Below are 52,729 nucleotides of genomic sequence, written 5' to 3'. Positions count from 1 at the left end.
GCGCTCAACGAGCGCAACGGCAGCCTGCTGGCCGGCCAGCAGGAGGTGTTGAAAGACGTCATGGGCCAGCACGGCCTGGAGTACGGGATCGGCTACTGAGCCACTGCTCCATTTCCCGTTGTTCCTTACGGTTTCCATCCAGACGCGCCTCAGTGGCGCGTTTTTTTTGCACCTGTTCCAGGCCCTTGACCTTGCCGAACTGGCGCAGCAGCAGTTGCTGCTGATGGGCCTGTTCCAGCTGGGCCAGCTCCGCTTCCTGCTGCTGGCTGGCCAGCAGGGTGCCCAACTGCTGGCGCAAAGCCAGGCGGTTCTGGTGGAAAAGGGCGCTGTGGCTGGCCACCTGGGCCAGGTGCTGGTCCACCGCCTCCAGGGCCTCCAGGCGCTGGCGGTGCAGCTGGCTGGCCCTGTCCTTCTGGGCCTTGCCGGCCCCCAGATCGTCCAGCAGCTGCTGTTGGCGTTCGAGAAAGAGCTGCAGCATCAGGCGAGGGCCTCCGCCAGGGCCTGGAGGCTCTCATCCAGGGAGGCGGCCTCCAGCATGCCCTGCTGCAGGAAGGCGGCCAGCCGCGGGTAGCGCCGCACCGCCTCGTCCAGCTCCATGTCCTGGCCCGGCTGGTAACCGCCCAGCGGCAGCAGTTCGCTGACCTGCTGGTAGCGGGCCAGCAGCCGTTTCAGGCGCAGCGCCAGCTGCTGGTGTTCGGGGCTGGTGACCTGGGGCATGACCCTGGAGATGGAGGCCCCCACGTCGATGGCCGGGTAATGGCCGGCCTCGGCGAGCTCCCGGCTCAGCACCACGTGGCCGTCGAGGATGGCGCGGGCGGCGTCGGCCACCGGATCCTGCTGGTCGTCCCCTTCCGCCAGCACCGTATAGACGGCGGACAGGGAGCCGGCCCCTTCACCGTTGCCGGCCCGCTCGGCCAGGCGGGTCAGGGCCGCAAACACCGACGGCGGGTAGCCGCGGGTGGCCGGCGGCTCGCCGATGGCCAGGGCCAGCTCGCGCTGGGCCTGGGCGTAACGGGTGAAGGAATCCATCAGCAGCAGTACGTCCAGGCCCTGGTCGCGGTAATGCTCGGCCAGGCGGTGGCAGACCTCGGCGGCCCGCAGGCGCAGCAGCGGCGACTGGTCGGCGGGGGCCGCTATCACCACGGCCCGCTTCATGCCCTCTTCCCCCAGGGCCTCTTCGAGGAACTCCCGCACCTCCCGGCCCCGCTCGCCGATGAGCCCCACCACCACCACCTGGGCGCGGGTGTAGCGGGTCATCATGCCCAGCAGCACGCTCTTGCCGACGCCGGCGCCGGCAAAAAGGCCGAAGCGCTGGCCCTTGCCGGGGGTCAGGAGGGCGTTGAGGGCCCGCACCCCCACGTCCAGGGGTTCGCGGATGGGCTTGCGTTTGAGGGGGTTGAGGTGGGTGCCGTGCAGGGGGATCAGCTCCCCTATGGGGGGCGGCAGCTCGTCCAAGGGCTGCATCAGGCCGTCCAGCACCCGGCCCAGCAGCGCCGGACCCACCGGCAGCTTGAATTCGTCGTCCAGGGGCCTGACCCCGGCCCCTGAGTAGAGGCCGGAGACGGCCCTGTAGGGCATCAGGAAGGCGGTGTCGCGGTCGAAACCCACCACCTCGGCCAGCACAGGGGCCCCCCCCTTGGTGTCCACCAGGCAGCGCTGCCCTATCACCAGGCGGCAGCCCACCACTTCCAGGGTCAGGCCGGTGACCCGCACCAGCCGCCCGGCCGCCTCGCCCAGTTCCACCGCCGGCAGCTTGCCGGCGGCGCGGTTGAGGCGCTCGGAGAGGTTCACTGCTCGCTCTCCAACTCGCTGCGCACCTGGGCCATGCAGCTTTCCAGGCGGGCCTCGCTGCTCACGGCCAGCTGCTGCTGCTCGCTCTCGAGGCGGCAGTCGCCGATGCCGAGACTGGGGTCGGCCAGCAGCGGGTAGTCGCCGCAGTGGTTGATGCCGACCTTGGCCAGGCGCTGGTGGTCGTCACCGGACAGGAAGATGCGGATCGGGCCCTTGCTGTTGTCCAGCCGCCCTATGGCCTCTTCCACCAATTTCAGGATCTGGGCCGGGTTGAGGCTGAGCTCGGCGTGGATGACGCGCCTGGCCACCTGTTCCACCAGGGCGCAGAGGCTGTCGAGGTTGTCGCCGAGCTGCTGCTCCCGCGCCTCTGCCAGGGCCTGCTGGGCGGCCTGGAGGGGGGCCAGGGCCTGGTCGAAGTCGGCGCGGCCGGCGGCCTCGCCCTGGGCCCTACCGTCCCTAAAGCCGTCCTCAAAACCCTGTTGGCGGCCCTGGGCCCGGCCATCTTCCAGGCCCTGGTGCAGGCCTTTTTCCTGGCCCTGCTGGAAGCCGTCGTCATAGCCCTGCTGGAAGGGATCGACCTCCCCCTTGTCGCGGGCCTGGAGGCTGGACAGGGAGGCGAAGCGGTGGCGCCGGTAATTGCCTTTGAGTTTGTCCATTTAGCTGACCGTCTTTTCCTCGAAGAGCTGGAAGTTGAGCTGCTGCTCTTCGTGCAGGCGGCGCACCAGGGCCATGATCTCGCCCCTGGCCTGCTCGGCACGGGACAGCGGCACCAGGCCCATGGCTTTCTGGGCGTCTTCCAACCCCTGGGCCATGCGCTTGGGCAAGGCGGCCAGCAGGGCGTCGCGCACGACGGCGTCGGCACCCTTGAGGGCCAGGGCCAAGGTTTCGGTGGGCACTTCCTGGACCAGGGCCTGGAGCACCTCGTCGGACTGGCGGGCCAGGATCAGGAAGTCGTACATGTTGTCGGCCACCATGCCGGCCGTGTCCTGGTCGTGCAGCCTGAGCATCTCCATCAGGGCGCCGCGGTCCCCCTGGTAGCGGTTGAGGATGTCGGCGGCCTGGCGCACCCCGTCCACCTTGGCGGTGGACTGCTCTGAGACGAATTGCAGGCAGCGGGCCAGGGTGGCCTTGAGCTCGTCCAGCACCTGCTCGCTCACCTCCTTGAGGTTGGCGACCCGGTAGAGGAGATCGTCATGGGCTTCACCGGGCAAGGCGCCCAGCACCGCCGAGGCGTTTTCCGGCGGCAGGAAGGCCAGCAGCACGGCCTGCAGCTGGGGATGTTCGTTGCGGAAGAAGCGAGCCAGGGTCTCGGCCGGCACCCATTGCAATGCCTTGAGCTCCTGGCGCAGGGCGTCGCCGTAGATGCTGTCCACCATGCCGCGGGCCAGGCGTTTGCCCAGCGCCAGATCCAGGGTCTTCTCCAGGTACTGGCGGGAGGCGGCGCTGATGCCGCTGTGCTCGCGGTAGTGTTCGAAAAAGCCCTGCATCACCGACTTGGCTTCCGCCGTGGAGACGCCGCTCAGCTTGGCCATGCGCTGGGACAGGGCCTGGACTTCGTCACGGCCCAGGCGGGCCATGATCTTGGCGGCCGTGGCCTCGCCCATGGACAGCATCAGTATGGCGGCCCTGTCCAGATCGCTGCGTTCAGTCATGTCGTTCATCGTTGCTCACCCATTGCTTGACCACTTCGGCGACCCTGGCGGTCTCCTTGTCCACCAGCAGTTGCAGGTGTTTGAGTTGCACTTCCAGCTCAGAGCCCGGCGGCGGCAAGGCGGCCAGCAGCGCTTCCTCGCCACTGCCCTCAAGGGCCTGGACAGGAGCTGGCGCCTGCTCTTCCTGGAGGTAATCCAGCTCCTCGTCACCGGCCGGCAGGGGCCGCACCAGGTGTTTGACCAGGGGTCGGATGCCGAAAAGGATCAGCAGCAGCAGCATGAAGGCGCCCAGGCCATAACGCAGGTAGTCGCGCCACATCGGGTCCTGCCACCACTGGGGCTGGGGCAGCTCGGCCAGGGCCGGGGCTGCGGGGGCGAAGCTGAAGGCGTGCAGGCTGAATTGGTCACCGCGCTGGGCGTCGAAGCCCACGGCGTTTTTGACCATGTCGGACAGCTGGTCCAGCTCGGCCTGGCTCCAGCCGCCCTTGGGGGCCTTGGCGCTGTTGAGCAGCACCGACACCGACAGCTGCTTGAGGCGGCCCTGGGCGTACTGGGTATGGGTGACGGCCTTGCCGGTCTCGAAGCGGCGGCTGGTCTCCTCCCGCTGGCTGACGGCCTTCTGGGGATCCTCAGCCGTGTTGGTGTTGCTGTTGGCGGCGGTGGCGCTGTTGTTCTGGGCCACCGGCGGCCTGTTGGTCAGGGCCCCCGGGATGCCGAGGGCGATGTTGTCGGTGCTGTTGTCGCGCTTGGCGGTCTCGCTCACCATCACCGGCTTGTCGTCCAGGGCCTCGCGGGTCTCCTCCACGGCGGAGAAGTCGAGGTTGGCGGCCACCTGCACCCGGAAGTTGTCCTGGCCCAGCAGCGGGCTCAGCATGTCGCGGGCCCGCTGGGCCATGCGCTCTTCCAGGCGGCTGCCGTAGTCCATCTGCTTGTCGGTGAGGCGGCCGCTGTTGGCGGCTTCTTCCAGGTCGGCCGACAGCAGCTGGCCCTCCTGGTCCACCACTGAGACGGCGCTGGCCTTCATGCCGGGGATGGCCCCGGCCACCAGGTTGAGGATGGCCTCCACCTGGCCGCGGTCCAAGGGTGAGGCCAGATCCACCAGTATGGCGGCGCTGGGCTTTTGTTCCTCGCGGCCCACGAAGAGGGTGCGTTTGGGCACCGCCAGGTGGACCCGGGCGCTGCGCACCGAGTCCAGGGCCATGATGGTACGGGCCAGCTCCCCTTCCAGGGCGTGCAGGTAGCGGGCCGATTCCATGAACTGGCTGGTGCCGAGGCTGGAGATGTTGCCAAGGTCATCGAGGCCCGCCGGCAGGGCGGCCTTGATGCCGTGAGCGGCCAGGCGCATGCGGGCGTCGGCCAGCTTGTCCTGGGGCACCAGCACGTTGCCGGTGGCGGCGTCGAGGCGGAAGTCGATGCCGTCCTTCTCCAGGTTGTCGAGGATGCTGGCCTTGTCATAGGCCTCCTGCTTGCCGTAGAGGGGCACGTACTGGCGGCTGCTGGTCCAGAGGATGACGACGATGGCGCTGGCCACCAGGGCCGCCAGCAGGGCTATCACCAGTACGGAGCGGCTGTCGCCGGACAGGCGCCGCCAGCGGCTGCCCAGGCTCTTGAGGTTATCCAGCAAGGGGGAAGCCGGCTGGGCGTTGATCAGTTCTGCCATGGGTCAGTCCTTAGAGGGGCATGCGCATGATGTCGTCGAAACCCGACACCAGCTTGTTGCGCACCTGCACCAGGGCCGAGAAGCTCAGGCCCGCCTTCTGGCTGGCCACCATGGCCCCCACCAGGTCGTCGCTCTGGCCGGTTTCCACGGCCGACACCAGGGCGCCGGCGCTCTTCTGGTCCAAATCCACCTTGTCGATGGCCTGGGCCATGACCTGGCCGAAGGAAGCGCCTTCCTGGCCGCCCAGGCTGTTGGGGGCAATACCGGCCGCTTCGCGGCTCATCCGTTCCAGGCTCTGCAGCAAGCTGGCCTGGGTGCTGATGTTGTCGATTTTCATGTTGCTCCCTAGCCGGTGACGACCAGTTGGTTGATGTCGATGCCCTGTTCACGCATGGCGGCCAGCTTGTAGCGCAGCGCCCTGGTGGTGACCCCCAGGGCCTCGGCGGTGTTTTGGCGGTGGCCGTTGAAGCGACGCAGGGTGTCCAGCACGTGCTGGAACTCGGCGCATTTCTTGGAGGCCCGCAGGGAGCCGAAGCCGGGCTCCAGCTCGGGGACGGCGCTGCGGGGCAGCATCAGATCCTCGGGCTGCAGCACCAGGCCGCGGGCCAGGATCAGCGCCCTTTGGATGACGTTTTCCAGCTCCCGCACGTTGCCGGGCCAAGGGTGGGCCAGCAGGGCGCGGGCGGCGTCGGGGTGCAGCTCGAAACGGCTGCTATCCGCGTATTTCTCGAGGAAGTGGCGGGCCAGGGGCAGTATGTCCTCCTGGCGCTCCCGCAGGGCCGGCCAGGCCAGGGGCAGCACGTCCAGGCGGTAGAAGAGATCTTCACGGAAACGGCCCTTGGCCACCTCGGCGCGCAGATCCTTGTTGCTGGCGGCGATGATGCGCACGTCCAGCTTCACCTTCTGGTTGGAGCCCAGCTTCTCCAACTCCCGCTCCTGCAGCACCCGCAGCAGCTTGGCCTGGAGCTCCAGGGGCATCTCGGAGATCTCGTCCAGCACCAAGGTGCCGCCGTTGGCCAGCTCGAACTTGCCCACCTGGCTGGCCACGGCGCCGGTGAAGGCGCCCTTGGCGTGGCCGAAGAGGGTGGACTCGAGCATGGTCTCGGGGATGGCGGCGCAGTTCACGGCCACGTAGGGGCCTTCGGCCCGCTGGGATTGTTCGTGGATGTACTGGGCCAGGCGCTCCTTGCCGGTGCCGGACTCGCCACCGATGAGGATGGAGGCGTTGGTCTGGGCCGCCTTCTTGGCCAGCAGCAGCACCTGACGGCTGGCCTGGGAGGCCACCACCATGTTGGGAATGGGCTCAAAGAAGCTGAAGGCGTGGTTGACCACGGCCAGCAGCTGGTCGCTGTTGAAGGGTTTGAGCAGGTAGTCCATGGCGCCCTGGCGCATGGCCTCACTGGCCTTGACACTCTGGTGGGCGCGCACCAGGGTCACCAGGGCGCACTTGGGGTGGCTGCGCTTGACGCGGGCGACGAATTCGCTGAGCGGGGTGTCGAGGTCGGCGTCCACCAGTACCAGCATCGGCTGATGTTGATGGAGGCTGACCAGGGCGGTGGCGCAATCCAGGGCCCGCTCCAGGCGGTAACCGGCCGCTTCCAGCTGGCCGAAGAGAGGATCGGTGGCGCCTCTGGGGTCCACCAGCAATATGGTCTTGTTCATGAGCTCTTCCCTTTCTTGTCCTTGAGCACCCTCAAGGTGACTCGGCGGTTCAGGGCACGGGCCCTGGCGCTCTTGTTGTCGGTGGCGGGGTAACGGTCGGCGTGGGCACGGGTCTGGATCAGGCGTTTGGGCAGACCGGCTTCTACCAGGGCGGCGCGCACATCGGCGGCGCGCTCCCTGGCCAGTTGCAGGTTGGCCACATGGTCACCGGTGTCGTCCGTATAGGCGTCCACCAGCACCGCCCTGACCGCCTTGTCCAGCTGGACGTAGCGGGCCAGTTTGGCCAGTTGCTGGCGCTGGGCCAACGTCAGGCTGCGCACGCCAAGGCCGTAGTAGAGGGACTGGTCCCTGGCCTGGCGGTAGGAGATGGGGGCCTGGTGGTCCAGGCAAGTACGGAAGGCGGTGGCCGCCCCCTGCCAGTGGACACTGGGCACCTGCATCTCCCCCTGGGGCAGGGTCAGCACCGCCCAACGGCCCTTGTCCATGGCCTCCAGCAGCTCCTGGCTGGCCGGCGCCGAGAAGCGCAGCTGTGGCCCTTGCCGGGTGGCGGGATAGCGGAGGCTCTGGACAGGTTCCTGCCAGGGGGCGTTACGCCAGGACAGGCTGACCTCGGCATCGGCGCTGAGCGGCAGGCTGGGGCTGGCTTCGAAAGCCAGGTCTTCCCCCGCCCATTTCTCAAAGCGCAGTTTGCCGAAGCCCGCCACCGGCAACGCCAGGGTGCAGACGAAGGGATCGCCTTTAAATTGCCAGGCCACGTGGTCCATGGCGGGCAGGGGCGTCTTGGCCGCTAGGGACAAAAACGCCACGCCCCCCAGGCCTAGGGCCAGGGATGTTCTGTGCATTTTCATACCTCAACAGCGGAACAGGGATTGTCGGACAGGGGCGGCTAGCCCTTGGACAAGATCCAGGGTTCCGGCCCGTAACGACGGGCGGTTGAGGAAAACGCACTTTGTCCAGCTGCAACGTACATCATGATGTCGTGCCTACTCAGTTAATGGAAACGAGTAGCTGGAAAAGGCATGCCGACAGACAGGGGCACTAAGCACCCACCCATCATCAAGAGAAAGGAATGCCGTGGAAGCAGTCAAGCACATGCAGATATGCTTACCGACGCTCATCAGTATCTACTTCCGAGGCAAAGACCTCAGCTCTGGCAACCCCGCTATCATAGGAGCGAACTCCCTAAGACCGGAGGCTTTGCGTCCTGCGCTTTCGCAACAGTTTGCCTTTTTCAACAGCTAAGTATTTGGGGACAGGCCCCGCAGACTTAAACAGAATCTAAACGATTCAGGATGTAGCATATAGTTGCATCCTTGCGACGTAAAGTGCCTAGTCGTTAAAAAGATGCCACGTCGTACCAGACCTGGGCTGCAGCGCCGTTAAAAAAGCTAAACCCCTCTCCCTGTTACACTTTTCCTGCACCATCGTTGCACATTTCAACCCAAAGTCCCGACCACGTCTATGTGCATCTTCTCCGGAACCTCGTTGTAGGACAGTACCTTGAGGCCGCGGGCGAAGGTGCGGGCATAGCGGGCCAGCAGCGGCCTCAGCTGCGGCACGACCAGCAGCACCGGCGGATGGCCCTGGCGCTGCATCTCGTCCTTGAGCTGCGGCATCACCTGCTGCAGCTTGCCGAGCAGGCTGGGCTCTATGGGGAAGCTGTCCAGGGCCACCTTGCCGCCCTGCTGGGCCTGGTTAAGGGCCTTCATCAAGGTCTGCTCCAGCTTGTCGTCCAGGGTCATGGTGGTGAGCTGCTCTCGCTCCCCTATGGCCTGGCGGATCAGGCTGCGTTTGAGGGCGCAGCGCACGTCGGCGGCCAACAGCACCGGATCCTTGGTCAGCTCGCAGCTGTCGATGAGGGTGGTGGCTATGGTGCGGATATCCAGCAGGCTGACCTGGTCGGCCAGCAACTGGCGGTAGACCCGCAGCAGCTGTATGGGATTGAGCTGGGTATTGAGGCTCTCGGCCAGCTTCTCCGACAGCCCCTTGAGGCGTTCGGACAGGGCCAGGGCTTCGTCATGGCCGAAGAGCTCGTCCAGGTGTTCGCGCATCACCTTACCGAGGTGGGTGCCGATGACGGTGGCGCTGTCCACCACCGAATAGCCGAGGTTGAGGGCCTTGGATTTCTGGTCGGGGGCGATCAGCACGGCCTCCATCTGGTAGGCCGGCTCCACCGCCAGCTCGCCGTCCAGCACCCCGTAGACCTCGCCGCTCTGGATGGCCATCAGTCGCTCCGGGTCCACCTCGCCGCGGGCGACTGTGACGCCGCCGAGCTTGATGCGGTACTCGCTGGCCCCCAGTTGCAGGTTGTCGCGGATGCGCACCTCAGGCACCAGGAAGCCCATCTGTTCGGACAAGGTCTTGCGCACGCCCCGCACCCGGCCCAGCAGCTCGGCGCCCTGGTCCCTGTCCACCAACGTCACCAGCCGGTAGCCGAGGTCGATGGCCAGGGCGTCCACCTGAGGCAGATCGTCCCAGGCCAGGGGCTTTTCCTGCTGCAGCTGCTTGGCGAGATCCTCGTGGACCTGGTCCCGCTCCTCCACCTGCACCACCTGGCCCTGGCGCCAGGCGGCGAAGGCCAGCACGGCGCCAAAGCCCAGGAAAGCCAGGGTCGGCATGCCGGGAATAAGGCCCAGCACCGTCATCACCGATGCCGCCGTCCAGATCACCCTCGGCGAGGCCAGCAGCTGCTGCTGGACTTGATCGGACATCTCCGATTCGTCGTTGACCCGGGTGACTATGATGGCCGCGGCCGTGGCCAGCAGCAAGGACGGGATCTGCGCCACCAGGCCGTCGCCTATGGTCAGCAGGGCATAGAGCTTGAAGGCGTCGCCGCCGGAGAGGCCATGTTGGAAGACGCCTATGGCCAGGCCGCCCAACAGGTTGATGACCAGGATCATCAGGCCGGCGACGGCGTCGCCGCGCACGAACTTGGAGGCCCCGTCCATGGCGCCGTAGAAGTCGGCCTCGCTGGCCACTTCCTGGCGGCGCTGCTTGGCCTGGGCCTGGTCGAGGACGCCGGCGTTGAGGTCGGCGTCGATGGCCATCTGCTTGCCGGGCATGGCGTCCAAGGTGAAGCGGGCCGCCACCTCGGAGATCCGTTCGCCGCCCTTGGTGATCACCACGAAGTTGATGATCATCAGGATCACGAAGACCACCATGCCCACCACATAGTTGCCGCCGATCACCACCTCGCCGAAGGCTTGGATCACCTTACCGGCGGCGTCGGAGCCGTTGTGGCCGTTGAGCAGCACCACCCGGGTTGAGGCCACGTTCAGCGTCAGGCGCATCAGGGTGGCCACCAGCAGTATGGTGGGGAAGACCGAGAACTCCAGGGGCCGGCGGGCCGACACCGCCACCAGCAGCACCAGCACCGCCAGCACTATGTTGAAGGTGAAGAGGGTGTCGATAAGCCAAGGCGGCAGCGGCAGTATCATCATGGCCAGCACCGCCAGCAGCACCAGCGGTATGGCGGCGTAGGTTCTTGTAAAGGGCGACTTCACCTGCTTTCCCCTATCGTTTCAATGAGTCCGGGATCTGGAACACCGGCAGCGGCGCCGGCGCCCTGCCCCCTTTGGCCTTGAAGGCGTTAAGTTGCATCACGTACATCAATACCTGGGCCACGGCGTTGTAGAGGCCGGCCGGCACTTCCTGGTCCACCCGGGTGGAGTGGTAGATGGCCCGGGTCAGGGGCGGCAGCTCCAGCACCGTCTTGTTGTGCTTGTCCGCCACCTCGCGGATACGCAGGGCCAGCTCGTCGCAGCCCTTGGCGATGACGAAGGGCGCCTGGGCCTGACCGGGGTCGTATTTGATGGCCACCGCATAGTGGGTGGGGTTGGTGAGGATCACGTCCGCTTCCGGCACCCGGGCGTCGATGCGCTGGCGGCTGAGCTGCATCTGCAGCTGGCGGATGCGGCCCTTCACTTGCGGGCTGCCTTCGTTCTGCTTGTGTTCCTCTTTGACTTCCTGCTTGGTCATGCGCAGCTTCTTGAGCAGCGACCAGCGCTGGAAGGGCACGTCCAGCAAGGCGACGAGGCCGAGCGCCAGCCCCAACCAAATAAGCAGCAGCGCCACCAGGTGCAGGCCCCCCACCAGGCCCAGGGCCAGGGGCAGGCGGTTGAGGGCCAGCAGTTCGCGCCAGTGGACCCAAAGCAACGCCCCCAGCATTCCCAGCAGCAAAAAGACCTTGGCCAGGGATTTGACCAGCTCCACCAGGCTCTGGCTGGAGAACATCCGGCCGAGGCCCGACAAGGGGTTCATGCGGCTGAACTTGGGAGCCAGCCCCTTCCAGGCCAGCAGCCAGCCCCCCGGCACCAGGCCGGAGATGAAAGAAGCCAGCCACAACATCACCAGCAGCGGCAGGAAGGCGGACAGCGCCAGGCTGCCGGCGGCCTGGAGGTGGGCCAGCATCTGGCCGGGCTCTGTGGTGGCGGTGCGGTCCAGCTGGAACTGGAGCTGCATCAGGGCCTTGGCAAAGCCGCCGAAGCTTTCGGCCATGGACAGCAGCATGGCGCCGCCCAGCAACACCAGGGCCGCGCTCTGCAGTTCCTTGGAGCGGGCTATCTGCCCTTCCTTACGCGCCTTGTCCAGGCGCTGGGCCGAGGGCTGTTCCGTCTTGTCCTGGCTGCTGTGCTCGCTCAAGCCGCGCCTCCCGTCACCAGCAGCCGCATCTGGTCGAGGGCGTAGGAGGCCATCTCGGCAAAGCGCCCCGGCACCCCGGACACCGTCAGCAGCAGGCACAGCAGGCCCATGGTCAGGCCCAGGGGGAAGCCCAGGGCGAAGATGTTGAGGCTGGGGGCGGATCTGTTCATGACCCCGAAGCTGAAGTTGACCATCAGCATGGCGATGATGGCCGGCAGGGCCAGGATCAGGGCGCTGCCGAACATCCAGCCGAACAGCTCCAGAAGCCGCTGCAGATCGAGGTCGAAAAGGCCCTGGCCGGGGGGCCAGGTGAAGAAGCTCTCCACCAGCACGTCCAGCACCACCAGGTGGCCGTCCAGGCTGAAGAAGAGGAAGGTGCCCAACACCATCAGCAACTGGCTGAGCAGCGGCACAGACTCGCCGTGGGCCGGGTCGTTCATCACCGCCATGGACAGGCTCATCTGCAAGGACAGCATCTGCCCCAGCATGGTCATGACGGTGAACAGCATCTGCACCATCAGCCCCAGCAGGGCGCCCATCAGGATCTGCTCCGTGGCCAGGGCCAGGGCGCCCAGGGAGAAGGGATCGAAGGCCGGCATGGCCGGCATCATGGGCGCCACCAGCAGCGCCAGCAACAACGCCAGCAGCACCCGCACCTGGGGCAGGGTCAGGAGGTCGCCGAAGAGGGGCATGGCCCAGATCAGGGCACCGATGCGCAAAAAGGGCCACCAGGCCTTGCCCAGCCAGGCGGTCAGCTCCGGGGCGGACAAGGTCATGAAACTCATCCCAGGGCCCCTGGGATGGTGATGAAGAGGGTGTGGAAGACGTCCATGATGCGCTGCAGTATCCAGTGGCCGGCGAAGACCAGCATGCCGAGGGTCACCAGCAGCCGCGGCAGGAAGGACAGGGTCTGCTCGTTGATCTGGGTGGCGGCCTGGAAGATGGACACCAGCAGCCCCACCACCAGGCTGGGCAACACCATGACGCAGACGATGAGGATGATGTTCCACACAGCGTCAAAGATGAGGGAGACCGCCATTTCCGGTGTCATGGCGCTACCCGAAACTGGCCGTCAGGCTGCCCACCGTCATGGCCCAGCCGTCCACCAGCACGAAGATCATCAGCTTGAAGGGCAAGGAGATGATCAGCGGCGACAGCATCATCATGCCCATGGCCATCAACACCGAGGCCACCACCAGGTCGATGATGAGGAAAGGCAGGAACAGCATGAAGCCGATCTGGAAGGCGGTCTTGAGCTCGGAGAGCACGAAGGCCGGCATCAGCACAGTGAAGGGGACTTCCTCGGCCTTGAGGGTCAAAGGCTCGTGGGCGATGCGCAGCATCTGCTCCAGCTCCGGCTCCTTGGTCTGCTTGAGCATGAAGGTGCGCAGCGGCTTCTCGGCCCGGCCGAAGGCCTCCTTGAGGCTGATCTGGTCGCTGTCGAAGGGGACGAAGGCGTTGTCGTAGATGTCGGTCCAGACCGGCCTCATGATGAGGATGGTGAGGGTCAGGGCTATGCCGATCAGCACCTTGTTGGGGGGGCTCTGCTGCAGGCCCAGGGCCTGGCGCAGCACCGCCAGCACTATGATGATGCGGGTGAAACTGGTCAGCATCAGCAGCATGGCCGGCAGGAAGGACAGGGCCGTCATCAACAGCAGGATCTGCACATTGATGCTGTAGTCGTCCGCGCCGCTGCCGTGCTTGACGCTGAACAGCGGCAGATCGGCGCCAAAGGCCAGCCCCGGCAGCATCAGGGCCACCAGCCACAGGAGGCGCTTCATGAGGCCAGGTTGCTAAGGCTCAGTCCGTCCATGACCTGGGTCAGGCGCAGGCCGTAACGGCCGTCCACCACCACCACCTCGGCGCGGGCCAGCAGGGTGCCGTTGACCCTGACGTCCATGGGCGCGCCGGCCTGCTTGTCCAGGGGCAGCACCTGGCCCTGGCTGAGGTTCAGCAGTTCCCCCAGGGGCAGCTCCACGCTGTCCACCTCCAGGGTCAGTCGCACCGGGATGTTGCGAAAGAGCGCCAAATCACGGGGCGCCTGGGGCGCGGCTTCGCCGGCTTCCCCCAGCAGGCTGTCCAGGCCTTCTTCCAGCGCGAATTCGTCCAGCAGGCTGTTGTTTTCTGTGGTCATGCTACGTCTCCGACCCTGTCTGTTACCTTGAGTACCAATTGCTCGCCCTGCTCGGCCACCTGGCCCCCCAGGCATACGACGTCGCCGGCTCTCGCCAGCACGGTTTCATTGAGTTCGATGGGCAGAATGTCCCCCACCCGCAGCCTCGCCAGCTCGCCCAGGTTCAACGACAGCTGGGCCAGCTCCAGGGTCAGCTTGACCGGCACGGCCCTGACGGCCTCGTCCAGTTGCGCCTGGAGCTGGGGCGCCGGCAGGGCCTGGGGCTTGTCCGCGCCCAGGGACTGGGGCCAGCAGCAATGCCAGCTCAGCTGCCAGTCACCGGCGGCCAGGGTTAGCTCGCAGCAGGCCATACCCTCCCCCGGCCCCCTGTTGCTCCAGCGGCTCTGCCAGCCGTCCAGGTTCAAACCCAGGGCCGGAAAGAGGGCGCTCAACAGGTAGTGGAAGAGTTTCTGGGCCAGGCGCTCCTCGGTGTCGCTGAGGGTACGGCTCGACAAGGCCTTGCTGGCCATCGCCGCCGGCTGGCCGCCGAAGAAGAGCTCGGAGAGGCCGAAGAGGGCGCGGCTGCCAAAACCAAGAAAAACGCCCTGCCCTTCGCCGCCGAAGACGCCCAGCCAGTAGTCGGCGGTGGCACCCTGGGGCTGCCAGGGGCTCAGGCTGACCTGGATGTTGTTGTCGTTGAAAAGGTGGCGGCAGTGGGTGCTGAGCTGGTCGGCCAGCTGCGGGTTGAGGGCAGTCAGGCGGCCACGTAAAAGGGCTGCCTGGCGGCGCTCACCCAGCAGATCGAAGCTTGGATATTCAGCGGCACGCGCCCCCGAGATGAAGCGTTTGCCCTGACCGTCCAGGGGTTTATTCTGCATGCAAACTGTTCTCCACCATTCGCCGATAGCCAACCGTCTGTCCTACTTAGCCGGCTTTTTACCAAATAAAGTGGAGAAAAGAACCAGGAAATTTTTTTCCGCCCCCTTCCGTGGCATGGTGGAAAAGTCGTCAAAAAAGCATGCAGAAAAAGGACATTTCAGGATGAGAAATTTAGCGGATCAGTTAGTTAACTATGCGAACTACCACAGGGACAGGCGCAACATCCTGACCCACTTCGTGGGCATTCCCCTGATAGTGGCGGCGGCGGCCATATTGCTGTCCAGCCCCCACTGGCTGCTGGCCGGATGGACCCTGAGCCCGGCGACGCTGGTGGCGCTGCTCTGCAGCCTCTACTACCTGCGGCTGAGCCTGGGATTGGGGCTGGTGATGACGGTGCTGCTGGGGCTGGCGCTTTGGGCCGGCCAGGCGGCGGTGCAGGCCGGCCTCTGGCTTCCCCTCGGCATAGGGCTTTTCGTGGTGGGCTGGGTGTTCCAGTTCATCGGCCACTATTTCGAGGGCAAGAAGCCGGCCTTCCTGGACGATCTCATGGGGCTGGCCATAGGGCCGCTGTTCGTGGTGGCGGAGCTGGCCTTCCTGCTGGGGCTGCTGCCAGGGCTCAAGGCCGAAGTGGAAGGGCGCGCCGGCCCCGTCCACTAGGGCGGGAAGCCGCTTCTTAGAGCTTGACCCTCAGGATCTCCTGCGGGTCCTTTGAGGGTGCCGGGGCGCAGCCCTGGCAAGGGCCGCAGCCACCGCTGCCGCAGCCGCCCTGGGCGGCGATTTTCGGCATCACCAGCAGACCCAGGCGGCGGGCAACCAGGCCCCGCCCCGGGGCCAGCAGGCCGGCCGCCAGCCGGCCCTGGGCACGCAGCAGCCAGCCTGGGGCCAGCTTGCGGGCCACCACCAGGCCGCTCCAGGCCAGCAGGCTGGCGATGACCAAGGTCTGTATCAGCTCGAACAGCATCTCCCCCTCCTTAGGCCAACAGGCTGCTGGCGATATGGAATGTGGCGAAAGCGGCGCCATAGGCCAGGGCAAAGAGGTAGGCCATGGCCCCCAGCATCACCTTCCAGGAGTTGGTCTCCCGGCGGATCACCGCCAAGGTGGAGATGCACTGGGGCGCGTAGACGTACCAGGCCAGCAGCGCCAGGGCCGTGGGCAGCGACCACTGGGCGCCGATCAGCATCCCCAGCTGGTTGGCCACGGCGTCTTCGGAGCCGGACATGGCGTAAACGGTACCGAGCGCCGACACCGCCACCTCACGGGCCGCCATGCCGGGCACCAGGGCCACGCAGATCTGCCAGTTGAAGCCGACCGGCGCGAAGATGTAGGCAAGGGCATGGCCCAGGCGGCCGGCGAAGCTGTAGTCGATGGCCGGCCCAGTGGCCCCTTCAGGCGCGCCGGGGAAACTGGACAGGAACCAGAGGATCACCGTCAGGGCGAAGATGATGCCCCCCACCCGGCGCAGGAAGATCTTGGCCCGCTGCAAAAGGCCGAAGGCCAGATCCCTGGGGTTGGGGATGCGGTAGGCCGGCAGCTCCATCATCAGGGCGTGCTCGCGCTTGTCCTTACGCACCCACTTGAGCACCAGGGACACCACCAGGGCGCTGAGGATGCCGGCGAAATAGAGGCCGAAGAGCACCAGGCCCTGGAGGTTGAACAGGCCCCAGACGGTCTGGTGGGGGATGAAGGCGGCGATCAGCAGCGCATAGACGGGCAGCCGCGCCGAGCAGGTCATCAGCGGCGCCACCAGTATGGTGATGAGGCGCTCCCGAGGGTCCTGGATGCTGCGGGTGGCCATGATGCCGGGCACGGCGCAGGCGAAGCTCGACAGCAAGGGGATGAAGGCGCGGCCGGTGAGGCCGGCCTTGAACATCAGCCGGTCCAGCAGGTAGGCGGCCCGCGGCAGGTAGCCGGATTCCTCCAGCGTCAGGATGAAGAAGAAGAGGATCAGGATCTGCGGCATGAACACCAGCACGTTGCCGAGGCCGGCGAAGATGCCGTCCGCCAGCAGGCTGTGCAGGGCGCTGCCCGCCGGCAGGAAGCCGGTGACCCAGGCGCCGACGGCGCTGACCCCGTCGGTGATGGCATCCATCACCGGCTCGGCCCAGGAGAAGACCGCCTGGAAGATGAAGAACATCAGCACCGCCAGCAACCCCAGGCCCAGCACCGGGTGCAGCACCAGGGCGTCGATCTTGTCGTCCAGGCTATGGACTACGGGCCCCTGGCGCACGGCGTCGCGCATCAGCTCGCGCACCTGCTGGTGGCGAGCCTGGATGTCCCCGGCCACCAGGGCACTGGGCTGGGGCCAGTCCTGTTCCAGCTGCGCCACCAGGGCTTGGGCGCCCTGGCGGTCCACCGCCACCGTTTCCACCACCGGGATGCCGAGCTTTTGCGCCAGCAGCTGGCTGTCGATGGCGATGCCCTTGCGCTTGGCGGCGTCCATCATGTTCAGCGCCAGCACCACGGGCCGGCCCAGGGCCAGCACTTCCAACACGAAACGCAGGTGCAGGCGCAGGTTGGTGGCGTCGGCCACGCAGACCAGCAGGTCGGGCAGTGCCTCGCCGGGCAGGCGGCCCAGGCAGACGTCCCGGGTCACTTCCTCGTCGGGGCTGGTGGCGTCCAGGCTGTAGGCGCCGGGCAGGTCCAGCAGCTGAAAGCTACGGCCGGAGGGGCTGCGGAAACGCCCTTCCTTACGCTCGACGGTAACGCCGGCGTAGTTGGCCACTTTCTGGTTGCTGCCGGTCAGCTGGTTGAACAGGGCTGTCTTGCCGCAGTTGGGGTTACCCACCAGGGCGATGCGGGAACTGGCCTCGCTCATCAAGCGGCTCCCAGTTGCAGGGTGATGCGCTGGGCTTCGTTGCGGCGCAGGGCAAAGCGGGTGGCGCCCACCTGGACCACCAGGGGATTGCCGCCAAAGAAGCTGCGGGCCACCACCTTGACCGGCTCGCCATCGACAAAACCCAGCTCTCGCAGGCGGCGGGCAATGGGGTCGTCGGGGTAGGCATCTTTCACGGCCAGGACGAACGCCTGGAGCCCTTTCTTTGCATCTGCCAGATTCATGGGATCACAGCCTTACAAACGATAATCGGTCTCATTATACCTACTATGGCGCCGCCCGCAAAATGGCGGCGATCACAGATACCCATCAGGGGTCCTTGGGCATAGCAGGGAAGAGCCCCTGGGCAGGGGCCGGCGGACACTATACTGGGTAGCTGGCCCATCCCCTTGGCGGCCATTTGGGAGAACCCTTGATGAAACTGTCACGCTTTGTTGCCACCACCGCCTTCGGCTGCCTGCCACTGCTGCCCCTGTTCGCCTTTGGCGCCGACAGCGGTGATGTCGGCCCCGTGAAGATGATCTCGGCCATGGAAGATGCCTTCGGCGTCCACCCCGGCCAGCGCCGCAACCACATCAAGGGCAGCTGCGCCCTGGGTGAATTCACAGGGTTGCCGGCCGGCGCCGCTTATTCCCGCTCCAAGCTGTTCAGCGGCGACACCATTCCCGTCACGGCCCGCTTCTCCGTCGGGGGTGGCAACCCGGCGGCCTCGGACGCCGCCAAGGGGGTCAGGGGCATGGCCCTGGAGTTCAAGCTGCCCGGCGGCGCCATCCAGCACATGACCATGATCAACATGCCTATCTTCGGCGCCGCCAAGCCCCAGACCTTCTACGACATGCTGGTGGCCCTGAAGCCGGATCCGGCCACCCACAAGCCCGACCCCGAGGCCATCAAGACCTTCGCGGCCAGTCACCCCGACTACCAGGCCATGGGGGACTACGCCAAGAGCCACAACCCGCCCCCCAGCTACGCCAACAGCCCCTACTACAGCCTCCACGCCTTCTGGTTCGTCAACAAGGACAACCACAAGACGCTGGTGCGCTGGCATTTCGAACCCCAGGACGGGGTCAAGTTCATGACCGACGAGCAGATGCAGAAGGCCCCGGCCGATTTCCTGGAAAAGGTGCTGATCGACCGCACCCACAAGGGGCCTGTGAAATGGGACCTGGTGGTGACCTTGGGCCAGGAAGGGGATCCGCAGAACGATCCCTCCAAGCCCTGGCCGGCTGATCGCAAAGAAGTGACCCTGGGCACCCTTGCCATCACTCAGGCCATGGCGCAGAAAGGCGCCGCCTGCGAGCCCATCAACTTCGACCCCATGGTGGTGGCCGACGGCATCGCAGTGACAGACGACCCCGTGCTGAGGGCCCGTTCGGCGGCCTATGCGGTGTCCTTCGGCAAGCGGCTGTCCGGCAACTGAGCAAGCGGCCCCAGGGCCGCTTTTTTCATCGCTGCTGCGGCGCTACACTGCCGCCACATCCCCGTTGAGGCCAGGCCATGACAGCACAAAGCGCCCTCTCCTTTTTCATCGCCATCTATATCTTCTGCCTGACCCCGGGGCCAGGGGTCTTCGCCATCTTGGGGCGGGCCCTGGCCAAGGGGGCCGGCGCCTGCCTCTGGCTGGGGCTCGGCATGATCCTCTCCGACATCCTCTACCTGCTGGCCGCCTGCTTTGGCCTGGCCGCCATTGCCAGCCACTTCAGTGGCCTCTTCCTGGGTATCCGCTTGGCCGGTGCCGCCTACCTGCTGTACCTGGCCTACCGGATGTGGACGGCAAAGCCGGCCCCGCCCGCCGACGGGCATCCGGGCCGGGGCGACGGCGCCTTCAGCTTCGTCCAGGGCATGCTGATCTCCCTGTCCAACCCCAAGGCGATCCTCTTCTACCTGGCCTTCCTGCCAAGCTTCATGGACCTGACGGCCCTGACCGGCCAGGATATCGCCCTGGTGGTGGCCCTGACCTTCACCGGCCTCTTCCTGGGAGTCTGGACTGTGGCCGGTTTTGCCGGCAGGGCCAGGCTCTTCTTCCGCTCCGAGCGGGCCATGCGCGGCCTTAACCGCGGCGCCGGCAGCCTGATGGCCGCCGCCGGCCTCTTCCTGGCCAGCCGCTGACAAAAAACGGCGCCCATGGCGCCGTTTCTTTTGCTGGGGTCTGGCCTCAGGCCACCATGGTGCTGACCAGGTAGCCGGTGTAGCCCAGGTAACAGGCCAGCAGCACCGCTCCCTCGACGCGGTTGATGCGGCTCTGGCGGCTGCCCATGACGAACAGCAGCACCGTCAACACCGCCATCAGCACCCAGTCCCGGTGCAGCACCAGCATGTCCACCGACATGGGCCTGATGGCGGCCGCTATGCCCACCACCGCCAGGGTATTGAAGAGATTGGAACCGATGACGTTGCCAAGGGCCAGGTCATGTTCGCCCTTGCGCACCGCCGCCAGGGAGCTGGCCAGCTCCGGCAACGAGGTACCCACCGCCACCACCGTCAGGCCGATCACCAGATCGCTGACCCCCAGTTGCTGGGCTATGGCGACGGCCCCCCAGACCAGTATCCGCGAGCTGACCACCAGCAGCACCAGCCCCAGCAGCAGCCAGAACAGGGCCCGGTTCAGGGGCATGGGATGGGTCTTGAGTTCGCTCCCCACTTCCTTGCTGAGGGCATCGCCACGCTGGCGCAGGCCCTGGTGGATGCTCCAGCCCATCAGCACGGCGAAGACCCCCAGCAGGATGGCGGCGTCCAGGCGCCCCAGCTTGCCGTCCAGCAGCAAGGCACCGGCCAGCAAGGTCACGCCCCCCAGCACCGGCAGCTCCTTCTTCAGCACCTGGGACTGCACCTGGATCGGGCTCAGCATGGCCACCAGCCCCAGGATCAGGGCGATATTGGTGATGTTGGAGCCGTAGGCGTTGCCCAGGGCCAGGTCGGGATTGCCGTTCAGGGCCGCCAGGGCCGAGACCACCATCTCAGGGGCCGAGGTGCCGAAGCCGATCACCACCATACCGATCAACAGCGGCGGCATGCCGGCGTGGCGGGCCGTGGCCGCGGCGCCGTCCACGAAGCGGTCGGCGCTCCAAACCAGCAGGGCCAGGCCCGCCAGCACGGCCAGAAGGGGTAACAACATCAATGGGACTCCTTGGAAACGAACGAATGGCCGGGGGCCAGGGACAATACCCGCTGCGGGAAGGGAATGGTGAGGCCCTCGGCTTCGATGGCCAGCTTGATGCGCTGGTTAAGGTCCCAGTAGGCGGGCCAGTAGTCCGCCACTTTGGCCCAGGCCCGCAGCTGCAGGTTGACGCTGCTCTCCCCCAGGGTCAGTACCATCACCTGGGGCGCAGGATCGCTCAGCAGCCTCGGCTCTTCGGCGGCCAGGCGAGCCAGCACCGCCAGGCCCTTCTCCAGGGGGTCGCCATAGGCGATGCCCACCACCAGATCCATGCGCCTCTTGCCGTTACGGCTGTAATTCTTGATGGGGGCTCCCCAGAGGCTGCCGTTGGGGGCGCTGACATAGAGGCCATCCCCGGTTTCCAGCACTGTGGTGAAGAGCCCCACTTCTTTCACTGTGCCGCTGAAGCTGCCGCATTCGATGAAGTCCCCCGCCTTGAAGGGCCTCAGGATCAGCAGCATGATGCCGGCGGCGATATTGCCGAGGGTGTCCTTGAGGGCCAGGCCCACCGCCAGGCCGGCGGCACCCAGCAGGGCGATGAGGCTGGAGGTGTTGAAGCCGAGGATATCGAGGATGATGACCAGCCCCACCAGGTAGAAACCGTAGCCCGCCAGGCTGGACAGCAGCGGCACCAGGGTGGCGTCCAACTTGTTGAGCTTCTGGTGGGCATGGCGTACCGATCTGCGGGCCCAGCCCGCCAGCACGGCAGTCGCCACCAGCACCAGCAGCACCAACAGCGCCTTGTAGGCCAGATCCAGGAAGAGCTCGGCATGGCTCTGCCAAAACGTTTTGACGGTTTCCATCCTCTTGTCGCCTTTTCCCCGCAATAAAGAGCCGGATCATAAAGGCAGCGGCGGGAAAAATCAGTACGGTAAAAGGAAAGCCAGGCTCGGGAAAAACTGACAACAGCCTGTCTTGGCCCGCAAAAGCGCAAGGCCCTTGTCGCGCCCAAGCCCCGAAGCGGGCTAACATGGTCAAGGTATCACCATTGAGGCCCGCCATGAGGTTATTGCTCCTCTCCCTGCTGCTCAGCGCCTGCGCCCAGGCCGCCGTCTTCCCCCTGCCCCCAAAGGACAGCGCCCTGCTGGGCCAACTGGTCAGCTACAAGGTGGAAAAGGGGGACTATTTCGAGGCCATAGCCCGCGACCGGGATCTCAGCCCCCTCAATCTCATAGAGGCCAACCCCGGCATAGATCCTCTGTTGCCGTCCCCCGGCTTGCTGCTGACCCTGCCCACCGCCATGCTGCTGCCAGACGCTCCCCGCCAAGGCATCGTCATCAACCTGGCCGAGCTGCGCCTCTATTATTTCGATACCGCCAACAAGCGGGTCTTCGTCTTCCCTGTGGGCATAGGCCGCATCGGCCTGGACAGCCCCCTGGGCCAGACGGCCGTGGTCAGCAAGCAGAAGGATCCGGTCTGGACCCCCACCAAAGGCACCCATGAGCGCCTTGCCGAGCAGGGCCAAAGCATTCCCGACAAGGTGCCGGCCGGCCCCGACAACCCCCTCGGCAAGTACGCCCTGCGCCTCGGCTTCAAAGGCGGCCAGTACCTCATTCACGGCACCAACCTGGACGTCGGCGTGGGCATGAGGGTCAGCGCCGGTTGCATCCGCCTGATGCCGGACAACATTGAGGAACTGTTCCAGATGGTGCCGGTGGGCACCCCGGTGCGCATCGTCAACCAGCCCGTCAAGACGGCCCTGGAGCCGGACGGCACCCTCTACCTGGAAGTGCACCAGCCCCTGACCCGGGGCGGTAGCGCCCCCGACCTGCTGCAACTCAGCCAGTCCCAGCAGAAGTGGCTGAGCGCCAACTTCGCCGACGAGGACAGGGTGCGCCAGGCCCTGCTGGCCAAGAGCGGCCTGCCCCTGGCCGTCGGCCAGAAACAACAAGGCGCCTCAGTACAGGCGCCTTGAACCGGGACCAGAAGAAAAGGCGCCGCTGGCGCCTTTTCTTATTTCTTGTAGTAGGTCGACGACATGTTGTCGATGCGCTGGTTGGCCCGCTTGGCCTCCATGTTGGCATTCTCGGCAGCCGACTTGGCATCCGCCACATCCTTTTTGATCATCGCCTGGTCTGAGGCCATCTGGTCTACCTTGCCGGAGAGCTGGTCTACCTTGTTGGACAGTGCCTGCACCTGGGACTCCAGGTTGCTGTTGGCACAGCCGGAAAGGGATGCAGCCGCAACGATGAGGGCCGCCAATGTCACAGTACGCTTCATATCCACTCCTTTTTTTTCCATAGGTGACAAACCTTTACTGCCAAGGATTGCACCCTGAAGTGTGGCATAAATTTTTTTTCCTGCTTGCCAAAGGGCGCTGGCCTCTGTCATCAAGAAAACGTCTAATAAAGAAAACCCGCTCAGGTGGCGGGTTTTCACAGGGTGGTTCAGCGTTCCAAGGGCCCGTAGTCGCGATCGCTTACCGGGCAGAAGGCTCGAAACTCTTCAGAGAAGTCGGGGCCTTCATCATCATGCCTGGGGTCGAGCAAGGCTTCGTTTTCTGTCTCGTTCGCCTGCAGCAGGCGGTCTCTGGGGTCGGTGGGTTGGCGCATCGTGACCTCCCTGTGATGATTGGTCATAAAGCTTTAGTTCATTTTTAAGGCAGCTGGCAAGGGGGGAAAAGTGGCGATGAAGCTAAGCCTTTCTTCGGCCTGGAGATCTTTTTTCCAGGGCCATATCCTTGCCGCTATGCAGCGATGTAGCCACCATTAATCCTGGCTTAACCTTGAAAGCTGAAGCTCAACACTCGTCAAAACAAGGACTTATCTAATGCGTAAAGTCTTCACCGGCCCGACCCTGGCAGCCTTGCTGGGATTGGTGCTGATCCTGGCCAGGTTGCTGGCCTTCCCCCTGCTTCCCGTCGACGAGACCCGCTACCTGTCGGTGGCCTGGGAGATGGCCCAGAACGGCAACTGGCTGGTGCCCCACCTGAACGGCGCCCCCTATCCCCACAAACCGCCGCTGATGTTTTGGTTGATCAACCTGGCCTGGCAACTGGGCATCAGCTCGGATTACCTCTCCCGCCTGGTAATGCCCCTGGTGGGCCTGCTCAACTTCTTCCTGCTCAGCGCCCTGGTGAAAGCGGCCTCCCCTCAGGACGAGGCCACGGCCAACAGGGCCCCCCTGGTGCTGCTGACCCTGTTGCCCTGGGCCCTGTTCCTGCCCCTGACCATGTTCGACATGACGGTGACCCTCTGCCTGCTGCTGGCCGTCTGGAGCATGCTCAAGAGCCGCCAGGACCGCCGCTGGCTGTGGCTGGCCGGCCTGGGTGTGGGCCTCGGCATGCTGGCCAAGGGCCCCGTGATGCTGCTCTACTGGTTGCCGTTGACCCTGGGTTACAAGTACTGGCAAGGCGAGGTGGGTAACAACAAGCGCTGGCTGGCCGACACCGGCCTGGCCACCCTGCTCGGCATCGCCGTGGTGCTGGCCTGGGCCGTCCCGGCCGCCATCCACGGTGGCGAGGCTTATGCCCAAGCCATCTTCTGGCGCCAGTCCGCAGGCCGCGTCGCCAACGCCTTCGCCCATACCAGGCCCTGGTACTGGTACCTGATGATGGTGCCGCTGCTGATGCTGCCCTGGACCCTGACCCGCTTCTGGAAAGGCTCATTTTCCGCCACGCCGCTGCAGCGCATGGCCCTCTGGGGCATGCTGCCGCAGCTGTTGCTGTTCAGCCTGGTCAGCTCCAAACAGATCCACTACCTGCTGCCCACCCTGCCCTTCCTGGCCATCTGGCTGGCCAGCAAATGGCCCCAGTTCCAGGCCAAGCGCCAGTGGGGCCAGGCCCTGCTGCTGCTGGCATTGACTGTGGCCCTGGCCATGCTGCCCGACATCGCCGCCAAGCAGTTCCCTGCCGCCCCCCTGCCGCAATGGGTCAGGGCCCTGGCGCTGGTGCCCCTGGCCTTTGCCTGGCTGATGCTGCGCCAGCCCAAGGATGCTGTGCTGATGCTGGCCTTCCCCCTGTCCATGCAGTTGCTGCTGTTGGCGGTGGCCCCGGCCATGCACCACTACTACGACCTGTCCCCCATAGCCCAGAAGGTCGCGGCGCTGCAGCAAGAAGGCCGGCCCCTGGGCTACCTCGGCAAGTACGCCAACCAGTTCCGCTTCCTTGGCCGTGGCAGCGCTGATCTCACCGACCTGCACGGCGCGGACGCCATCCGCGACTGGGCCCAAGGCCATCCCAACGGTGCGCTGGTGGTGGTGGTAAGGCACCTGAGCCCGCAGGTTCGGGCTGTCGCCATCGCCAGCACCCCCTACCGCAAGCGCTACTATGTGCTGCTGCCCAGCAGCCAGTGGCAACTGCTGACGGACCAACCGGAAGACGTCGACGAGTAAAAAAGGCCGCCCTCGGGGCGGCCTTTTTCATGGGCCTTGTTCAGGCGGCGATGGCCGCTATCTGGGCCTCGGCCTTGGCCAGGGCCTCGGCGTCCATCAGCTGCTTGTCGGCGCCGATGAAGGTCACGTCGGTAATGCCGATGAAGCCCAGCACATGGCGCACGAAGCCGGAGGCGAAGTCGATGTCGCTGAACATGGGGGTGCCGCCGGAGGTGACGATGACATAGGCCTTCTTGCCGGTCAGCAGTCCTTCGGGGCCCCGCTCCGTGAAACGGAAGGTCTCGCGGGCCCGGGCTATCTGGTCGACCCAGGCCTTGAAGGCGGCCGGCACCCCGAAGTTGTAGATGGGCACCGCCAGCACCAGCACGTCGGCGTCGCGCACCTCGCCGACCAGGGCGTCTGACTGGGCCAGTACCCCCTGCTGCTGGGGGCTGCGCTCGGCCTTGTCGGTGAAGTTGGCCTCGATCCAGGCGTCGCTGATGAAGCTGATCCCCTGGCTGAGGTCGCGGTTGACCACCTTGAGTTGCTGGCCCTGGCCCAGCCTGTCGATCAGCTGATCGCTGAGCTGGCGGCCGGTGGAGCCTTTGACACGCATGCTGGCGTCGATACGCAGGATGTTGAGCTTGGACATGACGTTTACCTCTGTTGGTCAGGCGCCGAAGCCGCCGTCGATGCTGTGCTGGGCACCTGTGATGTAACCGGCCTCGGGGCCGGCCAGGAAGGCCACGAAGGCCGCAATTTCGTCGCCGCGGCCATGGCGCTTGATGGCCATGAAGCTGTGCATCAACTCCGCGAAGGGGCCTTCGGCCGGGTTCATCTCGGTGTCGACGGGGCCGGGCTGGACGTTGTTGACGGTGATGCCGCGCGCCCCCAGGTCCCGGGCCAGGCCGCGGACCATGCCCTGGACGGCGGACTTGGTGAGGGCATAGGCGGCGGCGCCGGCCATGGGCATGCGGTCGCCGTTGACCGAGCCTATGACGATGATGCGGCCCCCTTCGGGCATCTGCCTGGCCGCCGCCACAGCGGCGTGGTAAGGGGCGCGGACGTTGATGTCGATCATCCTGTCCACCTGGTCGGCATCCAGTTCCAGGGGGTCGCCCATCACCAGGGTGCCGGCGCTGATCACCAGTATGTCCAGGGGCCCCTGGGCGGCGATGAAGGCACTCAGGCTGTCGCGGTCGCTGTTGTCCACCCGGCTGGCCTGGGTGCCGGTAGCGGCGGCCAGGCTGTTGGCGGCGTCGACAGAGCCGGCATAGGTGAAGTGGGTGTCGGCGCCCTCGGCGGCCAGGCGGGTCACTATGGCGGCGCCTATGCCGCGACTACCGCCCAGTACCAGGGCTTTCTTTCCGGTCAGATTGGCCATGATTGGCTCCTTAGCTGCGAGGTTGAAAATCCACGAGCCCAGGCTATTCCAACGCAAAACCGGGAAAAACAGCCTAAAATTCAAATCATATTTCTGATAATCAGAAAGATTGAAAAAAGAGAAGTCCATGAACCAGTTGGAGCAGATCCGCATCTTCGTGGAACTGGTCAAGGCCGGCAGCGCCACCCAGGCCGCCCGGCAGTTGAACCTGGCCACCTCGGCGGTGAGCCGCCGCCTCAAGGAGCTGGAGGCCAGGCTCGGCACCGAGCTGCTGCACCGCACCACCCGCAGCATGACCCTCACCGACGACGGCCGCGCCTACTATGAGCGCTGCGTGCGGATCCTCGAGGATCTGGACGAGGCGGAGCGGGAGCTGGGCAGCCGCTCGGGGGAGCTGAGCGGCCGCCTGCGCATCACCACCCCCTGGAGCTTCGGGGTCTCGCACCTGGTGCCGGCCATCACCGAATTCATGTACCTGCATCCCAGGGTGGAGATCGACCTGGACATGAACGACCGCAAGGTCGACCTGGTGGCGGAAGGCTTCGACCTGGCCATCCGCATCGGCGAGCTGGAAGACTCCAGCCTGGTGGCCCGCAAGCTGGCGCCGGTCAGCCACGTGGTGGCCGCAGCGCCGGACTATTTCCAGCGCCACGGCCGGCCCCAAAGTCCGCAAGAGCTGGCCGGCCACCAGGGGCTCTGCTACGCCAACCTCAAGGCCCCTGGCCAGTGGCTCTATTTCGACGATCAGGGCCGGCGCCAGAGCGTCAAGGTGCCCATCAGGTTCAGGGCCAGCAACGGCGACGCCCTGCGCCACGCCGCCATCGCCGGCCTGGGAGTGCTCTGTGAGCCCAGCTTCATCACCTACCAGGCCATACGCCAGGGGCTGCTGGAACCGGTGCTGACCCAATATCGCTGGTACCAGATGGGGATCTACGCCCTCTACCCCGGCACCCGCCACCTCTCTCCCAGGGTCAGGGGCTTCATCGACTTCCTGGGCAAGCGCTTCGGCGACCACCCGGAGTGGGAGGCGGCGCTGGATCCCTTCAGGGCCTGACCCCTTTGGCTAAAGGCCCTTCTCCTGGCTAGGCTCTAAGGACCCTGGCCCGGTGGCAGGAGAAGCGCCCTTGCCAAGCCCCCATACCCCCACAGCCGATACAGCCCCGCCGCCCTGGAGCCAGCCGGCGCCAAGCGTGCTGGCCGGCCTGGGGGTCAACCCCCGCCAGGGCCTGGACCGCCAGGAGGCGCGGCGACGGCTGCGCCGATTCGGCCCCAACCGGCTGCGCCCGCCGCGCCACCGCAGCGCCTGGCAGGTGCTGCTGGCCCAGTTCAAGAGCCTGATGATGCTGCTGCTGGCGCTGGCGGCGCTGCTGGCCTTTGGCCTCGGCCAAACCGTGGACGGTGCCGCCATACTGGCGGTGCTGGGGCTCAACGTCGCCATCGGCTTCACGGTGGAGCTGCGCGGGGTGCGCTCCATGGAAGCCCTCTACCGCCTGACCCGGCTCAAGGTCAGGGTGCGCCGGGGCGGCCACGTCAAGCAAATCGCCACTGAGCAGCTGGTGCCGGGGGATCTGGTGCTGCTGGAAGGTGGCGACAAGGTCGGCGCCGACCTGCGGCTGCTGGAGGCGGCCAATCTCCAGGTCGACGAGTCGGCCCTGACCGGCGAATCCCTGCCCGTTACCAAGGGGATCGAGCCTGTCCCTGCCGACAGCCCCCTGGCCGAGCGCAGCACCATGCTCTACAGCGGCACCCACCTGGTCCAGGGTAGTGGCGAGGCGGTGGTGGTGGCCACGGGCCTGGCCACGGAGCTGGGCCGGATCGCCACCCTGGTCACCCAGATCCCGGACAAGGCTACGCCCCTGGAGCAAAAACTGGCCTTATTGGGCCAGAAACTCATCTGGCTGACCCTGGCCCTGGCCGCCCTGCTGGCCCTGGCCGGCATTTGGGTGGGCAGGGAGCCGGTGGCCATGCTGAAGATCGCCATAGCCCTGGCGGTAGCGGCGGTACCGGAAGGGCTGCCGGTGGTGGCGACCATAGCCCTGGCCAGGGGCATGTGGCGCATGGCCAGGCAGAACGCCCTGATCAACAGGCTGGCGGCGGTGGAAACCCTGGGCGCCACGGCCGTGATCTGCACCGACAAGACCGGCACCCTCACCGAGAACCGCCTCAGCCTGGCCAGGTTGCTGCTGGCATCGGGAGAACAAGCGGAGCTGGCCGAGGCGGGCTTCGAAGGCACTGGCCAAGACTCCCCCCAGTTGCGCCAAGCCCTGGAGCTGGCAGTGCTCTGCAACAACGCCAGCCTGGATGAAGGCGGCCTCGGCGATCCCCTGGAAGTGGCATTGCTGGCCGCCGGCCGCCAGGCCGGGCTGGAAAGGGAGGCCCTGCTGCGCCGCTGGCCCGAACTGCGGGAAGAGGCTTTCAGCACCGACAGCCGCATGATGGCCAGCTTCCACCAAGGGCCGGACGGCATCAGGGTGGCGGTCAAGGGCGCACCCGAGGCGGTGCTGGCAGCCTGCGCCTTTGAGGGAAGCGGGGACCAGGCTGAGCCCATGGTGGACGCCAGGCGCCAACACTGGCTGGCCCAGAACCAGCGGCTGGCAAAACAGGGGTTGAGGGTGCTGGCCCTGGCGGAAGGCCGCGCCGCCAACATCGAGGCCGAACCCTACCAGGGGCTCAGCCTGCTGGCCCTGGTAGGGCTGATGGACCCACCTCGCCAGGACGTGGCCCTGGCCCTGGCCCAATGCCGGGCCGCCGGGATCCGGGTGGTGATGGTCACGGGCGACCAGGCCGCCACCGCCGCTCATGTGGCCAGGCAGCTGGGGCTCGACGGTGATCAGCCCTTGGTGGTGGCCCAGGGCAAGGCGCTGCGCCCGCTGGACGAGATGAGCGAGCCAGACAAGGTGGCGGCCCTGGCCACTTCCGTCTTTGCCCGGGTCGAACCGGCCCAGAAGCTCAGGCTGGTGGCCCTGCACCAAGAGGCGGGCGCCGTGGTGGCCATGACCGGCGACGGGGTCAATGACGCCCCGGCCCTGAAACAGGCCGATATCGGCATCGCCATGGGCCAAAGGGGCACCCAGGTGGCCAGGGAGGCGGCCGCCATGGTGCTCAAGGACGACGCCTTCGCCACCCTGGTGCTGGCGGTGCGCCAGGGCCGCATCATCTTCGACAATATCCGCAGCTTCGTGCTCTATCTGCTGTCCTGCAACATCAGCGAACTGATGGTGGTGGCCCTGGCCACACTGGCGGACGCCCCCTTGCCGCTGCTGCCGCTGCAGATCCTCTACCTCAACCTGGTCACGGACGTTTTCCCCGCCCTGGCCCTGGGAGTGGGGCCTGGGGCGCCGGGGGTCATGGAGAGGCCGCCCAGGCCAAGGGCGGAGGCGGTCATCGACGGCCGCCACTGGCTGGCCATCCTCGGCTATGGCAGCAGCATCACCTTTGCCGTGCTGGGGGCCTTCGCTCTGGCTCTGGGCCCGCTGGCGCTGGCGCCGGCCGCCGCCGTGACCATCGCCTTCCTGACCCTGGCCCTGGCCCAGCTCTGGCATCTCTTCAACATGCGCCAGCCCGGCAGCAGTTGGCGCCACAACGCCATAGTCCGCAATCCCTATGCCTGGGCCGCCCTGGCCCTGTGCCTGGTGCTGCTGTGGCTGGCCCTCTACCTGCCCCCCCTGGCCGCTTTGCTGCACCTCGAGCCCCCCGGCCTCACCGGCTGGGCCCTGGTGTTGTCGGCCTCCCTGCTGCCGTTGCTGCTGGGCCAGTCGCTCAAAGCCCTTAACTTGACTCAGCGCAAACACCCCTGATCCCAAGGGGCTATCCTGATGGGGTAGCCAAACAATGGAGAGACCAGGCATGAAACGATTTTCCAAGGCACTGCTGTGCTGCGCCCTGCTGGCCACCGGGGCCCTCGCCAACGAAGAACAGGGCAAGGCGCCGGCCAAGGACGAGAGCGGCCAGCAGCAAGTGGTGGCCATGCAGCAACAGTTCCAGCAGATGCAGCAGCTGATGATGCAGATCCATCAGTCCCAGGATCCGGCCCAGCACCAGGCGCTGATGATGCAGCACATGGCCGCCATGCAGCACGGCATGCAGATGATGGGCGGCATGGGCATGATGGGTGGCCAAGGCATGATGCAAGGCAACAGCAAGATGGGCGGCCAAGGCATGATGCAAGGCAACGGCATGATGGGCGGCCAGGGCATGATGCAGGGCAGCGGCATGATGGGCGGCCAGGGCATGATGCAGGGCGGCAAGGCCCAGGGCCAAGGCCAGATGAACATGGAGCAGCAACTGGCCCAGATGCAGCAGCACATGGCCCTGATGCAGGCCATGATGGCCCAGATGCTCCAGCACAGCGCCGAGCAAGCCAAAGACAAGGATAAGAAGTAAGGAGGCCCCATGAGCGATCTGGAGCACAGGCCCGGCGTCCGGGAACTGAACCTGGTGGTTCGCCACCTCAAGCTGGACGCACCCGACGCCCAGAAGGTGGCTCAGGCCATGGCGGAGATAGATCCCCTGCTGGGCATGGACGGGGTGTCCTTCGACGACAGGGCCCAGGTGCTGAGCCTGGCCTATGACGCCACCCGCCTCGACCTCGACAAACTGGAGGCCCTGCTGAAAGAGCACGGCCTCACCGTCAGCCACGACTGGTGGACCCACCTCAAGGAAAGCTACTACCGCTTCGTGGACCAGAACATCAAGGACAACGACCAGCACGATCCCTGGAGTTGCCACTAAGCCTCCCCCCTAGGGGAGGCTCCCCCCCAATTCCGCCACCACCAGCGCCACGAAGACCCTGAGCCTGGGCAGCTGGCGCAGGTCCTGGTGGTAGCCCAGCCAGAGGTCGCGGCTGGGTGGCGCCTCGGCCACCGCCAGGCGTTTGAGGCCGGGCAGGCGCTCGGCCAGCAGCACCGGCAGCACGGCCAGGCCTATGCCGGCGGCGCAGAGCCTGGCCTGGGCCTCGCGGCTGTTGCTGGCAAAGGCGACCCTGGCGCCGGGGAACTGCCGCTCAAGCCAGAGCACATCCGGCAGCTCGCGAAACTGGCTGTCCATGGTCACCAGCCGCAGTTTGGCCGGCTCTGCCAGCAGGGCCTCGTCGAAGTCCGCCGCCCCATAGAGGCCGTACTCCATGGTCAAGAGCCGCCGCTGGGCTATGTCCGGCTCCTCGAAGGCCTTGATACGGAACACCAGATCCGCCTCCCGCCGCGCCAGGCTCAGCAGCCGGCTCTCGGTGACCAGCTCTATGCTGACCTCGGGATGCTGGGCGATGAAGCGCTCGGCCAGGGCCGACAGCACATGAACCCCGAACCAGTCAGAGGAAGAGATCCTCAGGGTGCCACTCAGCTGGGCCTGGCCTTCCAGGGTGCGCTGCAAGGCGTGGGATTCGGCCTCCATGCGCCTGGCGTGGGGCAGCAGGGCCGCGCCCTCGTCGGTCAGCACGAACCCCTCAGGGGTGCGCTGGAACAGCTTGTGGCCCAGGCCCGCTTCCAGGGCGCTGATGCGCCTGCCCATGGTCGGCTGGGTCACCCCCACCTTGGCGGCGGCGGCCGTCAGTTGACCGGTCTCGGCCACGGCCAGGAAAAAGCGGATGTCGTCCCAATCCATGCCAAAGCCTCATTCAAAATTGCATGAAGAGAATAGAATTTAGTTGATTTTAATTCTTATTTGAATGGCAAAGACTGTCTTTGAAGTCACTTGAGGAGACAGCACCATGTCCAAGCACAGCATGTTCCAACTGCAGGTCGAAACCGCCCAGGGCCCCTTCAACAGGGTCGAAAGGCCCATCCCTACCCCCGCCAAGGGAGAAGTTCTGGTCAGGATCGCCGCCAGCGGCGTCAACCCCCTGGACGCCAAGATCCGCGCAGGCGCCGCCGCCCACGCCCGCCATCCCTTCCCCGCCGTACTGGGGCTGGACATGGCCGGGGAAGTGGTCGCGTTGGGAGCAGGGGTCAGCGGCTTCGCCGTCGGTGACAGGGTCTACGGCCTGACCGGCGGTGTCGGCGGCATCCCGGGCTCACTGGCCCAATATGCCGCCGTCGACGCCCGGCTGCTGGCCAGGGCCCCCGCCAGCCTCAGCCTGCGCGAAGCGGCCGCCATGCCGCTGGTGGTGATCACCGCCTGGGAAGGCCTGGTGGACAGGGCCAGGGTCAGCGCCGGCCAGAAGGTGCTGGTCCAGGGCGGCGCCGGTGGCGTCGGCCAGGTGGCCATCCAACTGGCCAGGGCCTTCGGTGCCGAGGCCTTTGCCACGGGCCGCGCCGGCCAGGCCGCCTTCATCGAGGGCCTGGGTGCCACCGCCATCGATTTCGAGAAAATCCCGGTCGAAGAGATGGTCGCCCGCCACACTGACAGCGAAGGCTTCGACATCGTCTACAACAGCATCGGCGGCCCGGCCCTGGACGACGCCTTCCAGGCGGTGCGGACCTACAGCGGCCAGGTGGTGAGCAGCCTCGGCTGGGGCAGCCACAGCCTGGCGCCGCTTTCCTTCAGGGGCGCCAGCTACTCGGGGGTCTTCACCTTGCTGCCGCTGCTGAGCGGCAAGGGCCGGGAACATCACGGCCAGATCCTGGCCCAGGCCGCCCGCCTGGTGGACGCAGGCCTCTTGAAAGTGCACCTGGACCCACGCCGCTTCAACCTGGACCAGGCCGAGGAGGCCCACTTGCTGCTTACCGGCGGCCAGGCCCAGGGCAAGCTGGTGGTGGATATCCTTTGAACCGGCCAGCGCCCATAAAAAAGCGGCCCTACTGGGCCGCTTGTCTTTTTAAGCTCATTTCAATCCACCTTCGGGAAATCCAGGACAGTGTCGTTGACCCTGTTGATCATGTTGGTGAAGAGGATGGCGCTGACGGCGCTGATGGCCTCCACCACCTGGCCGTCGCCGTAGCCTTGGGCGCGCAAGGCCTCGAGGCCCGCCACCGGCAGGGTGCCGCTGCTTTGTACCAGGGTGCGGGCGAAGCGGACCAGGGCGTCCAGCTTGGCGTCTTCTTCATAGCGGCCGCTGCGCAGCGCCCGGGTCTGCTCGGCGCTGTAGCCGGCCATCTTGCCCATCAGGGTGTGGGCGGCGACACAATAGTCGCAGCCGGTGGCCTCGCTGACGGCCAGGTTGATGGCTTCCAGCTCGCGGGCGCTGAGGCTGCCCTTCTTGAGGGCCGCGTTATGGGCCAGGGCCTGGGCCAGCACGGCGGGCGCGTTGCTGCCGATGGTGGCGTAGGCGTTGGGCACCTTGCCGGCGGCCTTCTTGATGGCGGCGAAGAGGTCGGCGGTTTGGCCTGTGGCCTGCTCAGGGGCCAGGGTATGCAGTCGGCTCATGATCTACTCCTGTTGGGTATGGGTATCGCCCCTTTGGCGATGGCTCCATACTAGGGAGCACTGGCCTCGGCCTCTGCGCCGCGGCGTCTCGGTTTTTTGCTCCAGCGTCTCAAGGACAAAATGGACAGCCTCAGTCAGCTCATCGGCCTGCTGGCCCCCAAAGGCCAGGTGGATCTGCACTGCCGCTTCAGCGGCAGCTGGCAGTCCGATCATCCCCAGGCCCCCAAGGGCCATCTCCCCTACCACCTTATCCTGGCCGGCCAGGCCAAGCTGCTGGCCGAAGGCCGGGAATGGCAACTGGCCGCCGGCGATGTATTGCTGCTTCCCCAAGGCTCGCCCCACCTGCTCAAGGGCCTGCGGCAAGGAGACCGGCCAGCCCCTCAGCACCGCCGCCACAACGGCGCCGTCACCGAACTGGTGCGGGCGGGAGAAGGAGAAGCCCTGGAGATGCTCTGCGGCGAATTCCAGGTCGGCGCCCCGGGCGCCCTGCTGCTGGCCAGTATGCCGGCGCTGGTGCAGGTGCGGACGGCCCAAAGGGACGACTGTGCCGAGCTCAAGGCGTTGGTGGCCATGCTGGCCAGGGAAAGCCTGGACGGCCAGCCCGGCGCCCAGGCCATCATCCGCGAGCTCTCCGCCACCCTCTTGACCCTGCTGCTCAGGGCCCTGCTGACCCAGCAGGCGCCGCCGCCCGGCCTGCTGAACCTGATGGCCGACCAACGATTGGCCCCGGCCGTGGCCGCCGTACTGGCCGAGCCTCAGGGCAACTGGACCCTGGAGGCCATGGCCGCCGCCTGCCACTTGTCCCGGGCCAGCTTCGCCCGCCACTTCGGCCAGTGCTACCAGCTCACACCCCAGGAATGGCTGACCCAGCTGCGCATGGCCCTGGCCGCCCGCCTGCTGCGGGAAAGCCCCCAGGGCCTGCTGCGGGTGGCCGAGCAATGCGGCTACCTGTCCCAGGCCGCCTTCAGCCGCGCCTTCAAGGCCCACCACGGCCAAACCCCTGGCCAGTTCCGGCGCCACATTGGCTAGGGCGTCTCCCAGAGACCCGCCAAGCGCAAGGCAGCTTCCATCCCCCCACAGGCTGCCCAAAGCAAAGGGCCCCTGGCTTGCCAGGGGCCCTTTTTTCATCCCGGGTTCTTGGCCCTGTGCTCCGTGGTGGTCAGGCCCGCGTAACCCCAGTTGTCGGTGTCGATTTCCTCTATGGTGATGTGGGTCAGCTCCGGCGGCTTGTCCAGCACCCGCTGCATGGTGTCGGTGATCTCCCTGATCACCTGGGCTTTTTGCTCCCGGGTCACGCCGGTGCGGGTGATCCGTACGTTGATGTAAGGCATGGCAATGCTCCTTAAGGGGTGACCCTTACCAGTGGCCGGCGGACTGGCCGCCGTCGACGTGCAGTATCTCGCCGGTGACGAAGGCCGAACGCTCGAGGAAGAGCACGGCGTCGACGATGTCCTGGACTTCCCCCATGCGGCCCAGGGGATGCAGGCCGGCCAGGGCCTGGTGGCTTTCCACTGGGTGCATGGGGGTCTTGATGATGCCGGGGGAGACGGCATTCACCCTGATGTTGCGGCCCGCGTACTCGATGGCCAGGGAGCGGGTGGCGGCGTTGAGGCCGCCCTTGGTCAGGGACGCCAGCACGCTGGGCACGCCGTTGATGGGCTGGTCCACCAGGCTGGTGGTGATCTGCACCAGATGGCCGCCGCCCTGCTGCTCCATCCGGGCTATGGCGGCCTGGCTGAGGTGGAAGAAGCCCGCCAGGTTGGTGGCGATGTTGTGCTGCCAGTCCTCCAGGTTGAACTGGGTGAAGTGCTTGGCGGTGAAGACGCCGGCGTTGTTCACCAGGGTGTCGATGCGGCCGAAGCGCTCCAGGCCTTCGCTGATGATGCGGCGGGCCGTGGCGGGGTCGGCGATGTCGCCTGCCACAGTGGCGACGCCCGGGTCGTCGGACGGCTGGATGTTTCGGGAGCTGGCCACGACCCTGAAACCCGCCTGGCGGTAGGCCTGGACCAGTCCGGCCCCTATGCCCTGGGAGGCACCGGTGATGATGGCGACTTTGGCTACGTTGTTCATGTGGAACTCCTGCTGTACTGCTGAGCAGCGGTAAGGCCCGCTGTACCCGGGCCCCTCGGCGAGGCCCTGCCGGTCAGGAGTGCTCCCATCCGGTTGGAAGCCACTATATTTTTTACCAAAGCTCTGAAAAACTGGCCACCAGGCACTTCTATTGATACATGGCGTAACAAATGAAGCGACAATTCGACGATGTGCAACTGGGCAGCCTGGAGCTGTTCTGCCTGGCCGCCGAGCTCGGCAGCTTTACCGCCGCCGCCCAGGAAGCGGGGGTGACACCGGCGGCGGTGAGCCGCACCATCTCCAGGCTGGAAGAGCGGCTGGGGGTCAGGCTCTTCACCCGCAGCACCCGCCACATCCGCCTCACCGAAGGGGGCCAGGGTTACCACCAGCAGTGCCGCCAGGCCCTGGCCCAACTGGTGGAGGCGGAGCGGGAGCTGACCGGCCGCCAGCAGCAGCCGGCCGGCACCTTGCGCATCAGCCTGCCCACCACCTACGGCCACCACCGCATCTTGCCGCTGCTGCCCCAATTCCGGGCCCGCTATCCCCAGGTCGAGGTGGATATCCACCTCTCCAACCGCAACATCGACTTCGTCAGCGAAGGCTTCGACCTGGCGATCCGGGTGCGGGCCCAGCCCGACTCGACCCTGGTCGCCCGCCACCTCGAAGACGCGGCCCTGGTGGTGGTGGCCACCCCGGGCTACCTGGAAAAGGCCGGGGTGCCGTTGCAGTTGGCGGACCTGGCCCAGCACCAATGCATCCAGTTCGAGCTGCCCAGCAGCGGCCGGCGCATCTCCTGGCTGTTCAAGGAGCAAGGCGAGGAGCGGGAGATCTTTACCCAGGGCGGCTACTGCTGCTCGGACGACGTGCTGGGCGGCGTCACCCTGGCCCGGCACGGCGCCGGCCTCTTCCAGACCTACAGCTTCATCGTCGAACAGGCCCTGGCCGACGGCAGCCTGGTGGAGGTGTTGGAGCCCTTCAGGGGGCGGTCGCGCCCCTACAGCCTGCTCTACCCCCAGAACCGCCACATGCCGCTGCGGCTGCGGGCCTTCATCGACTTCCTGATGGAACAGCGGGGCCACTGGGGCCAGGGGTGAGCAGGCCTTGATGCCTCGGCAAACCGGCGGTGGATATCAGTTGAGCCGGCAAGTGCCCATGAAAAGCGGCCCATCGGGGCCGCTCTTTCTGTCGGCTCATTAACTCCACCGTGGAAAATCCAGGCCAGTGTCGTTGACCCTGCCGAGCATAATGGCCCTTCAGGCCGGGCGGGTGGCGATCTCCAGCTCCCCCAGCCAGCGCATGGCCTGATCGCGGTTGTCACCGCACATCTCTTGCGAGGGCTTGAGGCCGGCGCAGAAGGCGGGCCTGTCGGGGTGGCCGAAGATGTTGCAGCGAAAGTCCTCGGCCAGGTGGATGCACCTGACGTTGGCCGGCTTGCCGTTTGGCATACCGGGGATGGGGCTGGTGATGGAAGGGGCTATGCAGCAGGCCCCGCAATGGTCACGACAATTCATGGGGTAGTTTCGCGGCGGCCAGAAAGGTGCGCTATTGTGGCGCAAATGCCGGCGGGGATCATCCGCCATTATCCGGCCAGGCCCCAGCGCCAAGGCCGTTCGCCTCTAGGCTGCCTGAGGCCGGTCTTTTTGCTTAGAATGGGGCATCAGCCCAGATCCGAGATCCCCATGACCCAGCCCTATCCCGGCTTGACCTTCGAGCCCACCCAGTCCCTCACTCCCGCCGCCGAACGCCAGGCGCTGCTGGAAAACCCGGCCTTCGGCAAGGTGCTGACCGACCACATGGTGACCATCCACCACAGCGCCGAGCAGGGCTGGCACGGCGCCAGGCTGGCGGCCCGCCAGGACTTCAACTTCGCCCCCAGCACCACTGTGCTGCACTATGGCCTGGAGATCTTCGAAGGCCTCAAGGCCTACCGCCAGGCCGGCGGCGGCGTCGCCCTCTTCCGCCCGCAGGCCAACGCCCGCCGCTTTGCCCACTCGGCCAGGCGCCTGGCCATGCCGCCGCTGCCCGAAGCGCTGTTCGTCGAGTCGGTCAAGGCCCTGGCCCACCTGGACCAGGACTGGATCCCAAGCACCGATGCCGCCTCCCTCTACCTGCGCCCCTTCATGATCGCCACCGACCAGACCCTGGCCCTCAAGCCCGCCGGCGACTGCCTCTACAGCGTCATCGCCTCCCCGGTCGGCCCTTATTTCCAGGGCAGCGGCGCCGTCTCCCTCTGGGTGTCGGACAACTACAGCCGCGCCGCCCCCGGCGGCACCGGCGACGCCAAGTGCGGCGGCAACTACGCCGCCGCCATGCTGGCCCAGTTGGAGGCAAGCGCCCAGGGCTGCGACCAGGTGGTCTTCCTCGACGCCGTCGAGCGCCGCTGGGTCGAAGAGCTGGGCGGCATGAACGTCTTCTTCGTCTTCGACGACGGCAGCCTCCAGACCCCGCCCCTGTCCGGCACCATCCTCGCCGGCATCACCCGCGACTCCATCATCCAACTGGCCAGGAGCCAGGGCCTGACAGTGCGCGAGGAGCGTTACGACATCGGCCAGTGGCAGGCGGACGCCCAAAGCGGCCGCCTGGTGGAGGCCTTCGCCTGCGGCACCGCCGCCGTGGTCACCCCCATAGGCCAGGTACGCGGCAACCGCTTTGATTTTGCCATCGGCAATGGCGGCGCCGGCGAAGTGACGGCCATGCTCAAAGGGGCGCTGCTGGATATCCAGTACGGCCGTGCCGAGGATCCCTTCGGGTGGCGGGTGGTGATCTGAGTAGGGAAAGGAAAAGCGCTGCCGAGGCAGCGCTTTTTTGTGTGTGAAGTCGGGAGAGGGGGACGGGGGTTAACCGGTTTGCCGGGAGCAAACCGGAACAGCCGCAGGCGGGCCCCGAGCGCAGCGAGTGGGTGAGGCGAAAGGACGCGCCGAATAAATCCCCCCGGCTCGGCCTTTTTGTTGGTTCGCTGTCGCCAGTGGGTGGATTTCCCCCCCCCCCCCGTAGAGGGTTCACAAAATGGCAGGACAGCTATCCCCGGCTTGCCCTCTCTACATTAGCCCTCCAGCATTTTACGGGGAGCAGTCATATCGAGTAGCCTTTGACCGCTAGGAAGCAACTTACTCAAGGATGAACCATGACCCCAAAACATAGGCCATTGCCAGCCCCTGAACGCCCCCAAGACCCAACGCCTCTGGAGTTGGCCATTTATAACTACGAGGTAGCTTGCGCTAAGTACCACAACGGCAAAACTGCGATGTTGAGCCAGCAGGCCTCGAAAGAGGAGCGCCAGAAGCTCTACGCTGCCCAGGAAAAGGACTGGCAGCATCTACAGCGACGCAAGGCAGCACTAGCTACCCATGCGCAGCTTCAAGGCGAGCTTGAGACTTACCGGACCGAGAACAGACTCAAGGACCCCTTTGAACTTCAGGACGAGCCCCATCACCCGACCCAAAGGCTCACCCGCCACCTCTACGCAATAGGGGAAGTCAAACCCAGTCCCAAACACGCAGCCCACCACATCATCATGGGCAAGGGCCGTTACAGGGCTGGCCAAATGGCCCGAGCCCGTCTTAACCTTCACCTCTTTGGTGTTGGTATCAATGACCCCATCAATGGCGTCTGGTTGGCCAATAACAGAAAAGGTTCTGAGCAGTGGCGGGTAACAGAGTCGTCGACAGAGAAACCCAGGCATTGGGCAACCCCCGAGTCTCCCGTTCACCTCTCCATGCATGGTGCCAACTACGAGACCTGGATCACCGTTAACCTGGGCCAGCCGAACATGCAGGAAAGGAGCTTCATGGTCCGTCTGCAAGATATAAAGCGTCAGTTACGCTTCGGTGGTTATCCGAAGATGATTGAAGAACCGCAAGACCCGAACTGGAAGGGCGACCAATGATGTACCGAGTGAAGGATGACGCCGACCGTTACCTGATCGCCGAGATCGGCCCTACAGAGCTACGGGAAGTCTACAAAACCTTTCCCAACGTGAAGCGGATACTGGATCAGCCTGACACCAACGAGCCGTTGAAAGACGTCTGGCAACCTCTGGACTTCCCCATGGCTGACGCCTCTCAGGCACAGAAGGCAACAACGACGCCAGACATTGCCCTTTGGCAGTCGGGCCTTGTATTGACGCCCAAAGCCCTGGACTGTCTCCATCCGCACCTTGCGCCATTCGGAGAGTTCCTTGATGCCACTACTGGCGGTCAGCCAATGGTGTTGTTTAACTGCCTGACCTTCGGTAAAGAAGACTTGAGCCAGACCATCACCGAATATATCGACGGTGTGGCTGTCGGCTTGGAGCATTTGGCTTTCGACGAGCAGGACGTTGAGGCCAAGCTGGTCTTTAAATCAAAGATGCAGCACGGCCAGTTCCTGTTCTGCGGTGAAGAGTTCAAGGCGTTGTGTGAGCGGAATGAATTGAAGGGGCTGAGGTTCGACAGCGACCTGCTCAGCGTCTTCTGAAGATTGATCTGGCCGAGTTCGAGCAGACGGCTTGTGCAAGGAACACTATGCCTCAATCCCCACTTCCCAAAAAGGCAGTAGAAACGGCATACGCAAAGGCCTCCTGATGGAGGCCGAGCAGGGGGGACTTATTCGGCGCTTCCCTGCGCCTCCCCCCTCGCTTCGCTCGGGACTGGCCATTGGAGCACATGAAAATATGGGCCGCCAGCTGTGCCAAACGGGGGAAACCTCCCTCCATGGAATATCCAAAACCAGTAGCGGCTTTACTCAAAGATTTATGAAAGTTCAGAATCTAGTAGGCCTGACTAGCAGAAAAAACGGGGCATCTATCGACACCCCATTCTGCCATTCCTAATCCAGTTTTCCGGCAAACTTCTCAGCATATTCTCGTACCATGGGTGAGGCAGCATGCTGCGCCATATCATCCAGCAATGGCTTGTATCCTTTGTCACCGGAGACGCCAAGCACTCGGCAGGCCCAGGCGTAAAAGTCTGACTGGCCCCCATAACGGAAATGGTCAGAGCGAGCTTCGGTATCCAATATATGACTCAGCTGAGCCAGCAGATAGGCATTCTTACCGTAGTCCTTGTAGATCGTTTTGACCGCAAAGTCCCTTAGGTCGCCGTCACCGGAACGCAGCATGTTGGACAGCTGATTAGCTCGCCAGTCGAGTGAGGGATCCATGGTGGAGACATCGTGGATGGCCTTGGCCATCACAACACGTTCCGTCATAGTCCTCTGATACTTGAGAGCATATTTTTTTAGCTTCTCATCCTTAGTAAGATTGGCCACATCCACCACAGTACTCCGGTATTGCTCCAAGCCAGAGTAAGCCAGCGCCTTAGTCGCCCAGATAGCCTCTTTGACCATCTCAGGGTCCGTGCCCAGGTAGTTGTCCAGCACTTGCTTTTGCACCCTATCGTAAAGTTCCTTGCTGTAGAACCAGGTACCCAGAAGGGCTTTGTCGGTGTCGATGCGTTTATCCCGGTCGCCGCTTGCCAGGGCTTGGAGGTAAGGTTGAACAACAGTTGAGGGGATATAGTCTTTGGAGGCTAGTCCGACAGGCTTGCTTTCAACAATGGGTGGCTTCTCGGTATAGCGACGCTTGGCAATAATGGCTTCTTCGTTCAAGCCCTTGGTCTTGAATGAAAAAGCATCAGATACGAACTGGCGATCATCCTCTGTAGCTTCAATCAGGGAGTTCACCGTTGCGCTTAGATAGGCATATTGCAGCTTTTGGTCGTCATCCAGCATCCCACCTAGGGCGACTCCCTTTACCCTGTCAAAAACAGGGCTTTCATGAAAATAAAGCACCTCATCTCCCAGATAATTGGTAATAGTCAGCCTCATGTTGGGCTCACGCAGCTTATCCGTTGGAAACGGGGTGCCATCGCCGACAAAATGCCTGACGTAATCGACAAAGATGTCCAAATCGACAACATTCACATCGTTCTTGTCAGCCAGCAGGCCCTTGTCACGCAGTTTTTTGATCAGCTGAGTCTGCACCAGCACCTTAGCCTTGCCTGGCTGGAGCAGGTTTTTACCCAGATCGGAGTCTGATGTAGCCATGTCCATAGCAAAGTGCCGGATATGGTATTTAACAGCGATATCACTATGAGGATAGGTGGGTGCAGTTTCGTGACTGGCACAGCCGGACAGCAAGCCTGCGGCCAGTAGAATGAGAGAGGATATCCTTGACATGAGTCATTCCATTTAGGGTTACAACAGATGAATCGCTACCGATGATCGAGACATTTCCCAAAGGTCTCGGCAGCTGTTTTAATACTCTACTGGTTTCAGCGACATTTATCGGATCTATCCTTAATTTCAGCAGCAGAAATTCCGTTAAACCCACATTGAAAAATCACTAGATGGCGACCTCATCTAGAACTTACTGTTGGAATTAGCGCTGAGCGTTTTTTGATCACATTTAGCCTATACATCCCCAGAATTGCGTATCGCATGTGGGAGACGGATAAACAAGATAGCCTCTGACCTCAGGTCCAAAACCAATTTATCCAGAATATACCAAGTAAGCCGCCAAGCTATTTCGATTGAAATTCGTACACCTGCGCTGTCGCCAAGCATCTAGCCTACCTCGGATGTCCTAATCCCTTAACGTCGTGCTCGGTCTTGTTGTAAGTCGCTTGTACTTCATTCTGCGGCTGTTCCGGTTTGCTCCCGGCAAACCGGTGACTCGGAACATCAAGGCTGGCCTGCTGCCCGAGGCCACCTAACGGAGGCCGAGCCGGGGGAATTGCACTCGCGCCGTCCCTGGCGCTCGCCCTGCGGGCAGCGCTGCGCGCTGTGCCAATCGGCTGTCCATGCCGATTGGTGAACCCCAGGGGGTCATTCACCACCCGCTCGTCAAACCAACAAAAAGGCCACCCGCTTGGGTGGCCTTTTTGTTGGTTTGGTGGAGCCGGGGGGATTTGAACCCCCGTCCGTGAACCCTACATCCTCGGTACTACATGCTTAGCCGTCTCTTTTAGTTAACTGCGTTGAGCGCCGAGTGGCAGGCTTTCAAGCAGCGAGCCTGATTGGTTTTAACGTCTTGGCTCCAGGCGAAGCCGCCACGCGATCCTGTCAAGTTTGACCTTCCTGATCCAAAGCCGACAGGCGGGCTAAGGGGGAAGGGCTCTCTACTGCTTATTAGGCAGCGAGTGCGTAAGTTTCGTCGTTTGCGACTATTTTTTTGCGGTTTTTTTACGAGGCCAACCGCACCTCGGCATGCACCTTGGGTTTCGCGATCCCCGTCGAATCCTGATCGGCCCCAAGTAGTGCGGCCAGTATATCAGAGCTGGTCGCCGCGCTCCAAGGACTTGTGATCCCGATCCCTTTTCCCTGCCCTTGCTCCCAAGGCCTTGCCTGGGTTAGAACTTGACCGGCAATGCCCAACAAGGAGGGATAATGAAAAAATTGCTTCTGGCCGCCCTGCTGGTGGCCCCCCTGGCCCAGGCCTTCGACAACAAGGATGACGCCATCCACTATCGCCAGTCGGTGTTCGACCTGGTGGCGGCCCACTTCCACGAGATGGGTTCCATGGTCAAGGGCGACAAGGCCTTCGACGCCAAGGAATTCCAGTACCGCGCCGCCAGCCTGGCCGCCCTGTCCAAGATGCCCCTGGAGGGTTTCCTCTACCCCGGCTCCGACAAGGGCGACACCCACGCCAAGGCCGCCGTCTGGGAGAAGATGGACGAGTTCAAGGAGCACCTCTCCGGTTTCCAGGCCGATGCCGCGGCCCTGGAAAAAGCCGCCGCTGGCGGTGAGCTGGCCGCCATCAAGCCGGCCTTCATGAAGACGGCCAAGAACTGTAAGGCCTGCCACACCGAGTTCAAGAACCGCTGAGCAGCAAAAAGGCCACCTTCAGTGGCCTTTTTTGTGGTCAGAGGCCGCTGCCCCAGCCCCAGTACAGGAGCCCCCAGAGCCCGGCGAACACCAGCCAGGCCGGCCAGGGCGCCTTGAGCCTTGGCGCCTCTGCCACCCCGGCCTTGCGGCCCGTGACCATGGCCGGTACCAGCCTGTCGCCACGCAGGCTGTGGCCCAGCACCGCCAGCACATGGACGGCGGCCAGGGCCAGCAGCAGGTTGAAGTTGAGGTGGTGGAGCCGGGTCAACCAGTCGGAGGTTTCGCCTGAAACCCAGCCATAAAGCGGCCCCTCGGTGAAGATCTCGTCATTGGCGAACAGGCCGGTGCCGAGCTGGACGCCGAGGCTCAGCAGCAGCGCCACCACCATCCAGCCCCCCAGGGGATTGTGGCCGGCCACACCCTTGCCGCGGCCTTTGAAGAGATCGCGGCCGAAGGCCAGGGCCTGCCTGGGCCCCTTGAGGAACTGGCCGAAGCGGGCGCTGCCCGAGCCGGCGAAGCCCCAGTAGAGACGGGCGCCCCAGAGGGCCATCAGGGTCATGGCCAGCCACTGGTGCCAGACCATGTCCCCCTGCTCTGCCGTCCACCAGCAGCCGCCCAAGAGGCCCAGTTGGGCCCAGTGGTAAAGCCGGACGAAACCGTCCCAAACCTTGGTCATGCCGTCGTTACTCCTCATCCTTGGCCGCAACCGCCACCGGGTGCTTGGCCAGCTTACGCTGCAGGGTGCGCCTGTGCATGCCAAGGGCCTTGGCGGTGGCGGAGACGTTGCCGCCGTGGTCGGCCAGCACCTTGTGCAAATGTTCCCATTCCAGCCGCGCCGGCGGCAAGGGCTGCTGGGCCTGGGAGGGCGTCGCTTCGCCGCCTATGGCGGCCAGCAAGGAGGCCATGTCCAGGGGCTTGGGCAGGTAGTCGTCGGCCCCGGCCTTGATGGCCGCCACCGCCGAGGCGATGGCCGCATAGCCGGTCACCACCAGGAGCCGTGCCTGGGGCAACAGCGCCCGCAGCGGCGCTATCAGCGGCAGGCTGGTGCCCTGGGCCAGTTTGAGGTCCAGCAGCACCACCTGGGGAGCGAAGGACCCGGCCTCGGCCAGCAGCGCCTCGGCCCTTTCCAGGTGCCTGACCTCGAAGCCCTTGCGCCCCAGCACCCTGGCCAAAGTCGCGGCCAGGACGAGGTCGTCCTCCAGCAGCAGCAGTTTGGTGTTCACGCCTTTCTCAGCCCCACTTCCACCCAGCTGCGCTCGCCGTCCCCCTGGATACGCAGGAAGCCCCCCAGCCGCTCCAGGCTGACATGGGCCAGGAAGAGGCCGAGGCCAGGGCCCGGATGGCGGTCTGAGGGCAGCGGCTGGCCCAGGGAGCGGGCCAGCTCTGGGGCCAGGCCAGGGCCGCCGTCGTCGATGCGCAGCAGCCAATGCTCGCCCTCTTCCGTCAGCCGCAGGGTTATCTGGCCGCCCTGGTGGGCGGCGTTGTCCAGCAGGTTGAGCAGGGCCGGGATCAGGGTGGCGTCACTTCTCACCAGGGCGGTCGGCGCCTTTGGCAGCTGCAGGTCGGTGGCGGGGCGCAGCAGCATGAAGCGCTCGGCCAGGTCGGCCAAGAGTGCGCCAAGGGCCAGGCCACTGGCCGGCTGAGGTTCGGCCGCTTGGCGCACCTCCTGCAACTGGCCGGCGCAACGGGACAGGGCCCCTTGCAGGGCCGCAAGCCTGGGATCGGCCAGCTCTTCTGCCAGTTCGTCGGCGTTGAGCCTGGCCACCGACAGGGGGCTGGCCAACTGGTGGGCGGCCAGGGCCGCCTGGGCCGCTACCGCCATCACCTGTTCGGAGCGCAGCTGCTGCTCGCGCAGCCGGCCTATGGCCGCCTCCTGGCGGCGCAGCACCTTGTTGAGGTGGGCGGCGAAGAGCAGCAGCACCCCTATGGTGAGCAGGGTGTTGGCCCACATGCCCCAGTAATGCCCTGCCCTGTGCCAGCCCATGTTGTCCGGCACCAGCATCAGGGCGCTGTAACCCAGCACGGCGGCCAGGGCGACCCAGAGCGCCCGCTGCTGGGCCTTGGCCAGCAAGGCTATGACCACGGGCAGCAGGTAGAGGCTGACGAAGGGGTTGGTATGGCCGCCGGAAAACCCGAAGAGGGCGGTGAGCAGGGCCATGTCCGCCAGCAGCCAGCGCTGGCCGCTGCGCCTGCGGGTCAGCAGCAGCATCAGCCCCTGGGCAAGCCAGAGGCCCAGCAGCAGCGGCAACGAATAGGGCAGCCCGGCGATGCCCAGCCAGAGCAGCATGGCACCGGCGGCAAGCCAGAGGATAAGGCGCAGGGCCTGGATGTCGTTGGGGAGGGGAGCCGTCATAAATCCACTCAACTATGCCCTCGGCCAAGCCGGGCGACAAGCCCCCAAAAGCCAGATCTGCCACCTTTTTCACGCTTTGTTTGCGACCGGCAGCAATGGCGAAAAAAGTTGATCAAGATCACATGACAGCCCCTGTCAAAAGGCGTAGGTTGAAACCGAAGGCGAAGAAAAAGATGACTCAGGAGGTTTCACCATGCGCATCGATATTACCAGCCGGACCCAGCCCATCACCGCCGCCCTCGAGGCTCAGATCCAGAAACAACTGGGCAAGCTGGAACGCTTCGACGTCCCCTTCATCAACCCCAAGTTCATCATCGACCGTGACGGCCAGGCCGTGCTGATGGAGGCCAGCATAGGACTGCCCAGTGGTGAACTCATCGCCAAGGCGAAGGATGTCGACGGCTACGCGGCGCTCAGCGCCCTGGTGCAGAAACTGCAGCGCCAGCTTAAGACCTATGTGCACAAGCCCAACGCCCACCGCGCCGCGCGCAGCAACAGGGCCCAACTGCTGGAGATGGACGGGGCTGCCGACGCGGCCTGAAGCTCAAGCCTCCTGCTGCTCCGGCCACTCCAGGGGCAGCAGATCCAACCGGGAAGGGCGACCGATGAGGTTGCCCTGCGCATAATCCAGTCCCAGCCGCCGCACGTAGTTCAGCAAGGTCGGCGAATCCACGAACTCCGCCACCACCGGCAATGACAAGCCGCGGCAGACCGCCGCTATGCCCCGCACTATGGCCCTGTCCCTGGGGCTGTTGAGCAGGTCCCGCACCAGGCTGCCGTCAATCTTGACGTAATCCACAGGCAACACCTGCAGGTAGCGGAAGGAGGAAAAGCCGCTGCCAAAATCGTCCAGGGCGAAACGCACCCCTTCTTGCTGCAAGGCTTCCATGAAACGCCGCGCTTCCTTGAGGCTGTCGATGGCCACCGATTCGGTGATCTCGATGCAGAGGGTCTTGGCCGGCACGCCGGCGGCGCGCAGCCAGTCGCGGATCTGCAACGCAAAACGGCAGTCAGAGAGGCTCTGGCCGCTGAGGTTGACGGCCAGCACCAGCTGGTCGTGCAGGTCGGGGTGGCGGCTCAGCCAGTCGATCACCGCCTTCAGCACCCAGTGGTCAAGGCGGTTGGTGAGCTGGAAATGCTCGGTGGCGGCCAGGAAACGGCCCGGGCTCAGCATCTCGCCCTGGTCACCCAGCATCCGCACCAGCACCTCCACCCTCAGCGGGCCGTGCTGGGGCTTGAGGGCCTTGAGGGGCTGGTAGAAGAGCAGGAAATCGTCGTTGTTGATGGCCTGGCTGACCTTCCTGGCCCAGACGGAGGCCTGGTGGCGCTCCACCAGCACCGGATGATCGGCGCTGAACTTGACCCAGGGCAGTTCGGACGGCAGATGGCAGGCGAGATCCGCCCGGCGCAGGCACTCCCAGATCTCCAAGTCCGGCTCGCCGACACAGACCCCGGCCTTCACCGCCAGGGGATAGCCGTCACGGTTGATCTGGCCGACGGCACTTTCCAGCACCCGCAGCAGGGCCTCCAGGCGCGGCGCCCAGTCGTCGCCGCAGAAGCGGACCCAGAAGGTGTCGCCGTCGGGGCGGGCGGCGAATTCGCCATGGTGCAGGGCGCCCTTGACCAGTTCGCCCAGGCGGCTCAGCAGGCTGTCGCCGGCGTCATGGCCGAGGTTGTCGTTAAGGAGGCGAAAGCGGCGCAGGTTGAGCTGGGCCAGGGCGCCGTCGGCCAGGCCTTCGGACGCCAGCTTGAGGATGAAGCCCTGGCGGTTCAGCAGGCCAGTGACCCCGTCCAACTGCAGTTGCCGGCGCAGTTCCTTGAGCTGGCGCTGTTGGCCCTGCTGGCATTGGACATGCAGCCAGAGTTGGCCGTCCTTGCGGTAGCCGTGGAGTTGGAAACCCGGGATCTGTTGTTCGAAATAGGGTGATTTGCCGTCACGCCACTGACGCAGGGCCCCCAGTTGCAGGGGCAGCTCCAGCAGGCTGACGTGGCGGCCTCGGACGTCTTCCAGCTTGGGCAGCAAGTCGGCCAGGGAGCGACTGTAGCTCGCCACATCCAGTTCAGGGGTCAGGCATAGCCAGCCGCTGCGCCCCTGGCTCGCCAGTTGCTCCAGGAGCTGCGACTGCCGCCGCTCTTTGAGCAGTTGGCCTTCCAAGGCCTTGATGCGCCTATGCCCCTGCCACCAGCACAGGCAGGCACCACCCAGCAGGCCGGATGTTCCCAGTTCGACAAGCGAAGGGGAAAACAGCATGGGTCTCTCCCTAAATAGGCAGTCTTTTCGCTGCTATATCAATATGCTGGCCATAAGCATGGCCTTCTTTGTAATGTAAGAGGCCTATTCTGATGGACTCTTCCTGAACGGCAAGGAAAAAAAAGTGAAATGGCGAATTGGAGCACTGTTACTGGCAGCCCTTGCCGTTACTCCTCTGGTACTGCTCTACGCTAGTACCCCCAAGCTGGACGGGGAGGTCCGGCTGGCCGGGCTCAACCACGGCGTCAGCGTCGACCGCGACAACAGGGGCGTGCCGCTGATCCATGCCAGCAACCAGCTGGATCTGGCCAGGACCCTGGGGTACCTGCACGGCCAGGAGCGTTTCTTCCAGATGGATCTGCTGCGCCGCCTTGCCGCCGGTGAGCTGGCCGCCCTGGTGGGGGACAAGGCCCTGGCGACGGACCGCGACAAGCGCCGTCACCGCTTCCGCGCCCGGGCCGAGCAGGCCCTGGCCAAGCTGGATCCCAAGACCCAGGCCCTGCTCCAGGCCTATGCCGGCGGCGTCAACCAGGGCCTGGCGGCTCTCCACGGCAGGCCCTTCGAATACTGGCTGCTGCGGCAAAAACCCCAGCCCTGGCGCCCCGAAGACAGCCTGCTGGTGATCGACGCCATGTACTTGGACCTGCAGGGCAACAGCGCCGAGCGGGAATGGAGCCTGGCCGCCATCAGCGACAGGTTGGATGCGGCCCAGCGCCGTTTCTGGTTCCCCGAAGGAGGCGCCCTGGATGCGGCCCTGGACAGCAGCTTCCCTGAGCCGGCCCCCATCCCAGAAGATGGCCTGCCCAACCTCGCCGCCCCCGGCAAGCCGGCCCCCGAGCAGGCCCCCGGCTCCAACGCCTGGGCCGTGGCCGGCCGCTTCACCAACGACGGCGCCGCCATGCTGGCCTCCGACATGCACCTCAGCCTGCGCCTGCCCAACATCTGGTACCGCATGGCCGCCCGGGTCGGCGAACAGATGGAGGTGGGCCTGACATTGCCCGGCTCCCCCGGCCTGGTGGTGGGCAGCAACGGCCATATCGCCTGGGGCTTTACCAACGCCTACGGCGACTTCTCCGACCTGGTGGTGGTCAACAAGGTGGGCGACAACAGCTACCAGACCCAGGAGGGCCCCAAGCCCCTGGTGCACCACCAGGAAACGTTGCTGAGCGCCAGCGGCAAGAGCGAAGTGCTGGATGTGGACGAGACCCAGTGGGGGCCGCTGATGGGCACCCTGCCCGACGGCCGGCCCTACGCCCAGCTCTGGGAGGCCCAGCAGGAGGGAGCCGTCAACTTCAAGCTGATGCAACTGGTGAACTGCCCCGACGTCAACTGCGCCCTGGACCTGGCTCCCCAGATGGGGATCCCCACCCAGAACCTGGTGGTGGCCGACAGCCGCGGCAATATCGCCTGGACGCCGGCCGGCCCCCTGCCGGAGCGCACCGGCTACGACGGCCAGGCCCCGGTCGACCTCAGCCAGCCCGGGCTTACCTGGAGCGATCGCCTGCCGGCCAGCGCCTACCCCAGGCGCATCAACCCGCCTGGCGGGCGGATCTGGAGCGCCAACCAGCGCATGTTGGGCGGTGCCGAGCTGGACCGCATCGGCGACGGCGGCTTTGCCCTCGGCGAGCGGGCCGGGCGCATCCGCGACGCCCTGCGCAGCCAGAACCTCTGGGATGAAAAAGGCTTCTTCGCCCTCCAGTACGACAACCGCGTGCCCCTCTACGACTTCTGGGCCAAGCTGCTGGCCAAGGAGCTGGCGGCCATGCCGCCCTCGCCGGACTTCGTCAAGGCCAGGCGTCTGGTGGACGCCTGGGACGGCAGCGCCAGCGCCGGCTCCCAGGCCTTCGGTCTCATCAAGGGCTTCCGCCAAGCCATGATGGGCAGCCTCTTTGCTCCCTTCTATGAACTGCAGAAGAAACTGCCCGGCTTCGACACCGCCGCCATCGACAACCAGTGGGAATACCCCTTGCGCCAGTTGCTGACCGAGCGGCCTGGCCAACTGCTGCCCGCCGGCTATGACGACTGGGACGCCCTCTTGAGCGAGCAGACGGCGCGGCAGGTGGCCAGGGCCGCCGAGCAGGGCTGGCCCACCTGGGGCGCCGAGCACCAGAGCCACATTCGCCATCCCCTCTCCAGCGCCCTGCCAGGCTGGCTGGCCCGCTACCTGGACGCGCCCGTGGTGCCCCAGTCCGGCGACAGCTACGCGGTGCACGTCACTGGCCCGGCCTTCGGCGCCTCGGAGCGCTTGGTGGTCACTCCAGGCCAGGAGGACAGGGGCATTTTGGTGATGCCGGGCGGCCAGGCCAGCAACCCCCTGTCCCCTTATTACCTCAAAGGCCACCAGGACTGGCAGGAAGGCCACCCCGAACCCCTGATGCCCCAGGAAAGCCGATGGCAGCTCAAGCTGACGCCCTGACCGGCACCTATTACCTTGAGCATTTCGAGGCCCTGCTGGCCCAGGTTGAAGGTCGCTACGGCGACCTTTTTATTGAGGCCGAGCAGGCTCTGCTGGCCAGCTTCAAGGTCCTGCCGGTCGACGCCCGCGCCCTCTATGTGCGCTTCCTTGGCCGCCGCGGCCAAGCCTTTCGGCAAGACAAGCTCAATTACCCCGAGCTGGCATTGCCCCAGGCCCTGGCCAGCCTCGAGGCCGCCGGCTTTATCGCAGCGGCTCCCCCGACCACTGCACTGCTGGCGCTGCTGACCAAGGCCGAGCTGGCCCAGCTCTTTGGCCTCGACGCTCGGCAAAAGCGCCTCGACCTGCTGGCCCAGGCCGAGGCCCTGCCCTTCCCCGCCCTGCCCTTTCACATCTGGCAACTGCGCTTCGAAGACTTCTTCCGCCGCTGCCTGCTGCTCTATTTCGGCAACCCCTACCAGGATCTCAGCGAGTTCGTAGTGACGGCGCTGGAGCACGTGCGCTACGAGGCCTATGCCCTGGATGTTGGCAGCCGTTTCTACCGGGACAGGGGGCACCTCGAGCGCCACTTCGCCCTGGCCAAACTGGCCCAGGAACTGGAGGCCACGGAAGAGGCCGAGCTGCCGGCCCTGGCAACCAGCTGGCCTGAAGGGGATGACAGGCGCTGGCAGAAGTTGACCCTGGCCCTGGCCAGGCGCCTGGAAAGGGCCGGTGCAACCGCCCAGGCCCTGGCCTTTTATGCCAAGACGCCCCTGCCCCCCAGCCGCGAGCGCCAGGTACGGCTTATCCAGAAGCAAGCCGGCGACCAGGCCGCCTGGCAGGCGCTGGCGCCGGTACTGCAAGGGCCAATGGACGCCAGCGAGCAGGACTTTATCGAGTGCTTCGGCCAGCGCCTGGCCAAGAAGCTGGGCCAGCAGCTGCCGGCGGCACCGGTCAGCGCCGTAGCCGAGGAAGTGCGGCCACTGCCGGCCGGCAAGGGCTCGGTGGAGCTAAAGGCCCTTCAGTATTTCCAGGCCGGCGTGCACGGCGAGAACCAACTGCTCACCGGCCTCTTCGGCCTCTTGTTCTGGGACATCGTCTTCGCCCCGGTGCCGGGCGCCTTCTTCCACCCCTTCCAGCGCGGCCCCCAAGATCTGTTCAGCCCTGATTTCACCGAGAAGCGCCGGGCCCTTATCGAGGCAAGGCTCAAGGAAATTGAGGGTGACTGGCTGCCAAGGGCCCAGGCCTGTCGGCGGCAAAAGCAGGGCATCACCAACGCCCTGGTGCACTGGCCCTTCTGGACAGAGGAAAGCCTTGAACTGGCCGGCGCCATACCGGGGGCGCACCTGGCCGCCTGGTTCCGCCATTTTCTTAGCGACCCCCGCCACCACCGCAGCGGTTTTCCCGATCTGCTGGTGCTCGAAGAGGGCGGCTACGCCCTGGTGGAGGTCAAGGGCCCAGGTGACCGCCTCCAGCCCGGCCAGAAGCGCTGGCTGCGGGAACTCATCCGCCTCGGCCACCCCGCCCGGGTGTTGCACCTCAAGTAGTGCATCCCTGCTAGGCTGGAAGGGTCAGCAACAGGAGGAAGCATCATGGGTTATGTCGACGGATTCGTGGTCCCGGTACCACTGGACAGGCTGGAGGACTACTTGGCCATGGCTCGCCTCGCCGGTGCCGTCTGGCGCGAGCACGGCGCCCTGAGCTATGTGGAGTGCGTCGCCGACGACGTCAAGGAGGGCAAGCTCACCTCCTTTCCCCAGGCGGTGCAGCTCCAGCCCGGCGAGACGGTGATCTTCGCCTGGATCACCTACCCTTCCAGGGAAGCCAGGGACGCCATCAACGACAAGGTCTTCAAGGATCCCCGCTTGGCCGACATGATGGATGCCAGCAAGATGCCCTTCGACGGCAAGCGCATGTTCTGGGGCGGCTTCACACCGTCGGTGCAATACCAGCCCTGAGGCCAGCCCCGGCTTAGCCGCTGTGACAGGCGCCGTTGGCAAGGCATAAAAAAACCCCGCCAGATGGCGGGGTTTCATTTTGCTTTATACAGCGACCATTACTTGCTGGTCAGCTTCTCGCGGATGCGAGCTGCCTTACCGGTGCGGCTGCGCAGGTAGTACAGCTTGGCGCGACGTACGTCACCGCGACGCTTGACCTCGATCTTGGCGATCAGGGGGCTGTGGGTCTGGAAGACACGCTCAACACCTTCACCGTTGGAGATCTTACGCACGGTGAAAGCGGAGTGCAGGCCGCGGTTACGCTTGGCGATAACCACGCCTTCGAAAGCCTGCAGACGCTCTTTATCGCCTTCTTTAACACGGACGGAAACAACCAGGGTGTCACCGGGGGCAAAGGCCGGGACGTCCTGTTTCAGCTGTTCGTCTTCAAGTTGCTTGATGATGTTGCTCATAATTTCAATTTCCCTAGGTGTAACTGAGACTTAACTGTGATCCGCTTGTTCGCGGATAAATTCAGCA

General features: G+C 65.2%; 57 protein-coding genes, 1 other RNA gene and 1 riboswitch (2 of these 59 running past the window's edge). Of the genes, 21 read left to right on the top strand and 37 right to left on the bottom strand.

The window, feature by feature from the left end:
- Window positions 1-99: the 3' end of a flagella synthesis protein FlgN gene (locus PVT67_RS04555; RefSeq protein WP_301498280.1), read on the top strand. The gene continues 330 nt to the left of window position 1, outside the view; only the last 99 of its 429 coding nucleotides appear in the window; its start codon lies off the left edge, out of view; its stop codon occupies window positions 97-99.
- Here PVT67_RS04555 and PVT67_RS04550 read toward each other — a convergent pair.
- The 15 genes from PVT67_RS04550 to PVT67_RS04480 form a co-directional block, all read right to left on the bottom strand.
- Window positions 59-478, bottom strand: a complete 420-nt coding sequence (locus PVT67_RS04550) for a hypothetical protein (RefSeq protein ID WP_301498277.1) — start codon at window positions 476-478, stop codon at window positions 59-61. The genes PVT67_RS04555 and PVT67_RS04550 overlap by 41 nt on opposite strands.
- Window positions 478-1,791 (bottom strand): FliI/YscN family ATPase, encoded by a 1,314-nt coding sequence (locus PVT67_RS04545; RefSeq protein WP_336407804.1) that lies wholly within the window; start codon window positions 1,789-1,791, stop codon window positions 478-480. The genes PVT67_RS04550 and PVT67_RS04545 overlap by 1 nt, the downstream gene beginning before the upstream one ends.
- Window positions 1,788-2,447 carry a FliH/SctL family protein gene (locus PVT67_RS04540; RefSeq protein WP_301498275.1) on the bottom strand — a complete coding sequence of 220 codons (660 nt, stop codon included), beginning with the start codon at window positions 2,445-2,447 and terminating at the stop codon, window positions 1,788-1,790. Before PVT67_RS04540 ends, PVT67_RS04545 begins: the two co-directional genes overlap by 4 nt.
- A complete protein-coding gene (locus PVT67_RS04535; RefSeq protein WP_301498273.1) occupies window positions 2,448-3,443 on the bottom strand; it encodes a FliG C-terminal domain-containing protein in 996 nt (331 codons plus the stop codon). It abuts the gene before it with no gap.
- Window positions 3,436-5,103 (bottom strand): flagellar basal-body MS-ring/collar protein FliF, encoded by a 1,668-nt coding sequence (fliF, locus tag PVT67_RS04530; RefSeq protein WP_301498270.1) that lies wholly within the window; start codon window positions 5,101-5,103, stop codon window positions 3,436-3,438. The genes PVT67_RS04535 and fliF overlap by 8 nt, the downstream gene beginning before the upstream one ends.
- 10 nt (window positions 5,104-5,113) lie before the next feature.
- The gene (fliE, locus tag PVT67_RS04525; RefSeq protein WP_301498267.1) at window positions 5,114-5,440 is read right to left on the bottom strand and encodes a flagellar hook-basal body complex protein FliE; all 327 of its coding nucleotides are present in this window, start codon (window positions 5,438-5,440) and stop codon (window positions 5,114-5,116) included.
- Window positions 5,441-5,448: 8 nt separating this feature from the next.
- Complete coding sequence (locus tag PVT67_RS04520) at window positions 5,449-6,765, bottom strand: sigma-54-dependent transcriptional regulator (RefSeq protein ID WP_301498265.1); 1,317 nt, start codon at window positions 6,763-6,765, stop codon at window positions 5,449-5,451.
- The gene (locus PVT67_RS04515; protein ID WP_301498262.1) at window positions 6,762-7,607 is read right to left on the bottom strand and encodes an OmpA family protein; all 846 of its coding nucleotides are present in this window, start codon (window positions 7,605-7,607) and stop codon (window positions 6,762-6,764) included. Before PVT67_RS04515 ends, PVT67_RS04520 begins: the two co-directional genes overlap by 4 nt.
- A gap of 307 nt (window positions 7,608-7,914) precedes the next feature.
- A riboswitch (cyclic di-GMP riboswitch) is annotated at window positions 7,915-8,002 on the bottom strand.
- 199 nt (window positions 8,003-8,201) lie between these two features.
- Complete coding sequence (gene flhA, locus PVT67_RS04510; protein ID WP_336407803.1) at window positions 8,202-10,268, bottom strand: flagellar biosynthesis protein FlhA; 2,067 nt, start codon at window positions 10,266-10,268, stop codon at window positions 8,202-8,204.
- A gap of 10 nt (window positions 10,269-10,278) precedes the next feature.
- Entirely contained in the window at window positions 10,279-11,406 is a 1,128-nt protein-coding gene (flhB, locus tag PVT67_RS04505) for a flagellar biosynthesis protein FlhB (protein WP_301498260.1), read from the bottom strand.
- On the bottom strand, window positions 11,403-12,191 hold the full coding sequence (fliR, locus tag PVT67_RS04500) for a flagellar biosynthetic protein FliR (RefSeq protein WP_336407802.1): 789 nt from the start codon (window positions 12,189-12,191) through the stop codon (window positions 11,403-11,405). The genes flhB and fliR overlap by 4 nt, the downstream gene beginning before the upstream one ends.
- Window positions 12,188-12,457, bottom strand: a complete 270-nt coding sequence (fliQ, locus tag PVT67_RS04495; protein ID WP_301498258.1) for a flagellar biosynthesis protein FliQ — start codon at window positions 12,455-12,457, stop codon at window positions 12,188-12,190. The genes fliR and fliQ overlap by 4 nt, the downstream gene beginning before the upstream one ends.
- Before the next feature lie 4 nt (window positions 12,458-12,461).
- Window positions 12,462-13,187 carry a flagellar type III secretion system pore protein FliP gene (gene fliP / locus PVT67_RS04490; protein WP_301498255.1) on the bottom strand — a complete coding sequence of 242 codons (726 nt, stop codon included), beginning with the start codon at window positions 13,185-13,187 and terminating at the stop codon, window positions 12,462-12,464.
- Window positions 13,184-13,540, bottom strand: coding sequence for a FliM/FliN family flagellar motor switch protein (locus PVT67_RS04485; protein WP_301498253.1), 357 nt, complete (start codon window positions 13,538-13,540; stop codon window positions 13,184-13,186). The genes fliP and PVT67_RS04485 overlap by 4 nt, the downstream gene beginning before the upstream one ends.
- A complete protein-coding gene (locus PVT67_RS04480) occupies window positions 13,537-14,397 on the bottom strand; it encodes a FliM/FliN family flagellar motor switch protein (protein WP_301498251.1) in 861 nt (286 codons plus the stop codon). Before PVT67_RS04480 ends, PVT67_RS04485 begins: the two co-directional genes overlap by 4 nt.
- A 163-nt stretch (window positions 14,398-14,560) precedes the next feature.
- Here PVT67_RS04480 and PVT67_RS04475 point away from each other — a divergent pair, with 163 nt between their 5' ends.
- A complete protein-coding gene (locus PVT67_RS04475) occupies window positions 14,561-15,055 on the top strand; it encodes an Mpo1 family 2-hydroxy fatty acid dioxygenase (protein ID WP_301498246.1) in 495 nt (164 codons plus the stop codon).
- Window positions 15,056-15,071: 16 nt separating this feature from the next.
- On the opposite strand, the gene PVT67_RS04470 is transcribed toward PVT67_RS04475, so the two are convergent.
- From PVT67_RS04470 to PVT67_RS04460, 3 genes are read right to left on the bottom strand one after another with little or no spacing between them, the layout of a single operon-like run.
- Window positions 15,072-15,359 (bottom strand): DUF6587 family protein, encoded by a 288-nt coding sequence (locus tag PVT67_RS04470; protein ID WP_301498244.1) that lies wholly within the window; start codon window positions 15,357-15,359, stop codon window positions 15,072-15,074.
- Between the two features lie 10 nt (window positions 15,360-15,369).
- A complete protein-coding gene (gene feoB, locus PVT67_RS04465) occupies window positions 15,370-17,214 on the bottom strand; it encodes a ferrous iron transporter B (RefSeq protein WP_301498242.1) in 1,845 nt (614 codons plus the stop codon).
- On the bottom strand, window positions 17,214-17,456 hold the full coding sequence (locus PVT67_RS04460; protein WP_301498240.1) for a FeoA family protein: 243 nt from the start codon (window positions 17,454-17,456) through the stop codon (window positions 17,214-17,216). Before PVT67_RS04460 ends, feoB begins: the two co-directional genes overlap by 1 nt.
- A 191-nt stretch (window positions 17,457-17,647) precedes the next feature.
- On the opposite strand from PVT67_RS04460, the gene PVT67_RS04455 reads away from it, so the two are divergent.
- Window positions 17,648-18,652 (top strand): catalase family peroxidase, encoded by a 1,005-nt coding sequence (locus tag PVT67_RS04455; RefSeq protein ID WP_301498238.1) that lies wholly within the window; start codon window positions 17,648-17,650, stop codon window positions 18,650-18,652.
- Window positions 18,653-18,729: 77 nt separating this feature from the next.
- Window positions 18,730-19,341 carry a LysE family translocator gene (locus PVT67_RS04450; protein ID WP_301498236.1) on the top strand — a complete coding sequence of 204 codons (612 nt, stop codon included), beginning with the start codon at window positions 18,730-18,732 and terminating at the stop codon, window positions 19,339-19,341.
- 46 nt (window positions 19,342-19,387) lie between these two features.
- Here PVT67_RS04450 and PVT67_RS04445 read toward each other — a convergent pair whose 3' ends face one another.
- Both PVT67_RS04445 and PVT67_RS04440 read right to left on the bottom strand, forming a co-directional pair.
- A complete protein-coding gene (locus PVT67_RS04445) occupies window positions 19,388-20,347 on the bottom strand; it encodes a calcium/sodium antiporter (protein WP_301498234.1) in 960 nt (319 codons plus the stop codon).
- Window positions 20,347-21,192 (bottom strand): mechanosensitive ion channel family protein, encoded by an 846-nt coding sequence (locus tag PVT67_RS04440; RefSeq protein ID WP_301498232.1) that lies wholly within the window; start codon window positions 21,190-21,192, stop codon window positions 20,347-20,349. The genes PVT67_RS04445 and PVT67_RS04440 overlap by 1 nt, the downstream gene beginning before the upstream one ends.
- 197 nt (window positions 21,193-21,389) lie before the next feature.
- On the opposite strand from PVT67_RS04440, the gene PVT67_RS04435 reads away from it, so the two are divergent.
- Window positions 21,390-22,304: a L,D-transpeptidase family protein gene (locus PVT67_RS04435; RefSeq protein ID WP_301498230.1), complete on the top strand. Its 915-nt coding sequence runs from the start codon at window positions 21,390-21,392 to the stop codon at window positions 22,302-22,304.
- A gap of 38 nt (window positions 22,305-22,342) precedes the next feature.
- Here PVT67_RS04435 and PVT67_RS04430 read toward each other — a convergent pair whose 3' ends face one another.
- Window positions 22,343-22,609 carry an Lpp/OprI family alanine-zipper lipoprotein gene (locus tag PVT67_RS04430; protein ID WP_301498229.1) on the bottom strand — a complete coding sequence of 89 codons (267 nt, stop codon included), beginning with the start codon at window positions 22,607-22,609 and terminating at the stop codon, window positions 22,343-22,345.
- Window positions 22,610-22,776: 167 nt separating this feature from the next.
- Window positions 22,777-22,941 carry a hypothetical protein gene (locus tag PVT67_RS04425; protein WP_301498226.1) on the bottom strand — a complete coding sequence of 55 codons (165 nt, stop codon included), beginning with the start codon at window positions 22,939-22,941 and terminating at the stop codon, window positions 22,777-22,779.
- Between the two features lie 217 nt (window positions 22,942-23,158).
- Here PVT67_RS04425 and PVT67_RS04420 point away from each other — a divergent pair, with 217 nt between their 5' ends.
- Complete coding sequence (locus PVT67_RS04420) at window positions 23,159-24,721, top strand: ArnT family glycosyltransferase (protein ID WP_301498224.1); 1,563 nt, start codon at window positions 23,159-23,161, stop codon at window positions 24,719-24,721.
- 40 nt (window positions 24,722-24,761) lie between these two features.
- Here the strand turns inward: PVT67_RS04420 and PVT67_RS04415 are convergent, their stop codons facing one another.
- Both PVT67_RS04415 and bdcA read right to left on the bottom strand, forming a co-directional pair.
- Window positions 24,762-25,352 (bottom strand): FMN-dependent NADH-azoreductase, encoded by a 591-nt coding sequence (locus PVT67_RS04415; RefSeq protein WP_301498222.1) that lies wholly within the window; start codon window positions 25,350-25,352, stop codon window positions 24,762-24,764.
- Window positions 25,353-25,370: 18 nt separating this feature from the next.
- Window positions 25,371-26,084, bottom strand: coding sequence for an SDR family oxidoreductase (gene bdcA, locus PVT67_RS04410; protein WP_301498220.1), 714 nt, complete (start codon window positions 26,082-26,084; stop codon window positions 25,371-25,373).
- 127 nt (window positions 26,085-26,211) lie between these two features.
- Here bdcA and PVT67_RS04405 point away from each other — a divergent pair, with 127 nt between their 5' ends.
- The 4 genes from PVT67_RS04405 (at window position 26,212) to PVT67_RS04390 (ending at window position 30,815) form a co-directional block, all read left to right on the top strand.
- Window positions 26,212-27,138 carry a LysR family transcriptional regulator gene (locus tag PVT67_RS04405; RefSeq protein ID WP_301498218.1) on the top strand — a complete coding sequence of 309 codons (927 nt, stop codon included), beginning with the start codon at window positions 26,212-26,214 and terminating at the stop codon, window positions 27,136-27,138.
- 70 nt (window positions 27,139-27,208) lie between these two features.
- Window positions 27,209-29,881, top strand: a complete 2,673-nt coding sequence (locus tag PVT67_RS04400) for a cation-translocating P-type ATPase (RefSeq protein WP_301498216.1) — start codon at window positions 27,209-27,211, stop codon at window positions 29,879-29,881.
- Between the two features lie 49 nt (window positions 29,882-29,930).
- Complete coding sequence (locus tag PVT67_RS04395) at window positions 29,931-30,467, top strand: hypothetical protein (protein ID WP_301498215.1); 537 nt, start codon at window positions 29,931-29,933, stop codon at window positions 30,465-30,467.
- 9 nt (window positions 30,468-30,476) lie between these two features.
- Window positions 30,477-30,815, top strand: a complete 339-nt coding sequence (locus PVT67_RS04390) for a cation transporter (RefSeq protein WP_301498213.1) — start codon at window positions 30,477-30,479, stop codon at window positions 30,813-30,815.
- 9 nt (window positions 30,816-30,824) lie between these two features.
- On the opposite strand, the gene PVT67_RS04385 is transcribed toward PVT67_RS04390, so the two are convergent.
- Complete coding sequence (locus PVT67_RS04385; protein WP_301498212.1) at window positions 30,825-31,682, bottom strand: LysR family transcriptional regulator; 858 nt, start codon at window positions 31,680-31,682, stop codon at window positions 30,825-30,827.
- A gap of 106 nt (window positions 31,683-31,788) precedes the next feature.
- Between PVT67_RS04385 and PVT67_RS04380 the strand changes: the two genes are divergently transcribed.
- Window positions 31,789-32,787 (top strand): zinc-dependent alcohol dehydrogenase family protein, encoded by a 999-nt coding sequence (locus tag PVT67_RS04380; RefSeq protein WP_301498210.1) that lies wholly within the window; start codon window positions 31,789-31,791, stop codon window positions 32,785-32,787.
- Between the two features lie 59 nt (window positions 32,788-32,846).
- Here PVT67_RS04380 and PVT67_RS04375 read toward each other — a convergent pair whose 3' ends face one another.
- Window positions 32,847-33,383: a carboxymuconolactone decarboxylase family protein gene (locus PVT67_RS04375; RefSeq protein WP_301498205.1), complete on the bottom strand. Its 537-nt coding sequence runs from the start codon at window positions 33,381-33,383 to the stop codon at window positions 32,847-32,849.
- A gap of 120 nt (window positions 33,384-33,503) precedes the next feature.
- On the opposite strand from PVT67_RS04375, the gene PVT67_RS04370 reads away from it, so the two are divergent.
- Complete coding sequence (locus PVT67_RS04370; RefSeq protein WP_301498203.1) at window positions 33,504-34,412, top strand: AraC family transcriptional regulator; 909 nt, start codon at window positions 33,504-33,506, stop codon at window positions 34,410-34,412.
- A 95-nt stretch (window positions 34,413-34,507) separates the two neighbouring features.
- Here the strand turns inward: PVT67_RS04370 and PVT67_RS04365 are convergent, their stop codons facing one another.
- Together PVT67_RS04365 and PVT67_RS04360 are read right to left on the bottom strand one after the other, a co-directional pair.
- On the bottom strand, window positions 34,508-34,714 hold the full coding sequence (locus PVT67_RS04365) for a tautomerase family protein (protein WP_301498201.1): 207 nt from the start codon (window positions 34,712-34,714) through the stop codon (window positions 34,508-34,510).
- A gap of 25 nt (window positions 34,715-34,739) precedes the next feature.
- Window positions 34,740-35,453 carry an SDR family NAD(P)-dependent oxidoreductase gene (locus PVT67_RS04360; RefSeq protein ID WP_301498199.1) on the bottom strand — a complete coding sequence of 238 codons (714 nt, stop codon included), beginning with the start codon at window positions 35,451-35,453 and terminating at the stop codon, window positions 34,740-34,742.
- Between the two features lie 170 nt (window positions 35,454-35,623).
- Between PVT67_RS04360 and PVT67_RS04355 the strand changes: the two genes are divergently transcribed.
- Window positions 35,624-36,547 (top strand): LysR family transcriptional regulator, encoded by a 924-nt coding sequence (locus tag PVT67_RS04355; protein WP_301498197.1) that lies wholly within the window; start codon window positions 35,624-35,626, stop codon window positions 36,545-36,547.
- 159 nt (window positions 36,548-36,706) lie between these two features.
- On the opposite strand, the gene PVT67_RS04350 is transcribed toward PVT67_RS04355, so the two are convergent.
- Entirely contained in the window at window positions 36,707-36,964 is a 258-nt protein-coding gene (locus tag PVT67_RS04350; RefSeq protein ID WP_301498194.1) for a YkgJ family cysteine cluster protein, read from the bottom strand.
- A 168-nt stretch (window positions 36,965-37,132) separates the two neighbouring features.
- Between PVT67_RS04350 and PVT67_RS04345 the strand changes: the two genes are divergently transcribed.
- The 3 genes from PVT67_RS04345 (at window position 37,133) to PVT67_RS04335 (ending at window position 39,908) form a co-directional block, all read left to right on the top strand.
- Window positions 37,133-38,221, top strand: coding sequence for a branched-chain amino acid aminotransferase (locus tag PVT67_RS04345; protein ID WP_301498192.1), 1,089 nt, complete (start codon window positions 37,133-37,135; stop codon window positions 38,219-38,221).
- A 356-nt stretch (window positions 38,222-38,577) separates the two neighbouring features.
- Complete coding sequence (locus tag PVT67_RS04340) at window positions 38,578-39,339, top strand: AHH domain-containing protein (RefSeq protein WP_301498189.1); 762 nt, start codon at window positions 38,578-38,580, stop codon at window positions 39,337-39,339.
- Window positions 39,336-39,908, top strand: coding sequence for a hypothetical protein (locus PVT67_RS04335; protein ID WP_301498184.1), 573 nt, complete (start codon window positions 39,336-39,338; stop codon window positions 39,906-39,908). The genes PVT67_RS04340 and PVT67_RS04335 overlap by 4 nt, the downstream gene beginning before the upstream one ends.
- Window positions 39,909-40,259: 351 nt before the next feature.
- Here the strand turns inward: PVT67_RS04335 and PVT67_RS04330 are convergent, their stop codons facing one another.
- Together PVT67_RS04330 and ssrA are read right to left on the bottom strand one after the other, a co-directional pair.
- Window positions 40,260-41,609, bottom strand: a complete 1,350-nt coding sequence (locus PVT67_RS04330; protein ID WP_301498182.1) for a hypothetical protein — start codon at window positions 41,607-41,609, stop codon at window positions 40,260-40,262.
- A gap of 713 nt (window positions 41,610-42,322) precedes the next feature.
- Window positions 42,323-42,683: a transfer-messenger RNA gene (ssrA, locus tag PVT67_RS04325) on the bottom strand.
- Window positions 42,684-42,818: 135 nt separating this feature from the next.
- On the opposite strand from ssrA, the gene PVT67_RS04320 reads away from it, so the two are divergent.
- Window positions 42,819-43,256 (top strand): c-type cytochrome, encoded by a 438-nt coding sequence (locus PVT67_RS04320; protein ID WP_301498180.1) that lies wholly within the window; start codon window positions 42,819-42,821, stop codon window positions 43,254-43,256.
- A 37-nt stretch (window positions 43,257-43,293) separates the two neighbouring features.
- Here the strand turns inward: PVT67_RS04320 and PVT67_RS04315 are convergent, their stop codons facing one another.
- The 3 genes from PVT67_RS04315 to PVT67_RS04305 are packed head-to-tail and all read right to left on the bottom strand — an operon-like array spanning window position 43,294 to window position 45,609.
- Window positions 43,294-43,932 carry a cytochrome b/b6 domain-containing protein gene (locus PVT67_RS04315; protein WP_301498178.1) on the bottom strand — a complete coding sequence of 213 codons (639 nt, stop codon included), beginning with the start codon at window positions 43,930-43,932 and terminating at the stop codon, window positions 43,294-43,296.
- Window positions 43,933-43,939: 7 nt separating this feature from the next.
- Window positions 43,940-44,479 carry a response regulator transcription factor gene (locus PVT67_RS04310; protein WP_301498176.1) on the bottom strand — a complete coding sequence of 180 codons (540 nt, stop codon included), beginning with the start codon at window positions 44,477-44,479 and terminating at the stop codon, window positions 43,940-43,942.
- Window positions 44,476-45,609 carry a sensor histidine kinase gene (locus PVT67_RS04305; RefSeq protein ID WP_301498174.1) on the bottom strand — a complete coding sequence of 378 codons (1,134 nt, stop codon included), beginning with the start codon at window positions 45,607-45,609 and terminating at the stop codon, window positions 44,476-44,478. The genes PVT67_RS04310 and PVT67_RS04305 overlap by 4 nt, the downstream gene beginning before the upstream one ends.
- Before the next feature lie 193 nt (window positions 45,610-45,802).
- Between PVT67_RS04305 and hpf the strand changes: the two genes are divergently transcribed.
- Window positions 45,803-46,150: a ribosome hibernation-promoting factor, HPF/YfiA family gene (hpf, locus tag PVT67_RS04300; RefSeq protein WP_301498171.1), complete on the top strand. Its 348-nt coding sequence runs from the start codon at window positions 45,803-45,805 to the stop codon at window positions 46,148-46,150.
- A gap of 3 nt (window positions 46,151-46,153) precedes the next feature.
- Here hpf and PVT67_RS04295 read toward each other — a convergent pair whose 3' ends face one another.
- Entirely contained in the window at window positions 46,154-47,860 is a 1,707-nt protein-coding gene (locus PVT67_RS04295; RefSeq protein ID WP_301498169.1) for a bifunctional diguanylate cyclase/phosphodiesterase, read from the bottom strand.
- Between the two features lie 124 nt (window positions 47,861-47,984).
- Here PVT67_RS04295 and PVT67_RS04290 point away from each other — a divergent pair, with 124 nt between their 5' ends.
- From PVT67_RS04290 to PVT67_RS04280, 3 genes are read left to right on the top strand one after another with little or no spacing between them, the layout of a single operon-like run.
- The gene (locus PVT67_RS04290; RefSeq protein WP_301498166.1) at window positions 47,985-50,276 is read left to right on the top strand and encodes a penicillin acylase family protein; all 2,292 of its coding nucleotides are present in this window, start codon (window positions 47,985-47,987) and stop codon (window positions 50,274-50,276) included.
- Entirely contained in the window at window positions 50,252-51,799 is a 1,548-nt protein-coding gene (locus PVT67_RS04285; RefSeq protein WP_301498163.1) for a VRR-NUC domain-containing protein, read from the top strand. Before PVT67_RS04290 ends, PVT67_RS04285 begins: the two co-directional genes overlap by 25 nt.
- 45 nt (window positions 51,800-51,844) lie before the next feature.
- Window positions 51,845-52,210 (top strand): DUF1428 domain-containing protein, encoded by a 366-nt coding sequence (locus PVT67_RS04280; RefSeq protein WP_301498161.1) that lies wholly within the window; start codon window positions 51,845-51,847, stop codon window positions 52,208-52,210.
- A 98-nt stretch (window positions 52,211-52,308) separates the two neighbouring features.
- Here PVT67_RS04280 and rplS read toward each other — a convergent pair whose 3' ends face one another.
- Both rplS and trmD read right to left on the bottom strand, forming a co-directional pair.
- Complete coding sequence (rplS, locus tag PVT67_RS04275; RefSeq protein WP_301498159.1) at window positions 52,309-52,662, bottom strand: 50S ribosomal protein L19; 354 nt, start codon at window positions 52,660-52,662, stop codon at window positions 52,309-52,311.
- Between the two features lie 30 nt (window positions 52,663-52,692).
- Window positions 52,693-52,729 carry the final stretch of a tRNA (guanosine(37)-N1)-methyltransferase TrmD gene (gene trmD, locus PVT67_RS04270; RefSeq protein WP_301498158.1) on the bottom strand. 710 nt of this gene lie beyond the right edge of the window, so 37 of the gene's 747 nt are visible here — the last part of the coding sequence; its start codon lies off the right edge, out of view; the stop codon is at window positions 52,693-52,695.

It is taken from the genome of Gallaecimonas kandeliae (assembly GCF_030450055.1).
In the GTDB taxonomy this organism is placed as follows: domain Bacteria; phylum Pseudomonadota; class Gammaproteobacteria; order Enterobacterales; family Gallaecimonadaceae; genus Gallaecimonas; species Gallaecimonas kandeliae.
Note: the sequence above shows the minus strand (reverse complement) of the source record. Positions and strands in the feature narration are given on the sequence as shown.

What these genes read in the sequence shown, in the direction of transcription:
- PVT67_RS04550 (WP_301498277.1), bottom strand. Translation starts at nt 478, where the DNA reads ATGCTGCAGCTCTTTCTCGAACGCCAACAGCAGCTGCTGGACGATCTG.
- PVT67_RS04540 (WP_301498275.1), bottom strand. Translation starts at nt 2,447, where the DNA reads ATGGACAAACTCAAAGGCAATTACCGGCGCCACCGCTTCGCCTCCCTG.
- PVT67_RS04535 (WP_301498273.1), bottom strand. Translation starts at nt 3,443, where the DNA reads ATGACTGAACGCAGCGATCTGGACAGGGCCGCCATACTGATGCTGTCC.
- fliF (WP_301498270.1), bottom strand. Translation starts at nt 5,103, where the DNA reads ATGGCAGAACTGATCAACGCCCAGCCGGCTTCCCCCTTGCTGGATAAC.
- fliE (WP_301498267.1), bottom strand. Translation starts at nt 5,440, where the DNA reads ATGAAAATCGACAACATCAGCACCCAGGCCAGCTTGCTGCAGAGCCTG.
- PVT67_RS04520 (WP_301498265.1), bottom strand. Translation starts at nt 6,765, where the DNA reads ATGAACAAGACCATATTGCTGGTGGACCCCAGAGGCGCCACCGATCCT.
- PVT67_RS04515 (WP_301498262.1), bottom strand. Translation starts at nt 7,607, where the DNA reads ATGCACAGAACATCCCTGGCCCTAGGCCTGGGGGGCGTGGCGTTTTTG.
- fliR (WP_336407802.1), bottom strand. Translation starts at nt 12,191, where the DNA reads ATGAGTTTCATGACCTTGTCCGCCCCGGAGCTGACCGCCTGGCTGGGC.
- fliQ (WP_301498258.1), bottom strand. Translation starts at nt 12,457, where the DNA reads ATGACACCGGAAATGGCGGTCTCCCTCATCTTTGACGCTGTGTGGAAC.
- fliP (WP_301498255.1), bottom strand. Translation starts at nt 13,187, where the DNA reads ATGAAGCGCCTCCTGTGGCTGGTGGCCCTGATGCTGCCGGGGCTGGCC.
- PVT67_RS04485 (WP_301498253.1), bottom strand. Translation starts at nt 13,540, where the DNA reads ATGACCACAGAAAACAACAGCCTGCTGGACGAATTCGCGCTGGAAGAA.
- PVT67_RS04480 (WP_301498251.1), bottom strand. Translation starts at nt 14,397, where the DNA reads ATGCAGAATAAACCCCTGGACGGTCAGGGCAAACGCTTCATCTCGGGG.
- PVT67_RS04475 (WP_301498246.1), top strand. Translation starts at nt 14,561, where the DNA reads ATGAGAAATTTAGCGGATCAGTTAGTTAACTATGCGAACTACCACAGG.
- PVT67_RS04470 (WP_301498244.1), bottom strand. Translation starts at nt 15,359, where the DNA reads ATGCTGTTCGAGCTGATACAGACCTTGGTCATCGCCAGCCTGCTGGCC.
- feoB (WP_301498242.1), bottom strand. Translation starts at nt 17,214, where the DNA reads ATGAGCGAGGCCAGTTCCCGCATCGCCCTGGTGGGTAACCCCAACTGC.
- PVT67_RS04460 (WP_301498240.1), bottom strand. Translation starts at nt 17,456, where the DNA reads ATGAATCTGGCAGATGCAAAGAAAGGGCTCCAGGCGTTCGTCCTGGCC.
- PVT67_RS04455 (WP_301498238.1), top strand. Translation starts at nt 17,648, where the DNA reads ATGAAACTGTCACGCTTTGTTGCCACCACCGCCTTCGGCTGCCTGCCA.
- PVT67_RS04450 (WP_301498236.1), top strand. Translation starts at nt 18,730, where the DNA reads ATGACAGCACAAAGCGCCCTCTCCTTTTTCATCGCCATCTATATCTTC.
- PVT67_RS04445 (WP_301498234.1), bottom strand. Translation starts at nt 20,347, where the DNA reads ATGTTGTTACCCCTTCTGGCCGTGCTGGCGGGCCTGGCCCTGCTGGTT.
- PVT67_RS04440 (WP_301498232.1), bottom strand. Translation starts at nt 21,192, where the DNA reads ATGGAAACCGTCAAAACGTTTTGGCAGAGCCATGCCGAGCTCTTCCTG.
- PVT67_RS04435 (WP_301498230.1), top strand. Translation starts at nt 21,390, where the DNA reads ATGAGGTTATTGCTCCTCTCCCTGCTGCTCAGCGCCTGCGCCCAGGCC.
- PVT67_RS04430 (WP_301498229.1), bottom strand. Translation starts at nt 22,609, where the DNA reads ATGAAGCGTACTGTGACATTGGCGGCCCTCATCGTTGCGGCTGCATCC.
- PVT67_RS04425 (WP_301498226.1), bottom strand. Translation starts at nt 22,941, where the DNA reads ATGCGCCAACCCACCGACCCCAGAGACCGCCTGCTGCAGGCGAACGAG.
- PVT67_RS04420 (WP_301498224.1), top strand. Translation starts at nt 23,159, where the DNA reads ATGCGTAAAGTCTTCACCGGCCCGACCCTGGCAGCCTTGCTGGGATTG.
- PVT67_RS04415 (WP_301498222.1), bottom strand. Translation starts at nt 25,352, where the DNA reads ATGTCCAAGCTCAACATCCTGCGTATCGACGCCAGCATGCGTGTCAAA.
- bdcA (WP_301498220.1), bottom strand. Translation starts at nt 26,084, where the DNA reads ATGGCCAATCTGACCGGAAAGAAAGCCCTGGTACTGGGCGGTAGTCGC.
- PVT67_RS04405 (WP_301498218.1), top strand. Translation starts at nt 26,212, where the DNA reads ATGAACCAGTTGGAGCAGATCCGCATCTTCGTGGAACTGGTCAAGGCC.
- PVT67_RS04395 (WP_301498215.1), top strand. Translation starts at nt 29,931, where the DNA reads ATGAAACGATTTTCCAAGGCACTGCTGTGCTGCGCCCTGCTGGCCACC.
- PVT67_RS04390 (WP_301498213.1), top strand. Translation starts at nt 30,477, where the DNA reads ATGAGCGATCTGGAGCACAGGCCCGGCGTCCGGGAACTGAACCTGGTG.
- PVT67_RS04385 (WP_301498212.1), bottom strand. Translation starts at nt 31,682, where the DNA reads ATGGATTGGGACGACATCCGCTTTTTCCTGGCCGTGGCCGAGACCGGT.
- PVT67_RS04380 (WP_301498210.1), top strand. Translation starts at nt 31,789, where the DNA reads ATGTCCAAGCACAGCATGTTCCAACTGCAGGTCGAAACCGCCCAGGGC.
- PVT67_RS04375 (WP_301498205.1), bottom strand. Translation starts at nt 33,383, where the DNA reads ATGAGCCGACTGCATACCCTGGCCCCTGAGCAGGCCACAGGCCAAACC.
- PVT67_RS04370 (WP_301498203.1), top strand. Translation starts at nt 33,504, where the DNA reads ATGGACAGCCTCAGTCAGCTCATCGGCCTGCTGGCCCCCAAAGGCCAG.
- PVT67_RS04365 (WP_301498201.1), bottom strand. Translation starts at nt 34,714, where the DNA reads ATGCCTTACATCAACGTACGGATCACCCGCACCGGCGTGACCCGGGAG.
- PVT67_RS04360 (WP_301498199.1), bottom strand. Translation starts at nt 35,453, where the DNA reads ATGAACAACGTAGCCAAAGTCGCCATCATCACCGGTGCCTCCCAGGGC.
- PVT67_RS04355 (WP_301498197.1), top strand. Translation starts at nt 35,624, where the DNA reads ATGAAGCGACAATTCGACGATGTGCAACTGGGCAGCCTGGAGCTGTTC.
- PVT67_RS04350 (WP_301498194.1), bottom strand. Translation starts at nt 36,964, where the DNA reads ATGAATTGTCGTGACCATTGCGGGGCCTGCTGCATAGCCCCTTCCATC.
- PVT67_RS04345 (WP_301498192.1), top strand. Translation starts at nt 37,133, where the DNA reads ATGACCCAGCCCTATCCCGGCTTGACCTTCGAGCCCACCCAGTCCCTC.
- PVT67_RS04340 (WP_301498189.1), top strand. Translation starts at nt 38,578, where the DNA reads ATGACCCCAAAACATAGGCCATTGCCAGCCCCTGAACGCCCCCAAGAC.
- PVT67_RS04335 (WP_301498184.1), top strand. Translation starts at nt 39,336, where the DNA reads ATGATGTACCGAGTGAAGGATGACGCCGACCGTTACCTGATCGCCGAG.
- PVT67_RS04330 (WP_301498182.1), bottom strand. Translation starts at nt 41,609, where the DNA reads ATGTCAAGGATATCCTCTCTCATTCTACTGGCCGCAGGCTTGCTGTCC.
- PVT67_RS04320 (WP_301498180.1), top strand. Translation starts at nt 42,819, where the DNA reads ATGAAAAAATTGCTTCTGGCCGCCCTGCTGGTGGCCCCCCTGGCCCAG.
- PVT67_RS04315 (WP_301498178.1), bottom strand. Translation starts at nt 43,932, where the DNA reads ATGACCAAGGTTTGGGACGGTTTCGTCCGGCTTTACCACTGGGCCCAA.
- PVT67_RS04305 (WP_301498174.1), bottom strand. Translation starts at nt 45,609, where the DNA reads ATGACGGCTCCCCTCCCCAACGACATCCAGGCCCTGCGCCTTATCCTC.
- hpf (WP_301498171.1), top strand. Translation starts at nt 45,803, where the DNA reads ATGCGCATCGATATTACCAGCCGGACCCAGCCCATCACCGCCGCCCTC.
- PVT67_RS04295 (WP_301498169.1), bottom strand. Translation starts at nt 47,860, where the DNA reads ATGCTGTTTTCCCCTTCGCTTGTCGAACTGGGAACATCCGGCCTGCTG.
- PVT67_RS04285 (WP_301498163.1), top strand. Translation starts at nt 50,252, where the DNA reads ATGGCAGCTCAAGCTGACGCCCTGACCGGCACCTATTACCTTGAGCAT.
- PVT67_RS04280 (WP_301498161.1), top strand. Translation starts at nt 51,845, where the DNA reads ATGGGTTATGTCGACGGATTCGTGGTCCCGGTACCACTGGACAGGCTG.
- rplS (WP_301498159.1), bottom strand. Translation starts at nt 52,662, where the DNA reads ATGAGCAACATCATCAAGCAACTTGAAGACGAACAGCTGAAACAGGAC.